48 protein-coding genes and 1 pseudogene (2 of these 49 cut by a window edge) are annotated in these 57215 nt (G+C 72.2%); 21 read left to right on the top strand and 28 right to left on the bottom strand.

The window, feature by feature from the left end; translation table 11 throughout:
* Window positions 1-884, bottom strand: the 5' portion of a protein-coding gene (locus tag ACFVTC_RS03055) for a cytochrome P450 (RefSeq protein WP_390123303.1). The gene continues 370 nt to the left of window position 1, outside the view; 884 of the gene's 1254 nt are visible here — the first part of the coding sequence; the start codon lies at window positions 882-884; its stop codon lies off the left edge, out of view.
* Between the two features lie 256 nt (window positions 885-1140).
* Here ACFVTC_RS03055 and ACFVTC_RS03050 point away from each other — a divergent pair, with 256 nt between their 5' ends.
* The 3 genes and pseudogenes from ACFVTC_RS03050 to ACFVTC_RS03040 form a co-directional block, all read left to right on the top strand.
* Complete coding sequence (locus tag ACFVTC_RS03050; RefSeq protein WP_390123301.1) at window positions 1141-2010, top strand: class I SAM-dependent methyltransferase; 870 nt, start codon at window positions 1141-1143, stop codon at window positions 2008-2010.
* 289 nt (window positions 2011-2299) lie between these two features.
* A complete protein-coding gene (gene rho / locus ACFVTC_RS03045; protein WP_390123299.1) occupies window positions 2300-3442 on the top strand; it encodes a transcription termination factor Rho in 1143 nt (380 codons plus the stop codon).
* A gap of 100 nt (window positions 3443-3542) precedes the next feature.
* A pseudogene (locus tag ACFVTC_RS03040) lies at window positions 3543-4442 on the top strand (D-alanyl-D-alanine carboxypeptidase family protein); the annotation flags it as partial.
* An 11-nt stretch (window positions 4443-4453) separates the two neighbouring features.
* Here ACFVTC_RS03040 and ACFVTC_RS03035 read toward each other — a convergent pair.
* From ACFVTC_RS03035 to ACFVTC_RS03000, 8 genes are all read right to left on the bottom strand, one after another.
* Complete coding sequence (locus ACFVTC_RS03035) at window positions 4454-5842, bottom strand: glycosyltransferase 87 family protein (RefSeq protein ID WP_390123297.1); 1389 nt, start codon at window positions 5840-5842, stop codon at window positions 4454-4456.
* Complete coding sequence (mptB, locus tag ACFVTC_RS03030; RefSeq protein ID WP_390123295.1) at window positions 5839-7248, bottom strand: polyprenol phosphomannose-dependent alpha 1,6 mannosyltransferase MptB; 1410 nt, start codon at window positions 7246-7248, stop codon at window positions 5839-5841. The genes ACFVTC_RS03035 and mptB overlap by 4 nt, the downstream gene beginning before the upstream one ends.
* Before the next feature lie 172 nt (window positions 7249-7420).
* Window positions 7421-8362 carry a glutaminase gene (locus ACFVTC_RS03025; protein ID WP_390123758.1) on the bottom strand — a complete coding sequence of 314 codons (942 nt, stop codon included), beginning with the start codon at window positions 8360-8362 and terminating at the stop codon, window positions 7421-7423.
* 223 nt (window positions 8363-8585) lie between these two features.
* Complete coding sequence (locus ACFVTC_RS03020) at window positions 8586-9422, bottom strand: undecaprenyl-diphosphate phosphatase (protein WP_390123293.1); 837 nt, start codon at window positions 9420-9422, stop codon at window positions 8586-8588.
* Between the two features lie 71 nt (window positions 9423-9493).
* Entirely contained in the window at window positions 9494-9868 is a 375-nt protein-coding gene (gene crcB, locus ACFVTC_RS03015; protein ID WP_390123291.1) for a fluoride efflux transporter CrcB, read from the bottom strand.
* Window positions 9865-10245, bottom strand: a complete 381-nt coding sequence (locus ACFVTC_RS03010) for a DUF190 domain-containing protein (RefSeq protein ID WP_390123289.1) — start codon at window positions 10243-10245, stop codon at window positions 9865-9867. The genes crcB and ACFVTC_RS03010 overlap by 4 nt, the downstream gene beginning before the upstream one ends.
* Window positions 10242-10718 carry a fluoride efflux transporter FluC gene (locus tag ACFVTC_RS03005; protein ID WP_390123287.1) on the bottom strand — a complete coding sequence of 159 codons (477 nt, stop codon included), beginning with the start codon at window positions 10716-10718 and terminating at the stop codon, window positions 10242-10244. The genes ACFVTC_RS03010 and ACFVTC_RS03005 overlap by 4 nt, the downstream gene beginning before the upstream one ends.
* 178 nt (window positions 10719-10896) lie before the next feature.
* The gene (locus ACFVTC_RS03000; RefSeq protein ID WP_390123285.1) at window positions 10897-11883 is read right to left on the bottom strand and encodes an SMP-30/gluconolactonase/LRE family protein; all 987 of its coding nucleotides are present in this window, start codon (window positions 11881-11883) and stop codon (window positions 10897-10899) included.
* A 276-nt stretch (window positions 11884-12159) separates the two neighbouring features.
* On the opposite strand from ACFVTC_RS03000, the gene ACFVTC_RS02995 reads away from it, so the two are divergent.
* Both ACFVTC_RS02995 and ACFVTC_RS02990 read left to right on the top strand, forming a co-directional pair.
* Window positions 12160-12513: a VOC family protein gene (locus tag ACFVTC_RS02995; RefSeq protein ID WP_390123283.1), complete on the top strand. Its 354-nt coding sequence runs from the start codon at window positions 12160-12162 to the stop codon at window positions 12511-12513.
* A gap of 83 nt (window positions 12514-12596) precedes the next feature.
* Window positions 12597-12992: a MarR family winged helix-turn-helix transcriptional regulator gene (locus ACFVTC_RS02990; RefSeq protein WP_390123281.1), complete on the top strand. Its 396-nt coding sequence runs from the start codon at window positions 12597-12599 to the stop codon at window positions 12990-12992.
* Between the two features lie 38 nt (window positions 12993-13030).
* On the opposite strand, the gene ACFVTC_RS02985 is transcribed toward ACFVTC_RS02990, so the two are convergent.
* The 3 genes from ACFVTC_RS02985 to ACFVTC_RS02975 form a co-directional block, all read right to left on the bottom strand.
* Window positions 13031-14143: a hypothetical protein gene (locus tag ACFVTC_RS02985; protein ID WP_390123279.1), complete on the bottom strand. Its 1113-nt coding sequence runs from the start codon at window positions 14141-14143 to the stop codon at window positions 13031-13033.
* A 333-nt stretch (window positions 14144-14476) separates the two neighbouring features.
* Window positions 14477-14896: an SseB family protein gene (locus ACFVTC_RS02980; protein WP_390123278.1), complete on the bottom strand. Its 420-nt coding sequence runs from the start codon at window positions 14894-14896 to the stop codon at window positions 14477-14479.
* A 99-nt stretch (window positions 14897-14995) separates the two neighbouring features.
* Window positions 14996-15361, bottom strand: coding sequence for a GtrA family protein (locus ACFVTC_RS02975; RefSeq protein WP_390123276.1), 366 nt, complete (start codon window positions 15359-15361; stop codon window positions 14996-14998).
* A gap of 287 nt (window positions 15362-15648) precedes the next feature.
* On the opposite strand from ACFVTC_RS02975, the gene ACFVTC_RS02970 reads away from it, so the two are divergent.
* The 5 genes from ACFVTC_RS02970 to ACFVTC_RS02950 all read left to right on the top strand — a co-directional run bounded on the left by ACFVTC_RS02970 (window position 15649) and on the right by ACFVTC_RS02950 (window position 22064).
* Window positions 15649-17466, top strand: a complete 1818-nt coding sequence (locus ACFVTC_RS02970) for an RNA ligase family protein (protein ID WP_390123274.1) — start codon at window positions 15649-15651, stop codon at window positions 17464-17466.
* A complete protein-coding gene (locus ACFVTC_RS02965; RefSeq protein ID WP_390123272.1) occupies window positions 17466-20591 on the top strand; it encodes a poly(A) polymerase in 3126 nt (1041 codons plus the stop codon). The genes ACFVTC_RS02970 and ACFVTC_RS02965 overlap by 1 nt, the downstream gene beginning before the upstream one ends.
* A 115-nt stretch (window positions 20592-20706) precedes the next feature.
* Entirely contained in the window at window positions 20707-20880 is a 174-nt protein-coding gene (locus ACFVTC_RS02960) for a CsbD family protein (RefSeq protein WP_153292281.1), read from the top strand.
* 70 nt (window positions 20881-20950) lie between these two features.
* Complete coding sequence (locus ACFVTC_RS02955) at window positions 20951-21406, top strand: ATP-binding protein (RefSeq protein WP_390123270.1); 456 nt, start codon at window positions 20951-20953, stop codon at window positions 21404-21406.
* Window positions 21407-21491: 85 nt separating this feature from the next.
* Window positions 21492-22064: a DUF6328 family protein gene (locus ACFVTC_RS02950; protein ID WP_390123268.1), complete on the top strand. Its 573-nt coding sequence runs from the start codon at window positions 21492-21494 to the stop codon at window positions 22062-22064.
* Window positions 22065-22079: 15 nt separating this feature from the next.
* Here ACFVTC_RS02950 and ACFVTC_RS02945 read toward each other — a convergent pair whose 3' ends face one another.
* The 4 genes from ACFVTC_RS02945 to ACFVTC_RS02930 form a co-directional block, all read right to left on the bottom strand.
* Window positions 22080-22418, bottom strand: coding sequence for a hypothetical protein (locus tag ACFVTC_RS02945; RefSeq protein WP_390123266.1), 339 nt, complete (start codon window positions 22416-22418; stop codon window positions 22080-22082).
* A 184-nt stretch (window positions 22419-22602) separates the two neighbouring features.
* Entirely contained in the window at window positions 22603-22953 is a 351-nt protein-coding gene (locus ACFVTC_RS02940; protein ID WP_390123264.1) for a hypothetical protein, read from the bottom strand.
* Between the two features lie 165 nt (window positions 22954-23118).
* The gene (locus ACFVTC_RS02935; RefSeq protein ID WP_390123756.1) at window positions 23119-23553 is read right to left on the bottom strand and encodes an ATP-binding protein; all 435 of its coding nucleotides are present in this window, start codon (window positions 23551-23553) and stop codon (window positions 23119-23121) included.
* Between the two features lie 154 nt (window positions 23554-23707).
* Complete coding sequence (locus ACFVTC_RS02930; protein ID WP_390123262.1) at window positions 23708-23968, bottom strand: WhiB family transcriptional regulator; 261 nt, start codon at window positions 23966-23968, stop codon at window positions 23708-23710.
* 245 nt (window positions 23969-24213) lie between these two features.
* Between ACFVTC_RS02930 and ACFVTC_RS02925 the strand changes: the two genes are divergently transcribed.
* The gene (locus ACFVTC_RS02925) at window positions 24214-24918 is read left to right on the top strand and encodes a GAF and ANTAR domain-containing protein (RefSeq protein WP_390123259.1); all 705 of its coding nucleotides are present in this window, start codon (window positions 24214-24216) and stop codon (window positions 24916-24918) included.
* 92 nt (window positions 24919-25010) lie between these two features.
* Here the strand turns inward: ACFVTC_RS02925 and sbnA are convergent, their stop codons facing one another.
* The 5 genes from sbnA to ACFVTC_RS02900 form a co-directional block, all read right to left on the bottom strand.
* Window positions 25011-26054, bottom strand: coding sequence for a 2,3-diaminopropionate biosynthesis protein SbnA (gene sbnA / locus ACFVTC_RS02920; RefSeq protein ID WP_390123257.1), 1044 nt, complete (start codon window positions 26052-26054; stop codon window positions 25011-25013).
* 38 nt (window positions 26055-26092) lie between these two features.
* Window positions 26093-27172 (bottom strand): 2,3-diaminopropionate biosynthesis protein SbnB, encoded by a 1080-nt coding sequence (gene sbnB / locus ACFVTC_RS02915; RefSeq protein WP_390123255.1) that lies wholly within the window; start codon window positions 27170-27172, stop codon window positions 26093-26095.
* Window positions 27169-28173, bottom strand: coding sequence for a TauD/TfdA family dioxygenase (locus ACFVTC_RS02910; RefSeq protein ID WP_390123253.1), 1005 nt, complete (start codon window positions 28171-28173; stop codon window positions 27169-27171). The genes sbnB and ACFVTC_RS02910 overlap by 4 nt, the downstream gene beginning before the upstream one ends.
* Before the next feature lie 75 nt (window positions 28174-28248).
* Window positions 28249-31527 carry an amino acid adenylation domain-containing protein gene (locus tag ACFVTC_RS02905; RefSeq protein WP_390123251.1) on the bottom strand — a complete coding sequence of 1093 codons (3279 nt, stop codon included), beginning with the start codon at window positions 31525-31527 and terminating at the stop codon, window positions 28249-28251.
* Between the two features lie 13 nt (window positions 31528-31540).
* A complete protein-coding gene (locus ACFVTC_RS02900) occupies window positions 31541-34138 on the bottom strand; it encodes a Pls/PosA family non-ribosomal peptide synthetase (RefSeq protein ID WP_390123249.1) in 2598 nt (865 codons plus the stop codon).
* A gap of 494 nt (window positions 34139-34632) precedes the next feature.
* Between ACFVTC_RS02900 and ACFVTC_RS02895 the strand changes: the two genes are divergently transcribed.
* Window positions 34633-34986, top strand: coding sequence for a VOC family protein (locus tag ACFVTC_RS02895; RefSeq protein WP_390123247.1), 354 nt, complete (start codon window positions 34633-34635; stop codon window positions 34984-34986).
* Window positions 34987-35210: 224 nt separating this feature from the next.
* Window positions 35211-36317, top strand: a complete 1107-nt coding sequence (locus tag ACFVTC_RS02890; protein WP_390123245.1) for a DNA alkylation repair protein — start codon at window positions 35211-35213, stop codon at window positions 36315-36317.
* A 42-nt stretch (window positions 36318-36359) separates the two neighbouring features.
* Here ACFVTC_RS02890 and ACFVTC_RS02885 read toward each other — a convergent pair whose 3' ends face one another.
* Window positions 36360-36854 carry a winged helix-turn-helix transcriptional regulator gene (locus ACFVTC_RS02885; RefSeq protein WP_390123243.1) on the bottom strand — a complete coding sequence of 165 codons (495 nt, stop codon included), beginning with the start codon at window positions 36852-36854 and terminating at the stop codon, window positions 36360-36362.
* 158 nt (window positions 36855-37012) lie between these two features.
* On the opposite strand from ACFVTC_RS02885, the gene ACFVTC_RS02880 reads away from it, so the two are divergent.
* Entirely contained in the window at window positions 37013-37357 is a 345-nt protein-coding gene (locus tag ACFVTC_RS02880; RefSeq protein ID WP_390123241.1) for a nuclear transport factor 2 family protein, read from the top strand.
* A 176-nt stretch (window positions 37358-37533) separates the two neighbouring features.
* On the top strand, window positions 37534-38376 hold the full coding sequence (locus ACFVTC_RS02875; RefSeq protein ID WP_390123239.1) for an SDR family NAD(P)-dependent oxidoreductase: 843 nt from the start codon (window positions 37534-37536) through the stop codon (window positions 38374-38376).
* 95 nt (window positions 38377-38471) lie between these two features.
* Here ACFVTC_RS02875 and ACFVTC_RS02870 read toward each other — a convergent pair whose 3' ends face one another.
* Window positions 38472-38729, bottom strand: coding sequence for a hypothetical protein (locus tag ACFVTC_RS02870; RefSeq protein ID WP_168526471.1), 258 nt, complete (start codon window positions 38727-38729; stop codon window positions 38472-38474).
* Between the two features lie 285 nt (window positions 38730-39014).
* On the opposite strand from ACFVTC_RS02870, the gene ACFVTC_RS02865 reads away from it, so the two are divergent.
* Window positions 39015-41981 carry a SpoIIE family protein phosphatase gene (locus tag ACFVTC_RS02865; RefSeq protein ID WP_390123237.1) on the top strand — a complete coding sequence of 989 codons (2967 nt, stop codon included), beginning with the start codon at window positions 39015-39017 and terminating at the stop codon, window positions 41979-41981.
* A gap of 88 nt (window positions 41982-42069) precedes the next feature.
* Here the strand turns inward: ACFVTC_RS02865 and ACFVTC_RS02860 are convergent, their stop codons facing one another.
* Window positions 42070-43098, bottom strand: a complete 1029-nt coding sequence (locus tag ACFVTC_RS02860; protein WP_390123235.1) for a helix-turn-helix transcriptional regulator — start codon at window positions 43096-43098, stop codon at window positions 42070-42072.
* A gap of 101 nt (window positions 43099-43199) precedes the next feature.
* Between ACFVTC_RS02860 and ACFVTC_RS02855 the strand changes: the two genes are divergently transcribed.
* The 4 genes from ACFVTC_RS02855 (at window position 43200) to ACFVTC_RS02840 (ending at window position 47196) form a co-directional block, all read left to right on the top strand.
* Complete coding sequence (locus ACFVTC_RS02855; protein ID WP_390123754.1) at window positions 43200-43778, top strand: DinB family protein; 579 nt, start codon at window positions 43200-43202, stop codon at window positions 43776-43778.
* A gap of 246 nt (window positions 43779-44024) precedes the next feature.
* Entirely contained in the window at window positions 44025-45131 is a 1107-nt protein-coding gene (locus ACFVTC_RS02850; RefSeq protein WP_390123233.1) for a winged helix DNA-binding domain-containing protein, read from the top strand.
* Window positions 45132-45498: 367 nt separating this feature from the next.
* Window positions 45499-46380, top strand: coding sequence for a glyoxalase III HchA (gene hchA / locus ACFVTC_RS02845; protein WP_390123231.1), 882 nt, complete (start codon window positions 45499-45501; stop codon window positions 46378-46380).
* 129 nt (window positions 46381-46509) lie between these two features.
* Window positions 46510-47196 (top strand): SDR family oxidoreductase, encoded by a 687-nt coding sequence (locus tag ACFVTC_RS02840; RefSeq protein WP_390123229.1) that lies wholly within the window; start codon window positions 46510-46512, stop codon window positions 47194-47196.
* A gap of 178 nt (window positions 47197-47374) precedes the next feature.
* Here ACFVTC_RS02840 and ACFVTC_RS02835 read toward each other — a convergent pair whose 3' ends face one another.
* The 4 genes from ACFVTC_RS02835 to lanKC all read right to left on the bottom strand — a co-directional run bounded on the left by ACFVTC_RS02835 (window position 47375) and on the right by lanKC (window position 54269).
* Window positions 47375-49261: an ATP-binding cassette domain-containing protein gene (locus ACFVTC_RS02835; protein WP_390123227.1), complete on the bottom strand. Its 1887-nt coding sequence runs from the start codon at window positions 49259-49261 to the stop codon at window positions 47375-47377.
* 106 nt (window positions 49262-49367) lie between these two features.
* Window positions 49368-51212 carry an ABC transporter transmembrane domain-containing protein gene (locus ACFVTC_RS02830; RefSeq protein WP_390123225.1) on the bottom strand — a complete coding sequence of 615 codons (1845 nt, stop codon included), beginning with the start codon at window positions 51210-51212 and terminating at the stop codon, window positions 49368-49370.
* A gap of 104 nt (window positions 51213-51316) precedes the next feature.
* Entirely contained in the window at window positions 51317-51442 is a 126-nt protein-coding gene (locus ACFVTC_RS02825) for a SapB/AmfS family lanthipeptide (RefSeq protein WP_148014162.1), read from the bottom strand.
* A 211-nt stretch (window positions 51443-51653) separates the two neighbouring features.
* Window positions 51654-54269: a class III lanthionine synthetase LanKC gene (gene lanKC / locus ACFVTC_RS02820; protein ID WP_390123223.1), complete on the bottom strand. Its 2616-nt coding sequence runs from the start codon at window positions 54267-54269 to the stop codon at window positions 51654-51656.
* A gap of 1166 nt (window positions 54270-55435) precedes the next feature.
* On the opposite strand from lanKC, the gene ACFVTC_RS02815 reads away from it, so the two are divergent.
* Window positions 55436-57215 carry the 5' portion of a lamin tail domain-containing protein gene (locus ACFVTC_RS02815; RefSeq protein WP_390123752.1) on the top strand. It continues 689 nt past the right edge of the window, so 1780 of the gene's 2469 nt are visible here — the first part of the coding sequence; its start codon is at window positions 55436-55438; its stop codon lies beyond the right edge, outside the window.

Raw genomic sequence — 57215 nt, 5'->3', positions numbered from 1 at the left:
AAATAGCTGACGGGCGCGTCCCAGCGCAGTGTCTCCTCGACCACGTCCGCCCAGCTCACCTCGCCCTCGACGACCATCCGCAGCTGATCCCGGTGGCCGCACAGCGCCCGTACGGCGTTGGTGAGGAGGTTGAGCGTGGTCTCGTGCCCGGCGATGATCATCAGCACCAGGGTGCCGATGAGTTCCTCCTGGCTGAGCCGGTCGCCGTCCTCGTCGCGGGCCGCGATCAGCGCGCTGGTGAGGTCGTCGCCCGGCCGTTCGCCCCGGGCGGCGGCCACGGCCGTCAGCACGGCCACCAGTTCGCGGTTGGCCGCGAGCGCCTTCTCGGGACCGATGTCCGTGGCGACCACCTGGTTCGACAGCCGGTGCAGCCGTTCGCGGTGCTCGGCGTCGACCCCGAGCAGTTCACCGATGACCCCCATCGGCAGCGGCATCGCGAAGTGCCGCCGCAGATCGGCCACACCGCCGTCCCGACCGGCAGCGCGGGCCAGGTCGTCCAGCAGTTCGGCCGTCAACTCCTCGATCCGGGGCCGCAGTTCCTCCACCCGGCGTGCGGTGAACGCCTTGCTCACCAGTGACCGCAGCCGCCGGTGGTCGTCGCCGTCCGCGGTCGTCATCCCCCGCACGGTGGCGAAGGTCGCGAGCGGCCAGCCCGGCGCGATCCGGCCCTCCCGCAGCGCGGTGAAGTGCGCGGCTCCCTTGGCGACTTCGGGGTGCGCGAGGAAGTCCCTCAAGGCCGCGTGGCCGAGCACCGCCATGCCGTCCACCTCGCCGGGCAGCACGACCGCCGCGACGGCGCCGCGCTCCAGGAGCCGCGCGTTGTCGGCGTGCGGGCAGCCGCCGGCCGGGTCCATGCGGTGCGGCGTGCGGGGCGAGGTGTCCACCGGTTCTCCTGACCACGACGGGCGGGACGGATGTCGTACGACGTGCGGTTCCGCGCAGATCGTACGGTCAACGAGGGGCGTCTGAGGGCCGGTTGGGTTACTTCTTCCGGCCGTCGAGCCGAGCTCGCCCGGGGTCCGGGCGGCTCCCGCCGGGCGGAGGGTATCCGGCGCGGGACTCGCCCTTCGCGCACGGCCGGTTCCGGCGACGCGGGCGTTCCTCCCACCGTCCGCCCTGCGCACACGGTTGGATGGAGTCATGACCGACGAGCCCATGGCCGACGAGCACACGCGGATGATGCGGGCCAACCAGGCCAACTGGGACGCGCGGACCCCCGTTCACCTCGCCAGCCGCTTCTACGGGCTGCACGAGAAGCTCGACCCGGCCCGCTGGTTCGCGGCCTTCGAGTGGGAGGACCTCGGCGAGCTGTCCGGCCGCGATGTGCTCCATCTCCAGTGCCACCTGGGCACCGAGACGATCGCCCTGGCCGAGCGGGGCGCACGCGCCGTGGGGCTCGACATCTCCGAGGCCTCCGTGACGGCCGCGGCCGGCATCGCCGCACGGGCGGGCGCGGACGTCACCTACGTACGGGCCAACGTGTACGACGCCGTCGAGGCCCTGGAGGGGCGACGGTTCGACGTGATCTACACCGGCAAGGGCGCCCTGTGCTACCTGCCCGACCTGGACCGCTGGGCGGCGGTGATCTCCCACCTGCTGCGCCCGGAGGGGCGGTTGTACATCGCCGAGTTTCACCCCCTGCTCAACTCGCTCGGTCCCAAACCTGCGCCGGGCGACGACGGCCGACTGCTGCTGCGCCACGACTACCTGGGCGGCCGCGAGGCCGTGCACCGGGACGCCACCTACACGTACACGGACGGACCCGCCGTGCGGGGTTCGACCGACAGCTACGAGTGGACGCACGGGCTGGGCGACGTCGTCAACGCGCTGATCGGAGCGGGGTTCGGCATCCGGCGCCTGCGGGAGAGCGACGAGTTGCCCTGGCCGCGCTGGCCGCAGATGACCCGTACACCGTCCGGCTGGTGGCGGCTGCCGGAGAGCGAGCCACGCGTCCCGCTGCTCTACGGCCTGCTCGCCGGACACCGCGCCGCGGACCGATGTACGCCCTAGCGCACTGAGGCACACCTCACAGTGACACCTGGCCGTCAGGTGGTACAGTGCGTACAGCACTTGTGTACGCCCCGTCCCGGGCGCCGGTGCCGATCCTCCTTCTTCTCGCTGACCCGCCCGTCGTGTCCGACCGGCCGTCAGCTTCCTCGTACCACCTTCCGAGCACGCCCAGGCGTGGCTCCTCAGGTGGTCCCCCGCCGTACGGAGGCGTGAGCACACCGCCTCCCCCCGGCACCTCCCCTCCGTTCCTCATGACCTCGTGAACCCGTCCTCGAAAGGACCCCCTCTCATGACCACCACACTCGAACACCCTCCCGTCCGGCAGCATCTCCCCGCCCGCGCCGCCGGTGTCCTCGACATCGCCCCCAACGGCCAGGGACACTTGCGCGGCACCGGCACCTGCCTGCCCGCGTCGGCCGACGTCCAGGTGCCCGCCGCGCTGATCCGCCGTCACGCCCTGCGCACCGGGGACACCGTCGAAGGCGTACGCGGCGGCCCCCGTGCCCTCACCGAGGTCGAACGGGTCAACGGCCGGGCACCACAGGAACTGCGGCGCCGCCCGCACTTCCGCGACCTCACCCCGCTGCACCCCCGCGAACGCCTCCGCCTGGAACACCCGGCGAGCGGTATGGCCGGGCGCGTCATGGACCTCGTCTCGCCCGTCGGGAAGGGCCAGCGCGGACTGATCGTCGCCCCGCCCAAGACCGGCAAGACGGTACTGCTCCAGCAGATCGCCGCCGCCGTCGCGGGCAACCACCCCGAATGCCGTCTGATGGTGGTCCTGCTCGACGAGCGGCCCGAAGAGGTGACCGACATGCGGCGCTCCGTCCGGGGCGAGGTCTACGCCTCGACCTTCGACCAAGCGCCGAAGCAGCACATCGCGCTCGCGGAACTCGTCGTCGAACGTGCCAAGCGGCTCGTCGAACAGGGCGAGGACGTCGTCATCCTGATGGACTCCCTCACCCGGCTGTGCCGGGCCCACAACAACGCGGCCGCCGCCGGTGGCCGCACCCTCAGCGGCGGCGTCGACGCGGCCGCGCTGCACGGCCCCAAGAAGCTCTTCGGCGCCGCGCGCCTCGCCGAGGAGGGCGGCTCGCTCACCATCCTGGCCACCGCCCTGGTCGAGACCGGCTCCCGCGCCGACGACTTCTTCTTCGAGGAGCTCAAGGGCACCGGCAACATGGAGCTGCGCCTCGACCGCCTGACCGCCTCCCGGCGGATCTTCCCGGCCGTCGACATCACCCCGTCCGGCACCCGCCGCGAGGAACTCCTGCTGGCCCCGAACGAGTTGTCGGCCGCGCGCGGGCTGCGACGCGCCCTGCAGACCCGGGACAGCCAGGCCGCCCTGGAGACCCTCCTGGAGCGGATGCGCGCCACCCCGGACAACGCGGCCTTCCTGCGCCAGGTCCAGCCCACCCTTCCCACGGCCTGACCCCCTCCCGGACGCGTCCGCGTGCGGCATCCGGGTGCTCGATCCGCTCGCTCGGGCCCGGCATCCCCGCGCAGAGCGACTCCGTTCCTACGTTTTCGGTATGACTATCGGATTCGCACCCTGGGCTGCTGTCTCTCGCGCCGCCGTCACCTGCTCCGTCGTCTGCGTGGTCGGCGCACTGGCCCTCGCCCCGCGCCCGGCCCTGGCCCACTCGGGCTCCGGCAAGAGTCCCGCCCCGGGTCTGTCGAGCCCCAAACCCTCCGGACCGCCGTCACTCCAGGAACCCGGAACCCGGGTACTGCCACGGGCGGGGGCGCCCACGGTCCCCGACGTCTCCGCGCTCTCGTGGCTGGTGGCCGACGCCCGGACCGGTGACGTGCTCGCGGCGCACAACGCGCACCGCCGACTCGCGCCCGCCAGCACCCTCAAGACCCTGTTCGCGCTGACCGTGCTCCCGGCGCTGCCCGGCACGGTCCGGCACACCGTCAAGGGGGCCGAGCTGCAGGGCATCGGGGAAGGCAGCAGCCTGGTGGGCGTCGCCGCGGGGCGCACCTACCGGGTCGCCGACCTGTGGCGCGGTGTCTTCCTCAACTCCGGCAGCGACGCCGTGCACGTGCTGGCCGCGATGAACGGCGGCTGGCAGAAGACCGCCGACCAGATGCAGGCCAAGGCCCGCGAGCTGGGCGCCCGCGACACCGACGTCGTCTCGCCCGACGGCTACGACACCCCCGGTCAGGTCTCGTCGGCGTACGACCTCGCCGTCTTCGGGCGGGCCGGACTGCTCAACCCGGAGTTCGCGCGGTACTGCTCCACCGCCCAGGCCACCTTCCCGGGCGCCGACTTCCCGTACCGGATCGAGAACACCAACCGGCTGCTGACCGGAGCCGACGGGGTGGAGCCGTACCCGGGCCTGCTCGGGGTCAAGAACGGCTACACCACCAAGGCGGGCAACACGCTCGTCGCGGCCGCGCGACAGGGCGGCCGCACCCTCGTGGTCACGGTGATGAACCCTCAGGCGGGCGGCGGGCTGACGGTGTACGAAGAGGCGCGGGCGCTGCTCGACTGGGGCTTCGCGTCCGCCGGGCACGTCGATCCCGTCGGGTCGATCCTCGAGGCTCGGACCCCCGCGCTGTCGAGGCCGGCCGTGCCCGCGCCTCCCACGCTCCCGGAGAACGACGGCGCCGACGTCGGCTGGCCGGAGACGGCCGGGATCATGGGCGCGGCCGGGCTCGGCGCGGGCGGAGTGGCCTTCGCCCTGCGCCTCAAGAACGGGCGGGCCGGCCGCGGCTGACCCACCGGCAGCCACAGCAGCAGGCCCAGCGTGATCCACGTGTAGGCGTTGCTGCCCAGGAATCCGTCGAGGCCGGAGGCGTCGTCGAACCACAGCCACACCACGCTGCTGCACAGGACCGCGTACAGCACGGCCGCGACCCGCGTACGGTGCCGGTGCAGCAGCACGGCGAAGGACGGCAGCAGCCAGACCAGGTGGTGCACCCAGGTGATCGGACTGACCAGGCAGGCGGCGAGCCCGGTGAGGGCGAACGCGCCCGTCCAGTCCTCGTCCGAGACAGCCCGCGAGGTCCGCCACGCCCAGACGCTCAGGGCCAGCAGGACCGCCGTCGCCCAGGCCGCCCGGCTCGGTTCGCCCGGTGCCGCGAGCCGGGCCAGGATGCCCTGGAGCGACTGGTTGGAGACGTAGTCGAGACGTCCGATGCGGCCGGTGTCCCACAGCGCCTCGGTCCAGTACACACGCGACGGGCCCGGCGCCACCCACGCCGCCAGGGCGGTGGCGCCCGCGGTGACGGCCGTCGCGACCCCGGCCGCCCGCCAGCGCCGCGCGAGCAGCAGCAGACCGATGAAGATCGCGGGGGTGAGCTTGACGGCCGCGGCCAGTCCGATGCCGACGCCCGCCCGGCGGCCCCGGCCGGTGGACAGCAGCCACGCGTCGCTGAGCACGAGGGCCAGCAGCAGCAGGTTCACCTGTCCGAAGCTGAAGGTGTCGCGGACGGGCTCGAACAGGGCGAGCGCACAGCCGGCGAGGGCGAAGCCGAACCAGCCGTGGCGGCGCAGCGCCGGCCCGACGAGGATCCACACCACGGCGGCCAGCGCCACGAGGTTGAGGAGCAGCGCGAGCGCGATCGCCGTGCGCTCTCCCACCAGTGCCATCGGCAGCATGGTGAGGGCCGCGAACGGCGGATAGGTGAAACCGTACGTCGTCCCCGGCAGCAGGTAGTCGTAGATGCCGCCGTCCCGATGGGTCCAGGCGTCGACGGTGCCGTAGTACACGCGCAGGTCGAACCAGTCGCGCAGCAGCGGCACGGTGGCGGTGAACACGGCCACGGCGGTGGCGAGTACGCAGACGACGAGCAGTCGCCGGCCGCCGGTCTCCGGCGCCCTCACGCGGTCCCTCCCAGCATCGGGGGCCGCGGGCCGGTCACAGCCGCCTGACGGGCCTGCCAGAGGACGACGAGGGCGAGCGCTCCGCCGGAGACGGCCAGGACCACCTGGCTGACGTCGGCGGGCGCTCCGCTCGGCAGCACGGCGAGCGCGAGCACTCCGCTGGCGGCCGCGACACGGTGGCGCACCGTACCGCTCGGTGCCGCCGCGGCGATGAGGAACAGGCCCCACAGGGCGTACCAGGGGCGGATCGCGGGGCCGAACACGGCGACCGCGCCCAGGCTGAGCCCCAGCGCGTAGATGGGGCCCGGCCGCAGGCGCAGCCAGATGAACAGAACAACGAGCACGGTCACGGCCAGACCGGTCGCGTGCCAGGCGGGCATGGCGAGTGGTGCGAGGCCGCTGCCGAGGTCCCCCAGCACGGCGGCGGTGCCCCGGCCGAGCAGGCTGGTGAGCGACCAGTTGTGCGGGGAGACCGGGGTCTTCAGGGCGGCTATCCAGCCGTATCCGGTCCCGGCGGCCGCGGTGGCCGCGACGGTGGTGGCGAGGGCGACGCCCGCGGTGATCAGGACGGTCCGCACCGCGCCGCGCCGCCCGCGCAGTGCCACGACCGCCAGCAGGCCGAGCACGGCGGGTGCCTTGACCAGGGCGGCGAGGGTGATGAGGACGACGCCCACGACGTGCCACCGGCCGCGTGCGGCGACCAGGCCGACCCCGAGCAGCCCGAGCATGATGGCGTCGTTGTGCGCGCCGGCCACCAGGTGCAGCAGGACGAGCGGGTTGAGCGCGCCGAGCCACAGCGCCGCGGCCGGATCGGCACCGCTGTGCCGGGCCAGCCGGGGCAGCGCCGCCGCCATCAGAGCGACACCGAGCAGGGCGACCAGGCGCATGCCGAGCAGTCCGGCCGGTATCTCGCCGCGGGTCAGGCCGGACAGCGCGGAGGCGACGGCGAGGAACACCGGACCGTACGGCGTGGTGGTCTGCTGCCACACCGGTGCCACCTCGTCGGCGAGCGGGCCGCCGAGTTGTGCGGGCCCGTGCGCGTAGACGTCGATGTGCGCGTCGACCATGGCGCCCTGGGCGAGATAGCTGTAGACGTCCCTGCTGAACAGCGGCGGGGCGAGCAGCAGCGGGGCCGCCCACGCGGCGAGCACCAGCAGCAGGGCGCGCGGGGTGGGCGGTTCGGGGCCGCGTACGACCGTGCCGAGCAGTGCCCACGCGGCGATCAGCAGGACGACGCCGAAATACACCCCGACCAGCCCGAGTACCGCACGGCTGGATCCGGGGGCGAGGAGGTCGCGCGCGGGCAGGGCGCCGGCCGTCTCACCGCCCAGGGCGAGGAAGGCGGTGCCGACCAGGCCCAGAGCCTGGCAGCGGCGGAGATCGACGGGGTAAGCCTTGGCCAACACTTGGAAAGCGTGTCAAGGGTGGGTGGCCGGAAAGCGACGTGATGCCCTCCGGGCGGGGGCGGTCGAGTTACCTCCGCGTGGCGTGCGGGTGGGTGCCGGCTTGTCGCGGGATTCCCCGTCGCTTCGCGGAGCGGGCGGGGGTGCCGTTCCTCGCGGGCCGCGCCGCCGGAACTCAGAACACCGACAGTCCGGTCAGTGTGGTGAAGCGGTCCAGGGCCGCCACTCCGGCGACCGAGTTCCCCCGCTCGTCCAGGCCCGGTCCCCACACGCACAGGGTGCAGCGGCCCGGGACCACCGCGATGATGCCGCCGCCGACGCCGCTCTTGCCGGGCAGCCCGACCCGGTAGGCGAACTCGCCGGCCGCGTCGTAGGTGCCGCAGGTGAGCATCACCGCGTTGACCTGTTTGGCCTGGCTGCGGGTGAGCAGCCGGGAGCCGTCCGCCCGGATGCCGTGCCGGGCCAGGAAGCCGGTGGCGAGCGCGAGGTCGGCGCAGGACGCCTCGATCGAGCACTGCCGGAAGTACTGGTCGAGAAGGACGGGCACCGGGTTGTCGATGTTGCCGTACGACGCCATGAAGTGGCCGAGGGCCGCGTTGCGGTCGCCGTGCCGGGCCTCCGAGGCGGCCACGTCCTTGTCGAAGGTGAGGGCGGCGTTGCCGCTCTCGGCGCGCAGGAACCCGAGCAGGGCGCCCGCCGCGTCACCGGTCCGGGTCTGCAGCCGGTCGGTGACGACGAGGGCACCGGCGTTGATGAAGGGGTTGCGCGGGATGCCGTTCTCGTATTCCAGCTGCACCAGCGAGTTGAAGGGGTTGCCCGAGGGTTCGCGGCCCACGTGCTCCCACAGTTCGTCGCCCTCGCGGGCCAGGTCGAGGGCGAGGGTGAAGACCTTGGTGACGGACTGGGTGGAGAAGGGCTGCCGCCAGTCCCCGACCCCGTACACCGTGCCGTCGAGCTCCGCCACGGCCATGCCGAAGCGCCGGGGGTCGCAGGCGGCCAGCGCCGGGATGTAGTCGGCGGGCCGACCGCGGCCGGGTGTCTGTTCGATCTCGGTGGCGATGCGTTCCAGGACCGGCAGGAACGTCGGGGACGACAGCGACGCGGACATGATCACCATTGTGCCGCCCGGCCGGTCCGGATGCTCCTTCGGACGGGCCGCCCAGGGGGCCGCGGCCAGCGACCGGCTCCGGCCCGGCGTGGCCGCCGACAGAGCGGCGGGCAACGGGCTTTCCCCGGGCCGGGTTCGGTGGCGCCCTGTCAAGTGGCGGCGCCTTCCGGGGCGGCGCCTTCCGGGGCGTGAGGTCACGGAGATGACGGCGCGACCTCACGCCCCGCGGTGGTCAGCTGTTGAGGGTGCCCGTCGCGAGCAGTCCGAGCAGCGCCACCCCGATCACGACGCGGTAGATCACGAAGGCGTTGAAGGAGTGCTTGGCGACGAACTTCAGCAGCCAGGCGATCGAGCCGTAGGCGACCACGAACGACACGATCGTGCCGACGGCCAGCGGCGCGGCACCGACCCCGGTGCCCAGGGCGTCCTTCAGCTCGTAGATCCCGGCGCCGGTCAGCGCCGGGATGCCGAGGAAGAAGGAGAGCCGGGTCGCGGCCACCCGGTCCAGGTCGAGGATGAGCGCGGTCGACATCGTGGCGCCGGAGCGCGAGAAGCCCGGGAAGAGCAGCGCCAGGATCTGCGAACTGCCCACCAGCATCGCGTCCTTGAACGAGGTGTCGTCCTCGCCGCGCTTGTGCCGGCCCATCTGGTCGGCCGCCCACATCACACCACTGCCGACGATCAGCGAGGCCGCGACCACCCACAGCGAGGCGAGCGGCCCCTCGATGAGCGGCTTCGCGGCCAGGCCGACGATCACGATCGGGATGGTCGCGTAGATCACCCACCAGGCGAACTTGTAGTCGTGGTTGTGGCGCTCCTCCTTGTCGCGCAGTCCGCGCCCCCAGGCGGAGACGATCCGCACGATGTCCTTGAAGAAGTACACGAGCACGGCGGCGATGGCGCCGACCTGGATGACCGCGGAGAACCCGACGACGGCGTTGTCGTCGACGGGGATGTTCATCAGCCCCTCGGTGATCTTGAGATGGCCGGTGGAGGAGACGGGGAGGAATTCGGTCACTCCCTCGACGACTCCGAGGACGACGGCCTGACCGACGTTGATGACGCTCATGGAATCCAGTTCTGAGGAGTTGGTCGACAGTGCTGTAGACAGTCTTACTATGCCCGGGTCACACGCAAGGTCTAGGCCCACACGGCTTGCGCGAACGAAACCCCCGCGAATGCCGCGCCGAGTCCGGCCGCCACGCTCACGATCACGTTCGCCGCCGCGTAGAACCCCGCTCCGGTCTCGGTCAGCCGTAGTGTCTCGTACGAGAATGTGGAGTACGTCGTCAGTGCCCCGCACAGGCCCGTACCGACGAACAGCTGGAGGTGCGGGCTCGCGGCGCCCGCGGCCGCCGCACCGGTCAGCAGCCCGAGGATCAGACAGCCGACGACGTTGACCGCGAAGGTTCCCCAGGGGAAGACGGTGTCGTGCCGGGTCTGCACCGCGCGGTCGGTCAGATAGCGCAGGGGCGCGCCGAGCATCCCGCCCACGATCACCAGCAGCCAGTTCACAACTTTTTCTTACCTTCCCTGCCCGTTTTGTCGGAATCGGCGTCGCGGCCCGCGTACCGGACGACCTCGCAGTCGTCGAGGATCACCAGCCCCTCGCCGACGAGTTCGTCGAGCTGGGGCAGGAAGGCGCGGACGCGTTCCTCGGTGTCCACGAGGACGATCGCCACCGGCAGGTCCTCGCTCAGTGACAGCAGCCGTGAGGTGTGGATCAGCGAGGAGGCGCCGAACCCCTCGATCCCGCGGAAGACGCTGGCGCCGGCCAGGCCCGCCGCGCGGGCGCGGTGCACGATCTCCGTGTAGAGCGGCCTGTGGTGCCAGACGTCGTTCTCGCCGATGAAGATCGTCACGCGTAGGGCGCTGCCGGTCAGCCGGGTCATCGTCGCCTCCATGCCAGCGCGCGGCGGGTCACCGTGACCGCGAGCCATACCGCCGTGAGGGCCGCGAACAAGGTCGCCGCGAGGTAGGCGAACCCGGTCGCGGGGTGTCCCCCGTCGAGAAGTCTCTGGATGTCGACGGCGTAGGTCGAGAACGTGGTGAACCCGCCGAGCACCCCGGTGCCGAAGAAGGGCCGTACCAGGCGGTGGGCCGCCCACACGTCGGTGATGACGACCATGAAGACGCCGATCACGGCGCAGCCGACGACGTTCACCCAGAACGTGGTCCAGGGGAAGCCGCCGGTCTCCACCGGCCACAGCAGGGCCGCCCCGTACCGGGCGGTGGCGCCGAGGGCTCCGCCGAGCGCCACCATGGCCACCACCGACCCCTGGCCGTCCCAGGAGGACGCGCGGCGGGCGGGCGGGCCTACGGGAGCGTCGGGGGTGCCGATCCGCTCGGGGTGCGGGACTGCCATGGGCGCGCTTCTCCTACTCGCCGGGCCCCGGGGGGCACACGTCATCGCAAGTAGGGACCGTTGGCGGCCGCCGAGCCGCGGTTCGGGTACGGCGGGCCCCACCGCCGCGCCGCGACGCAAGATCGCGGCCGGTGAACAGCGTACCGCCGGTGACGGTGGCCCCGCACACCCGGACCGGTCACGGGCGGCCGGCTTCCGGCGGCAGGTCGCAGACCGCGATCCCCCGCTCCCAGATGCTTCCCAGGACCAGGCGGCCGTCCGCGACGCACACGCTGGTGACCATGCGGAACCGTGCGTGGCGGCGCTCCAGACGGTGGACGACGCGGCCGTCGTCGTCCACCGCGAGGACCCCGGAGGTGCCCGGCGGCCGGAACGGCGCGCGCACCGCGACACGGGCCGCCGCGTGTCGCAGGGCGGGACCGCGGCGGTGCAGGAGTTCCAGGGCGGGTACGCGGGGACCGGCCAGGGCCACCCAGATCGGGCCGCCGGGCTCGCGCCAGAGGTTGTCCGGCTGTCCCGGCAGATCCTCGGCGAGGGTGTCGGCACGGCCCGCGGCCGGTCCCGTGAGCCGGACCCGGGTCAGACGCCGGGCCCCGGTCTCCGCGACGACGAGAAAGGACTCGTCGGCGGCCGGCGCGAGACCGTTGGCGAACTGCAGGCCCTCCAGGACCACCTCGGGTTCCGTGGCGCCTGGCGCCAGACGCAGCAGCATGCCCGTGGCCGTGTGTTCGGCAAGATCCCCGATCCACCGGTCGAGCGGGTACCGGCAGCTGGAGACGGTGAAGTAGACGGTGCCGTCCGAGAGCGCGATCACGTTGCTGCAGAAGCGCAGGGGCGTGCCGGCCACGGTGTCCGCGAGGACGCGCACGGCGCCGTCGCGGACACGGACGCCGAGCAGCCCCCGGCGGGCGTCGCAGACCAGCAGGTCACCGTCCGGGAGGAGTTCGAGCCCGAGGGGCCGGCCTCCGGTCCGCGCGATCACCTGCACCCGGGTGCGCGCGGGGTCGGCGAGTCCCTCGACCCGCAGGACGCGGCCGTCCTCGACGGCGGTGAGGATCCCGCCGTGCGGGTCGGCCACCACGTCCTCGGGGCCGCGGCCGCCGAGGGACACGCAGTGGCGCGGTACGAGGGCCATGGGGCGGGCGGACTTCGCAGAGTGCGTCATGTCCGCCTCCGTACCCCCACCGGCCCTTCTCCAACAGAGCCGGACCTAGGCGGCGCGGTCACTCGGCGCGTCACCGCACCGAGACGGTCCGCGCGGTGCGGCCCGGAGCGCCGGAGCGGACGCCGCGGACGGAGCACCAGAGCGGACCGATCGCCGCGAGGAGGACCGAGGTGGTCAGGATTCGAGAAGCCGTCGGGCGGTCCCCCGTCCTAGCGTTGAGGGGCCGGCGCGGTCCGTCGGCGGAACCGCAACGAGACGCATCATGAGGGAGTCGCCATGACCGCCGGCCTGAAGACCATCGTCTACCCCGTCAAGGACCTCGCACGGGCGAAGGCCCTGTTCAGCGGACTGCTCGGGACGGAACCGTACGCGGACACCGCGTACTACGTCGGGTTCAAGGACGCCGGCCAGGACGTGGGGCTCGACCCCAACGGTCACGCCAAGGGAATGACCGGACCGGTTCCGTTCTGGCACGTCGACGACATCCGGGCCACCCTCGCCGGGCTTCTGGAGGCCGGGGCCGAGACGCTGCAGGACGTCCAGGACGTGGGCGGCGGCAGGCTGATCGCCTCGGTCAAGGACCCGGACGGCAACCTCGTCGGGCTCCTCCAGGACGCCCCCGGCGCATAGCCCCGGGCCGGCCCCGCGCATAAAGATGCAACCGCACTGGTTGCACACTCAACGAACAGTGGCGGTTCTGTTACCGTGCAGACATGGCAGCGAACACGGCGGATGAGCTCCGGCTCGAGGACCGGTGGCGGGACATCCTGTCGGTGCACGCGCGCACCATGTGCGAGATCGACCGCGCGCTGCACCCGCACGGGCTGGGCGCCAGCGACTTCGAGGTGCTGGACATCCTCGCCTCCGGCGAGCTCGCGCACGCGGGCGAACACTGCCGGGTGCAGAACATCGCCGACCGTGTCCATCTGAGCCAGAGCGCCCTCTCCCGGCTGATCGGGCGGCTGGAGAAGGACGGACTGGTCCAGCGCACGGTGTGTGCGGAGGACCGGCGCGGAGTGTGGGTCGCGCTCACCCGCAAGGGTCGTGACCTGCACGCCGAGGTGCGCCCACTGCAGCGCGCCGCCCTCGCCCGCGTACTGGCGGGCTGAGGGCCGCCCTTCGCGGACTCCCCCGTGCACGGCCCGGACTACGGGGTGGCCCGGGGCGGCGCCGCGTCGTCGGCGCCGGGGCGGCGGTCCATCGGCCGGGCCGGCGGGATGGGCGTGGCGGCGAAGTCCCGCGGGCCGGTCCACAGCGCGGGAACCGCGTCGCCGCGGCGGCACAACTCGTAGGCGATCGCCTCGTAGTTGACCCGCCAGCCGTTGAAATGGGGCCATGCCTCCCGCGCAGTCCGCCCGGCGGGGAAGCCCGCCGCCCGCACCATGGACACCGCCGCGTCGAACTCCGCGAAGGACAGCTGGATCGGGGTGTCCGGGGCGGGGTCGGCGTCGTACGCGAAGCGCAGGGAGCGCGCGATGTCGCGCAGTGCGGTGAAGCCCGCGCGCAGGACCAGCCGGGCTTCGGGCGGGGCGCTGCCCGGGGTGAGGGCCAGGTGCAGGGCCGCCGCGTCCATCACGGAGACCAGACCGACGATCCAGCTGCGGTACGGCCGCGGGGAACGGAACGCCAGCAGGACCGGATACGTGGAGTGGCTCTCGCCGATGTCCGAGGCGAGCCGTTCCCAGGAGCGGTACAGCTCGGGGAGCGCGATCTCGGTGTCTACCAGCCACTGCCGGGCCAGGATCTCCGGCCCCCAGGCGGGTTCGCCGGCGCGCGACTGGAGCAGGGTCACCTCCAGTTCGCGGCGGTTGTAGGCCGCGTACAGGGTGGGCAGGTACGCGATCTGGAGGGCGATCACGACCGGTCCCGTGGCCGCCGCGAGGAAGTCGACGGCGGACAGGTGCAGACGGTCACCGCTGGCGAAACCGAGCGTGAACAGGCTCGATCCGGCCTCTCGCACGGACTGGCTCCAGGTGAGCGCGGAGAGGGCGTGCAGCAGCAGTCCGAAGCCGAGCAGGGCGCCGCCGAGCCAGCTCGCGAGCATGCCGACCAGCATGAGCGGGGCCAGCCAGGTCTGCGCGCGGTCGATGGCGGCGTAGCCGCCGCCGGGGGACGCCAGGCGCAGGAGCAGACGCAGCCCGCGCCACCAGCGGATCACCAGCGAGGAGTAGAGCCCCCGCGGCACCACGAGAGTGCGCAGGATGCTGGCGAGCACCAGGACGAGAAGCAGCCCGCCGGCGACGCCCGAGATCCAGTTCATGCGGCCATTGTCACGCCCCGCACGAGCCGGACGGCGCGGCGGATCCGGTGCCTGTGGGTGCCGGTGCCTGCGGGTGCCGGTGCCTGTGGGTGCCGGTGCCCACGAATGGCGTCGCCTGCGGGTGCCCGTGCCTACGGATGCACGGATGCCGGGTGCGTCCGCGCGTGAGCCGGCGGTGGTCACGGCGACGGCAACGGGCCGGCGGTGGTCACGGCGACGGCAACGGGCCGGCTGCGGTCACGGCGACGGCAACGGGCCGGCGGTGGTCATGGTGACGGCGCGCGGCCCCTCGACCGGTAGCTCGTCGAGGGCCCGTCGCCGCGTCGCCCCGGCTCAGACTCCCGGGCGGGCCAGGAGGGTGCGGACGCCCTCGGAGGTCAGCGTCAGACCGTGCGGCGAACTCGCGTCGATGGTGAGCGCCAGATCGCCGGACGGCCACTGCGAGGCCAGGGCGCCCAGGGGAACCATCCGGTAGCGGGAGACGAAGGGCAGCAGCCCGGCCATCTCCAGCTCCGAGGTGAACACCGGCACCACCTGCTCACCGCCCGGCTGGTCGAGGACAGGCAGCGCCACGGCGGCGGGATCGGTGGCGTCCTGTTCGCTCACGTCGTCCGGCACGGGAACCAGCACCTCGCTGCCGGCCAGCGTGTCCAGTGCCACCACGTCGCGGGTGTTCTCCGCGAGGGTGTCCAGGGCCCGCTGGGCCGGGGTCGCGGGCGTGGGCCGGTGGTGGTCGTTCGTGGGTGTGTCCATGGCAGATCCCCATGAGTAGCGGACGGACCGCCCGGCACGTGATCCGTCCCGGGCGCGGTTCCCGTCGCGCGTACCCGTCCACGGCCGGGACATTCCGCGTCAGGACGACGGAATCATGATCGCCCGGCTGGCGAGGAACGTGAACGGCACGGCCGCCGCCGAGGCGAGCAGCGCCGCGGTCCGGGACCCACAGTGGCCCACCTCGACCAGGAAGTGCAGGGCGAGCGTGGAGACGACCAGGTTCGTGGCGGTGGCGAGCGGGAAGCGCACGAACTTCCGCAGGGTGGGACGCGTCCGGTAGGTGAAACGCGCGTTGAGGAAGAACGAGACGACCGTGGCCCCGGCGAACGCCACGAGATGGGCGACCAGGTAGGGAAGGACCGTCAGCAGCGTGAGGTAGAAGGCGTAGTACACCGCGGTGTTGGCCACGCCGACCACGGCGAACCTGAGGAACTGGCCGCCCATCAGCCGCTGCCGGAGCAGCGCCGGGGCCGCGCGTACGGTGGCCGCCCGTCGAGACGTCGAGAAAAAAGTCCGATCATGTCCTCATCATTGAAGCAGAGCCGGAAGGGCTCCCGGCCCACTCCCCTTCCTCGCGCTGCCCCGCCGGGACGGCACGGCCCGGAAAACCAGGCGCCGTCGCAGGCCCCGGCGATTACAGTCGGCGCTCTCATTTCCGGACCCGTGCCGTGACCGGGGCCGCGCCGCTTTTCACTGGGGGACAGAGCACCATGGGGTCCGACCGTTCAGGCATGCCCGGCGGGGGTGTCCGTGTGCACTATCCGCGCACCCCGCACCTGCCCTGGTCACCGGGGGCGACCTCGGACGACGTACGGGTGGCGGACCTGGCGGGCCTGCGGGACCTGGAGGTGGTGGTCACCGAGAAGCTCGACGGGGAGAACACCACCCTGTACGCCGACGGTCTGCACGCCCGGTCGCTCGACTCGGCGCACCATCCGTCCCGGGCGTGGGTGAAGGCTCTGCAGGGGCGGATCGGCGCGGCCCTTCCGCCGGGGTGGCGGGTGTGCGGTGAGAACCTGTACGCGCGGCACTCGATCGCGTACACCGGACTCGACAGCTGGTTCTACGGGTTCTCCGTCTGGGACGGCGAGCGGTGCCTGGGCTGGGACGGGACGGTGCGGTTCCTTCGGCGGCTGGGCGTTCCGGTGCCGAGGGTGCTGTGGCGGGGCGTCCTCGACGAGCGGGCCGTACGGGCCCTGCGCGTCCTGCGGCTGGATCCCGCCCGGCAGGAGGGGTACGTCGTACGCACCGTCGAGGGCTTCGGGCACGAGGAGTTCGGCCGCCGGGTGGCCAAGTGGGTGCGGCATGGGCATGTACGGACCGACACGCACTGGATGCACGCCGAAGTGGTGGCCAACGGGCGGGGCGCGGCCGCCGCGCTGTGGGACGTACGGTCGGGCGCGGCCCCCGACTCCCGGGCGCTCGCGGCGGCGACCGGAATGAGGTCGGAGACGGAGCGGGCGACGGAGTCGCAGGCGAGGCCGGCAACCGATTCGATGACGGCCGAGGAGGCATCCGCCGGCGATGCCGTCGTCGCGGAGGTGTCCGCCAGGCTCGATGTGCTGGGGCGGACCGGGGACGCCCGGCTGACGGGCGTCCTCGCCGCCCTGCTGCACGGCCGGCGCCGTGCAGGGCTGGCTCCCCGGCTGGCCGGACCGCTGGGCATGCCGTCGGCACGGCGGGTCGCCGACCTGGTCGGGCTGCAGCCCTTGCTGCGCCGCCCCTACCCCGACGCGGAACGGCGTACCGGACTCGGGCGCCTGGCCGTCGCGGTCGACCTGGGCGTGCTGCACGCGGTCGCCGCGGCCGTCGCCGTCACCGAGGGCGCCGCGGCGCGCGAACAGGTCGACTGGTCGGCGCTGCACGCGGAGGAGGCGGGGCTCCTCGGGGAGGAACCCTTCGAGCGGCTGCGCGCGAGCCTGCACCGTGCCCTCACCGGCCTCGGTGACGCCGACGCGGCCGACCGCTGCTGGGCACAGGCACGGGCGTCGTACGCCGCGGGCCGGCTGGCCGACGCGCAGGCGGCCGTGGCGGCGACCTGGCGGCTGCGGAACGGCGCCTTCCCCCGGCTGATCCACTTGGTGGGCCCGTCGGGCAGCGGCAAGAGCACGTTCGCCGCCGGACTGCCCGGGATCGACGCCCGGATCTGCCTGGACGACCTGCGCTCGGCGCGCGGCTCACGCTCCGACCAGCGGGCCAACACGGACGTCCTCCGTGAGGGCCTGCGACGACTGGACTCCGCGCTCGCGGCCGGTCCCGCGACCGTGGTTTGGGACGCCACGTCGCTCGGCCGGCACCAGCGCTCCCTGGTGGACGCCGTGGCGCACCGCCGTGACGCGCTGATCACCCAGGTGGTCGTGCTGGCCACGGACGACGAGCTGACCGGGCGCAACGCCGAGCGGACGCACCCGGTGCCGCCCGAGGTGCTCGCGACGCAACTGCGCCGGTTCGACCCGCCCTACCCGGGCCAGGCCCACCGAACGTGGTACGTCGGCGCGGGCGGAACCGTGGACGACGTCGACGGCACACTGGGCGGGGGCGAGTGGTGATGCGTACCAGCGACGAGATCTACCACCGGGTCCGCTGGGACCCGCGTTTCGACCCGGCCCGGTTCGTGCTGGGTGTCCACCAGCGCGGGGCGGCCCCCAAGCGCGTCCCGCTGCCCGTCTTCGTGCCCGGGGGTGACATCCCCTGGCACCGGGTGCTGTTCGTCGAGGCGGACGGCGAGGTGGTGTGGGACCGGGCGACCGGGGTCGACCGGATCGACAGGTCGACCGCCGGTCGGGTGCGGGCCCCGCGCCTTCTGCGGGCCCCGTTCTTCACGGCCGACACGCCGCACGTGTGGGACGACGCGGCGGCGCGGTGGCGTGCCCCCGGCCGCACGGCGACGGCGGACGCGACCCGCCTGCGGGTGCTGACCTGGAACACACTGTGGGACCGCTACGACAGCGACCGCATCGACACCGGCCGCCGCCGACCCCTGCTGCTCGCGGCCCTGGAGGACGCCGACGCCGACGTCGTCGCGCTCCAGGAGGTGGAGGCCGGTCTGCTCGGCCTGCTGCTGCGGGCCCCCTGGATCCGCGCCGCCTACACGGTGGGCAGCGACCCTCGGGGGAAACGGGTCGACGACACCGGACTGCTGCTGCTCAGCCGGTTGCCCGTGCGGGAGGCCGGCCATCATGCGCTCGGGCCGCACAAGGGCGTCACCGCCCTCACTCTGGAGACGGCGTCCGGCCCGCTCGTGGTCGCCGCCACGCACCTCAGCAGCGACCACTCCGACAACGGCCCGGCCCGCCGTGAGGCCGAACTCGCGCGCATCGCCGAGGGACTTGCCGACGTGGCCGGTCCGCTGATGCTGCTCGGCGACTTCAACGACGGCGACGACGGCCCGGCCGGACCCGCCGCCGCCCTCCAACTGCGGGACGCCTGGACCGAGGTGCGCGGGCCCGCCGACCGGAGCCCCACCTTCGAGCCCGCCGTCAATCCGCTGGCCGCGGTCTCCTCACTCTCGGGCCGTTCCTCCCGGCTCGACCGGATCCTGCTGCGGGGCCGCGCGCTCCGACCGACGGACGCGGCCCTGCGGGGCGACTCCCCCGGTCCCGGCGGGCTGTACATCTCCGACCACTTCGGCGTGGAGGCGGTGGTGAACCTGGACGGGCCCGAGGTCGCCACGGCCCGCGACGGCTCCGGATCCGCGCCGGGCACCGTCTCCGCCTCCGGTCTCGGCTCCGCTTCGGGCCTCGGCTCCGTCGGCGCCGAACACGAGGTCGACGCCTTCGCCGCCCTCGACCTCGCTCCGACCGCCCGGACGGCGGTGGCGTGGCTGCCTTCCGAGGATCTGTGGCCGGTGATCCAGGAACTCCGGCGGGCGTACGACCCGCAGGCCCGTCGCTGGCCGCCGCACGTCAACCTGCTCTTCGGCTTCGTCCCGGAGTCCGCGTTCGAGCGGGCCGCCCCGCTGCTGTCCCGGGCGGCGACGACGTCACCGCCGTTCGACATCCGGCTCGAAGGTGTGCACACCTTCGGACACCGGGACGACACCACGGTGTGGCTCGACCCGGCGGGGGCCGCCCCCGAGCCCTGGGCGCGGTTGCGTGCCGCGCTGGAACAGCGGTTCCCGCGGTGCCGGGGCCGTGCCGAGGTCTTCACCCCGCATCTGACCCTGGGCCGTGTACGGGATCCGCGGCCCGTCACCGCCGACTGCGCCGCGCGGCTCGGCTCCGCCGTCCCGGCCCGGGTCGGGCACCTCGTCCTGCTCTCCCGACGGGGCGACGAACCGATGCGTCCGCGGGCGACCGTCGCACTGGGCACCGGCGAGGTGAGATGGCTGCCCGACCCCGCCACCACCACTGCCGGCACGGCTGTGACGGCGACCGCGGTCGCCACGGCCGGCACGGCTGCCGCCGCCGTGCCACCGGAAGACCATGGTGGCGAGCACACCGCGCGGTGCCTCTCCGACGCTCTCGGCGAAGGAATCGTGCACGTCGTGGGGTCCCGGCGCATGGGCGGCGCGCTGCCCGGCGCCGATCTGGACCTGGTCGCGGCCCTGCCGGGCGTCGTCGACATGGCGGACGTCCGGGCCCGGGTGACCAGGGCCCTTCCGCACGCCACCCGGGTACGGCAGGTGACCGGCGCCCGGGTGCCGGGGCTGCGGCTGAGCGTCGGCGGACTCGGTGTCGATCTGAGCGTGGTCGCCACCGGCGCTCTGACTCCCGCCGAGGCGGTGGACCACCGCGCCGAGCTGGGCGCGCCCGCCGCGAGCGCCCTCAGCGCGGTCAGCGACGCGGCCGCCGTACGGAGCGCGGTCGGCGGCCGGCACGCCGCGTTCGCCGGGCTGGCCGCGGAGGTCAAGGCCTGGGCGAAGGCGCGCGGTCTCGACTCGGCACCGTTCGGCGGGCTGCCGGGCCTCGCCTGGTCCGTCCTCGCCGCCCGCACGACCCGCGAGGCGGACGTCCTGTCCCCGGCCGGACTGCTGCGGGACTTCTTCGGGACCTGGGCCGCATGGGACTGGCGCGAACCGGTCGGGCTCGACCCGGCCGGGCGTGGTTCGGTGCGCCCCGGTCCCGACGGCCCCGGTCCCGGCGGCCTCGCGCGGCCCCGCCTCGAACCCGGCGGCCGCGTGGGCGAATCCCTCGCACAGCCGTCTTCCGCGGTGTCGGTCATGACCCCGACCGCCCCGGTCCGCCACTGCACGGCCCAGGTCGGTCCCGGCTTCCGCGACCTCCTGGCGGACGAGCTGTACCGCGCCTGGGACATCCTGGAGACGGCCGCGCGGACCGGCGCCGATCCCCTGCCCGAGCTGCTGTCGCCCCCACCGCTGCACCGCCGGCACGCCGCGTGGCTGGTGGTGCGCCTGCGTGCGGCGGGGGCGGACGAGTTCGAGGAGACCCGGGGACGCGTGCGGGGGCGCGTACGGGCCCTGCTCACCGCTCTGGAGGACGCCGGGACGCACGACGCGCACGCGTGGCCCCACCCGTTCGAGGAGGGCCCTGCGTCGGCTGCGTACGCCATCGGGCTCGGCCGCGACCCCCTGGGCACGGCCGGGCTCACCGGGATCACCCGGAGATGGGGCAAGGGGCTGCCCGGCGTCGTCGCGGAGAGGGCGGAGTGCGGTGACGTGCCCACCCTCCGCTCCCCCGGCCACGTTCTTCCCGCACACGCAGACCGGGAATGAGTCGGCTCCTCCGGGGAAACACCTCTCATTTCTCATCGGGCGGGTTTGGGACGGCCCGCTCAGGTCAGCCGTAATAGTGGATCGCACAGTCAATGCGGTAAGGACGTGATCTGCGGTGACCAAGAACCAGAAGGCACAGGCGAAGACGGAACAGGCCAAGGGCAAGGCCAAGGAAACCGTCGGCCGCACCGTCGGCAACGAGCGTATGACCGCCGAAGGCAGGGCGGAGAAGGCCAAGGGTGACACCCGGCAGGCCAAGGAGAAGATGAAGGACATTTTCCGGCACTGAGGGTCACGCGCTGCCGGGCCCGCCGCACGCTCACGCGGCGGGCCCGCTTCTTTCAGCAAGGAGTGAGGAAATGTGCGGAGAATACCGGGCGCACCCCAGCGACTCGATGCCCGATACGCCCGAGTCGCACCCCCCCGGACCGCGCAGCCCGGCCGAGGTGCGCGATGCCGTACGGCAGGCGCTCGAGAGCGCGCGACGATCCCGCGGACCCGGGGCGACGGCCGATGCGACGGCCGTCGGTGACGTGCTGCTCGTCGCCTCCGAACTCACCACCAACGCGATACTGCACGGCGGCGGGGTCACGGCGTTCGAGGTGATACCGGGCGAGCGCGAGGTGCGCCTGTCGGTGAGCGACCGCTGCGACGACATGCCGACACCCGTGCGACGCGCCGACGGTCCGGGCACCTCGCGGATCGGCGGCCACGGCTGGCCGATCATCTGCCTGCTGGCCCGCGACATCATGATCTCGTATCTCCGTGCGGGAGGAAAGCGCATCACGGCTGTCGTACCGCTTTCTCGCGGGTAAAGAACTTTTCGGGGTCCGGATGAGCCGGATGCCGAGGCGAACACCTTTCTTTCGGGTATTCGAGGACATGGGATCCATCGAAATCATGGGATCCATCGAAATCATCGCCCGGTCCACCCGGGGTCAGCCGGGAGGAAAATTGTCGGAGTCGGCGCATGGCGAGGCCCGCCGCGGCGCGAAGCGCGCACAGGGCGGCACGGGGCGTACGGAGACCGAGGAGGAGAGGGCCGACCGTAAATGGGGTGACCTCCTCCAGGAGATCCGGGTCGCCCAGACCGGAGTGCAGATCCTGTTCGGATTTCTGCTCACGGTCGTCTTCACACCCCGGTACACGCAATTGGAACAGATGGACAGAACGATCTACATCGTCACGGTCGTTCTCGGAGCCTCCGCCACCGGGGCGCTGATCGGCCCGGTGTCCCTGCACCGGATCGTCGCCGGCAGACGGGTGAAGGAGCGGGCGGTCGTGTGGGCGTCACGGCTGACGCTCGCGGGGCTCGTGCTTCTGCTCGCGACGATGACGGCGTCGCTCCTGCTGATCCTGCGGGTCGCCACTCACGACGCCTATGTGCCCTGGCTCGTCACCGGGATCGTCGCCTGGTACCTGTTCTGCTGGTTCGCCGTACCGATGTGGGTCCGCAGCCGCCACACGTCGTGACCCTCCCGCGCGCCTTCACGCGGAGAGGGCCCGCCGGGGCACACCGGGCGAAGAGGAGGACGCGCCCCGCACGGCGGGGCGCACCGGATAGGTGGTCTTGCCCGGGTCCACCACCGGGTCCCCCAGCACGATCCGGCCCGCCGCGTGCAGCGCGTCGCACTCGTCGGTGGGCAGGGCGACATAACACCCTCCCCGCCCGGCGCCCGCATCCATGGGCTGCCAGTAGCCGTACCGGCGTCGACCGCTGGCCTGCACGGTGAGGCAGACGGGAGCACGCTGCACGGTGATGAGACGCAGCACCTCGGCACCGTCGGGGCCGAGCGGAGCGGATGGGCGCGGGAGTGCTCGGAGCATCGTCAGCGGTCTCCGTTCAGGGCTCGCGGCACGGCGCGGCGGTGGGGGGCGGGCGTCATGTGCGGGCGGCCTCTCGACGGACGGGTGCGATCGCGTATCGCGGGGAGCGGAAACGATCTTCGTTGCTGCCCGGCATTGTTGCGGACGACACTGACAACGCGAAGGCGGCGCTCGCGGAGGCGGTTCACCGACGCCGGGCCGCCGTCTCCGTCCGGTGGGCGCGAGCGGTCAGCTCGCCCTGGACGAAGGGGTCGTGATCGGGGTCGTACGCCCCCGCATGGTCGGCGAGCGCCTCGGTGATCCGCTCCCACTCCTCGACCTCCGCTCCCGCGATCAGCGCCTCCTGGTCGGTGAGCGTGTCGCTCCGTACCGTCTCCCGGGCGGCCTCCAGCGCGGCCTTCGCCTCGTGGTGCCGCATTCCGGTGGCCGTACGGCACACGCGTGCCCAGGCGGCACGTTCCTCCTCGGAGGGCTCACGCACCTCGTCGTCCGTCACGTCGCCGCGTACTGACGTTCGGTCCTGCTCCAGGCTCACTGCTCCACCTCGTCCAGGTGTACGGAACTGATGTGTCCTACAGCAGTCCCGTGTGCCCCCGCCTGGGGAACCGACACCTGCCGGGACCGACCTGACGGTCCGGGGAGCGGCCCGCGGTACGCTCGGAGTGGCCGCTCGCCCCTTCACCGCCCTGGGACCAGGTGGTCACCAGGGCAGAAGGGCGTGCACGTCCTTCCCGTCGGGGCGCACCACGACGCTCACCCGATGACAGAGCGCGTGGACGAGGTGCCAGCCGATGCCGCCCGCGCCCCGGGACGGGTTCATACGGCGGGGCCTGGGCGGCGTGGTGCTGCTGTCGCGCAGGGTCACCTGCACGCCGTCGCCGGTGGGGCGTACCCGCAGTTCGAAGGGGCCGGGAGCGTACTGGATCGTGTTGGCGGCCAGCTCCGTCACCACCAGCAGGACGTCGTCCCAGTACTCGGGCGACGCGGGCGGTGACGCACGCGCGAGGATGCGCAGATAGCCCTCCGCCGAGAGGCGGGCGTCGGTCACGTCGCGCAACTGACCGGGAAAGACCACGGCGAGGCTCTCCAACTCCTCGTCCGACGGCCGCTCGTCCCCGCTCGGATCACTTTCCATCACGTCTGCCCCGGGCTCGTCGGCGGGATCTCTCCTCATGCTCCACCTCATCGTTCAGTACGGCGGCACCAGGGCGTGTCGCGGAAGTCCCGTCGTCCGCCCGGAGAGCGGGCCCCGCGGCGTCGCGAGGCAGGCGGGACTTCCGCAACACGCCCTAGGTTCCGGCATCCCTGGCGGCACGGCCGACCGTGCGCCGCCTCAGCGCGCGCCGTTCGTTCTCGCTCGTCCCGCCCCAGACGCCGATGGTCTGGCCCGTGTCGAGCGCCCAGCGCAGGCATTCGTCGCGGACGGGGCACCGCCGGCAGACGGCCTTCGCCTCCTCGACCTGCGGGAGCGCGGGGCCCGTGCTGCCGATGGGGAAGAAGAGGTCGGGGTCGGCGGTGCGGCATGCCGCCGATTCGCGCCAGTTGTCCATGGGAACCTCCTGCGATCACGGTGGTGTCGTTCGTCGGACTTCGGTCCCTCTTCGGGTCACCGTTGATCCACGGGTGAAACACGGGGTCTTGCCGGGACAGCACTGTTTGAACGCGAAATGACACCGGCGGCCGTGCGCGGGCACGCGCTCCGGGGGCACCCGTGGGGCGCGACGAGGAAGCGCGGGTGGCAAAATGGGATCCCTGGTGGGCGACGACGCGGCTTCAACAGCAGAGCAGGTGGCACATGTCACATGAGCCCGGCGAGGTCTGGGAACAGTTCGCCGTCGCCCTGGCGGAAATGGCGCGCGACCTGCTGGCCCAGGACTCGGTCCAGGACACCCTGGACCGCATCGTGGACCACGCGACGGTACTGATCAACGGCTGCGACGACGCCGGCATCCTCACTGTGCGACGGGGCGAGGTGCACGCTCTGGCGGCGACGAGCGACGTGGTGCGCCGCGCGGACCGGGTCCAGCAGGACCTGCGGGAAGGCCCCTGCTTCGATGCCGTGACCGACCGTCAGCAGATCTATGTCATCGATGATCTGAGCCGGCCGCACGAACGCTGGTCCCGCTTCGCCCCCGAGCTGCGGAAACTGGGCATGGGCAGTGTGATGGGCTTCCTCCTCTTCACCGAGGACGACGAACTGGGCGCCCTCAACCTGTACTCCCACCGGCCGCGCGCCTTCGACGAGGCCGCCCGGCGGGCCGGCTGGATCCTCGCCTCGCACGCGGCCGTGGCCTTCTCGGCGGCCCGCACGCACCAGCAGCTCGGCGACGCCCTGGAGACCCGTCACGAGATCGGCGAGGCGATGGGCATCCTCATGGAGCGCTACGGTCTGCCCGAGAACGCGGCCTTCAAGGTGCTCAAGAAGGCGTCACAGGACCGCAACGTCAAACTGCGCGAGATCGCCCGCCAGGTCTGCGAGACCGGCGAGAAGCCGGGCTGACCGCCGCGGAAGCGGTACGGGCGCCCGGGTTTCGCTCCCCGGCCCGGCACCCGACGGTTCACGCGGGCGGGGACAGGGGAAGGACCTGGCGTTCAGTGGCTCCGGTGCCGGGGCGGCGCGTCCGGCGTGTCGGGTGGGTCCGGCGTGAGCCGTTCCCTGCGACGGCCGACGGCCACCTGTTCGGGGTCGAGAACGTTCTCGCCGTAGAGGTCCTGCAGCCAGTTGGTCTGGTAGATGGTGTCGAGGTAGCGCTCGCCGAGGTCGGGGGCGATGGCCACGGCGGTGACACCGGATGCGTCCTGCCGGTTCAGCCAGTCCATGGCGCCGCTGACCACCGTCCCGGTGGAGCCGCCGAACAGGAAGCCGCGCCGGGCCAGCCGGTGGCACGTGCGGATGGTGTCCGCCTCCTCGACCCGGATCACCTCGTCCACGAAGGACTCGTCGAGCAGCGGTGGCCGCATGCTCATGCCCAGGCCCGGGATCATCCGGCGGCCCGGTTCGCCGCCGAAGGCCACCGAGCCGACACTGTCGACGGCGACGATCCGCACCGCCCGGTGCCACTTCCGGAAGTAGCGCGCGCAGCCCATCAGGGTTCCGGTGGTGCCCGCCCCGACGAACAGGACGTCCAGGCCCGGGAAGTGGCTGGCGATCTCGGGCGCCGTCGTGCGGTAGTGCGCCTGCCAGTTGCCCGGGTTGGTGTACTGGCTGAGCCACACGTAACGGTCGTCGGACGCGCACAGCGCGCGGACGTAGTCGATCCGCGCGCCGAGGAAGCCCGCGTTGGCGTCCAGTTCGGAGATGACGTGCACCTCGCTGCCGAGCGCCTCCATCAGCAGCCGGGTCGAGAGGTTGCACCGGGCGTCCGTGACGCACAGGAACTGGTAGCCCTTGCTCGCGGCGATCATGCTCAGCGCCACGCCCAGGTTCCCGGACGACGACTCCACCAGGATCGAGTCCGGCTTCAGGACCCCCTCGCGCTCGGCGCTCTCCACCATCTCGTTCGCGGCCTTCAACTTGATGGAGCCGGCGAAGTTGAAGCCTTCGCACTTCAGATACAGCGAGCGCCCGAAGATCGACTGGAGGTCGACGTAGAGCTGGCTTTCGTTGAAGGCGTGGGGAGCGGAGATGACGGGCACGGTGGGCCTCCTGATGCCAGAGCTGAGGTGGTTCCGCTTCAGCCGTACCGACGCAGGTCGTGGAAGAAGTCGTCGACGAGCCGGAGGTCCCCCTTGCGGGCCACTTCGTCGTAGACGTACTTGCCGACGGCGAGGTCGAGGACACCGAGCCCGAAGGGCGAGAAGATCACGGTCCGGTCGGCCGGCGGGGTCACCCGTCCGGTCAGGACGTCGTCGAGGGTGCCGTCCAGGAAGTCCCTGCCGCCGGTGAGCTGTTCGGCCAGGTGGGGTGAGGTGTCGGCCTTCAGGCAGTGCTCGACGTCGTCGACGATGTTGGCGGCGGCGAGCAGGATCTCGGGGGCGAGGTCGCGCAGCGACACGTTCAGCACCAGGGGGTGGTGGGAGAACCAGTCCGGGTCCGAGACATGGGGTTCGGCGGCGACGGTCGCGAAGACCACCAGATCGCTGGCGCGGATCAGCTCCTCGGCGCTGTCGTGGACGGTGATCCGAGGGGCGTGTGGGGTGGTTCCGGCCTCCCGCAGGTATCCGGAGAAACCCGCGGCGCTGTCGGCCGACAGGTCATGCACACCCACGGCGTCGAAGTCCCAGCCGGTGGCGGCCAGGAACGTGTGGATGTAGCGGGCGATGAGGCCGGTGCCGACGAATCCGACCCGGGTGGGGCGGGGGCGGCCGCGGCTGAGCCGGTCGGCCGCCAGCGCGGCCGACGCCGCTGTCCTGGTGGCGCTGATGACGGAGCTCTCCAGGCAGGCGAAGGGATAGCCGGTGTCGTGGTCGTTGAGGACGAGGACCGCGGAGGCCCGGGGGACGCCCGCCTGGACGTTGCCCGGGAAGCTGGAGATCCACTTCATGCCGTCCACCCGGATCGGGCCGCCGATGGACGCGGGCAGCGCGATGATCCGGTCCGCCGGGCGGTCGGGGAAGCGCAGGAAGTACGAGGGCGGGTTGACCGAGTCCCCCGCGCCGTGCAGCCGGTAGGCGGCCTCGACGAGTTCCACGATCTGTCGCTCGCGTCCACCGAGTGCTTCCTGCACCTGCGCGCCGGAGATCACCGCGAAAGTGGGCGCCGGGGTGGAACGGGGAGTGGCGGCCTCGGTGAGGGGAGAGGGCAGGACGGTCATCGCCGGCCCCCTTCGGTGGTGGGGCGGCGGTCGGCGGCCCGCTGGGGCTCGGCCATGGCGACAAGCACCTCGCGGTCCCCGGTGAATGCCTCCCGGCTGTGCGCGGTCCGTACGTTGTCGACCAGCAGCATGTCGCCGGCCTGCCAGGGCTCACGTCGGGTGTGGTCCTCGTAGGTGGCGTTGACGAGCTGGACGACGTCCTCACCGATCGGGGATCCGTCCCCGAAGCGGGTGTTGAACGGCAGCCCGTCCTCGCCGTAGACGTCCACCAGGTACTCGCGCACCTCGGGGGCCAGCGTCCACTCGTTGAGGAAGGCGATCTGGTTGAACCAGCAGCGCCTGCCGGTGAGCGGGTGCCGCACGACGGCGTCGCGGCGCTGCCGCGTGCGCAGGGACCCGTCGGACTCCCAGGTGAAGTCGATGGCGTGGTCGCGGCAGTAGCGCTCGATGGCGGCGTGGTCCTCGGTACCGAACGACTCGGTCAGGGACGCGCCGATCTCGTCGTTGTAACTGCGCGTGAGCAGCCAGCCCTCGCGCTCGAACCGCTCGGTCAGCGCAGCGGGCAGCGCCTCGAGCACCCGCTCGGCGTCGGCCACCCCGGTCGCTCCGCCCTGGACGGGCGCGCTCAGGCAGGCGAACAGCATCAGGCCGGGGAACTCCAGCCGGTAGCTCAGCTCGTGGTGCATGCACATCGGCTGGTTGGCGGGCCAGGTGGAGGAGGAGTACAGCCCGGGTCCGCGGACCTGCCGGGGGGCGAACGCCTCCCTGTCCTCCATCGGGTCGCCGCCCAGTCCCCTGAAGACGGCACCGACCTGCTCCGCCGCCCGTAGTCCCAGGCCCCGCACGAGCAAGGCGCCGTGCTCCGCGACCTGGCCGCGCAGCGCCTCGCGGTTCTCGGCCGCCCAGGCGGGCGCGTCACCGGGGGCGTCGACGTGCAGGACCGGGGGCTTGCCGGGGTGGACTTCCACCTCGGGCAGGGCTGCCAGGAACGAGGACGACATCGGGATTCCTTTCGGTTGCCACACACGAGGGTGAGGCCGCTCAGAGGGTGAGGCCGCTCATGGGGTGAGGTCCTCTCACGTGGGTGAGGGGGAGGCGAGCAGTTCGGCGGCGTCCAGGACCACCTGTGCGGCCGCGTCCGGCCGGGTGCGCGGGAAGTAGTGGCCGCCGTCGGCGAGTTCGCGCAGTTCCACCCGTGCGGCCAGGAGCTGCCAGTCGCGGTACCGGTCGGCGAACCCCGCCGTGTGGTCGTCGTCGGCGGCGACGACCACGGTGACCGGCACGGAGAGCCTGACCGCCGGAGGGCTCTCCAGGGCGTCGGTGAGATAGCGGTGGGCGGCCACGCAGTCGTTCCGGTAGGCGGCACCGATGTGTTCGGCGTGGAGCGCGTTCAGCTCACCGAGCTCGGTGTACCCGCGGTCCGAACTCAGCCCCGCGGCGATCTCGGCGTTGCTGCGGCCCGCCAGTTCGATGAGGGCCGCACGCCGGTCGCCGGCGGTGCCCAGGAGCTGGGCGCCCAGGAACACCCGGGGCACGTCCACTCCCCGCTCCCGCAGCAGCCTCGCCGTCTCCAGCGCCGGGGCGGCGCCCGAGGAATGCCCCCAGAGGACGACCCGGGTCAGGCCGCGCCCGACGATCTCGCCGACGACCTGCCGCGCCATCTGTGCCAGCGGGGCGAACGGCTCCTCGTGGGCGGCCAGGTCGTGACCGGGCGGCTCGACGGCGTAGACCGAGGGCCCGTGGCCGGTGGCCGCGAGGGCGTCGGCCATCGGCCGGAAGTTGACCGCGTTCCCGCCCGCGTGCGGGAAGCACACCAGGGCGCACTCCGAGGGGCCGTCCGATTCCGCGAGCGGTTGCAGCAGTTCGTGGCGCCGGCCTACGGCGCCGTCGAGGAGCGCGGCGAGGTCGGCGAGCACGGGGTGCGCGGTGATGTCCTTGAGGGACACCGCACGGTCCAGGGCGACGGTGAGTTTCACGGCCGTCAGCGAGGTGCCGCCGGAGTCGAAGAAGTGGTCCTGCCGGCCGACGCTGTGCTCGGGTACGCCCAGCAACTCGGCCCACACGCCCGCCAGTTTCCGCTCGGCAGGGGTGTGCGGAGCGCTCCCGCTCCCTTCGTCCCGGTCGTCGGCGGCACCCGTCGTGGTCTGTTCGGCCAGCGCGGTCAGGGCCTTTGTGTCGATCTTCCCGTTGGCGGTCAGGGGCAGGCTCTCCCGCCGGTGGAAGGCGGAGGGGATCATGTAGGCGGGCAGCACCGCGCCCAGCGCCTCGCGCAGCGCGTCCGTGGGAAGGGACCGGCCGCAGTAGTAGGCGATCAGGTGCGTGCCGCCGGCCGGCTCGGCGACCACCACCGCGCCGTCCCGGACACCGGGCACCCGCAGCAGGGTGTTCTCGATCTCGCCGATCTCGATGCGGAAGCCCCGGATCTTGACCTGGTTGTCCCGGCGGCCGAGGAACTCCAGTGAGCCGCCCGGATGCCAGCGTCCCAGGTCGCCGCCGAGATAGAGCCGCTCCCCCGACCGGTAAGGATCCTTGCGGTACGCCTCGGCGGTCCGCTCGGGGTCGTTGACGTATCCCCGGCCCACGCAGACCCCGGAGAACGCGATCAGGCCCGGGGCGCCGAGCGGCACCAGTGCCAGGTGTTCGTCGACGACGTAGACGTGCACGTTGTTGACCGCGCGCCCGAGCAGCACACGGTCCGGGACACCGTCCATGATCTCGTGGTTGGTGTCGTCCGAGGTCTCGGTCAGCCCGTAGGCGTTGACGAGCCCGATCCCCGGCTGGATCGCGAACCAGCGCTGGACCAGCTCCCGCTTCAGTGCCTCTCCGGTCACCGACACCCGGGTCAGATCGGGCAGTTCACGGGGGTGCTGCTCCAGGTACGACACCACCACCTCCAGGTAGGAGGGCACGACCTGCGCCACCCCCACCCGGCCCTCGACCAGCGTGTCGACGAACCGCTCCACGTCGACGATCACCTGCTGTCCGACGAGCAGCGTCCGGCCGCCCACCAGCAGTGCGGCCAGCAGCTGCCACAGCGAGATGTCGAAGCACTGGGGCGCCGTCTGCGCCACCACACGGTCCTGGTCGATCCCGAGGTCGTCGATCTTGGCGTAGAGGTGGTTGAGCATGCCCGCGTGCTCGCACATCGCGCCCTTGGGCTCGCCGGTGGAGCCGGAGGTGAAGTAGATGTAGGCCAGTTGACCGGCCGTCACCTTCACCCCGAGGTCACTGTCGTCGTGCTGTTCCTCGTACGCCGTCGCGGCCAGCAGCCTCTCGACGCCCGGAAGCGCGCCCAGCGCCCGGTCGAGCGTGCCGGTGCTGCCGGACTCGGTCAGCACGAGCCGGCATCCGGCACGCGCGAGGGTCGCCTCGATGCGTCCCGCGGGGAAGTGCGGCTCGATCGGCAGATAGACGCCGCCGGCCTTGAACACCGCCAGCACGGCGGCCAGCCAGTCGAGGTTGCGTTCGGTGACGACGGCGACCGCTTCCTCGCGGGCCAGTCCGCGCGCCAGCAGGGCCCGCGCGAGCCGGTTCGCGCGCGCGTTGAGCTCCCCGTAAGTCCACGCCCGCTCGCCGTCGACCGCCGCCACCGTCTCCGGGTGTCTGCGCGCCCGCTGCTCGAACAGCTCGTGCACCCTTCCTTCGGGCAGGGGTCGGCGCGGTCCGGCCAGTGCCTGGAGCTGGTACCGCACCTCCTCGGGCGACAGCAGACTCTGCCGTGCGTGATCGGCGTCCGCGTCGGTCGCCATCAGCGTGAGCGCGGCGAGGTGGTGGCCGGCGATCCGGGCCGCGCACTCGGCGTCCAGCACCTCGGTGCGGTACCGCAGCCGCAGCACCGGGTCCGCGCCGCGATCGCACCAGCCGACATCCAGCACCACGTCCTCGGGCAGGACGCCCGCGGTCCCGGCGGGGTCGAACGTGATCTCGTACGACGGCCCGGTCGTCCCCGACTCCCGGCGCAGCGCGTCCACGGCGAAGTCCCGGTGTGCCAGCAGGTCGGACTCGGCCCCACGGACGCTCACCAGGAGCCGGCGCCACGACTGCGGGGCGACGGCCAGCCGGCAGGGCAGCGGACCGGCGTCCGTCCCCGCGGCGGTGTATCCCGTCACGACGTCCCGTTCGCCGGACAGTACGGCCAGTACCTTCGCGTGCGCGGCCAGCAGCACCGAACTCACCGGCGCGCCCACATCGCGCGCCAGGGCGCGCAACGCCTCCATCACGTCGACCGGCACCACCGCCTCGTACTCGCCCACACCGGCGACCGGGTCCCGCGACCACCGTGGGGCCGGGGTGAACCCACCAGCGGCCAGTACACGGCTCCAGTACTCCCGGTCCGCCTCCACGTTCGCTCCCATCGAATGGCCTTCCTCAACTCGCCGTAGCCGCGTTGCTGCCGGCCGAGTACGTTCCCGCCGCCGCGCCGACGCCGTCGCGGTGCGCCGGTGCGGTCGTGGTCTCCACGGCGGGGTTTCCTCCCCAGTGCGCGGACGAGGGGACCTCCTCGCCCTTCATCAGGAATGAGTCGGGTGCCAGCACGGCGCCGTCACCCATCGTCACGCCGTAGTGCACATGGGAGCCGACCCCGAGGGTGCAGCCCGCACCGAGGGTGGTGCGGTCCGACTTGAACGTGCCGTCCTCCTGCGAGTGGCACTGGATCTTGCTTCCGGCGCTGAGCGTGCAGTCGTCCCCGATCGCGGCGAGGGTCCGCTCCGTCAGATAGCAGCCGTCGTCGAAGACCCTGCGTCCGATACGCACGCCCAGCAGCCGCCAGATCACGCTCTTGAAGGGGGTCCCGTTGAAGATGTTGAGGTAGTGGTCCGGCACCTTCCACAGACGCTCGTGCCACCAGAAGTACGGGTCGTAGATGGAGCACAGTCGCGGGCTCAGCCTGCCGAACCAGGCGACGCAGCGTTCCACCAGGACGAAGTACAGGGCGGTGAACGTCAGGGTGATCGCCACGTACGCGCCGATCACGATGTGCCCGAGGACTCCGTAGAGGCTGACGGAGGCGAGGGCGAACGCCGTGAGCGCCAGGGTGTGCAGCCAGCGCAGGAACAGGAAGAGCGCCATCGTGCGGAGGTTGTAGCGGTTCTTCGCGGCGAGGTTGCGGCGCAGTTCCCCCCCGGTCCTGAGGTGGTCGAACCGGGAGTCGCGCTCCACCGAGCGGGGGATCTCGAAGCACGGTGAGCCGAGCAGCCCGACACCCGTACGGACCTCGCCGTCCAGGGGAACCATCACCTTCGTCGCGAGCAGACAGTTCTCTCCCGTCCGGCCTCCGGCGGGATAGGCGATGTTGTTGCCGAGGAAGTTGCGCGGCCCGATCGTCGCCCGGGACACCCGGAAGGACGTGCTCGAGAAGTCCGCGTTGATGAGCGAGAGGCCGTCCGCGATCATCGTTCCGCTGCCGACGGTCGCCAGCAGCGGGGTCTCGTGCTGCATCTCCGACCCGAAGTTCGACCCGGTCTGCTCGACCTCCGACAGGTCGTACCCGAGGCCGCGGAGGTAGGGGACGATGTAGGAGCTGTCGCCGAAGAGCCAGGCGAAGAACCGGATGTTCGTCATGGTCGTCGTCGCCCGGTGCAGCGCGTAGTGGAAGCCGTACAGCGGATAGACCCTGTCGGGCTCGATGGCCAGACTCAGCAGGCGCGGCAGGGTGAACAGGGCGACGAGACCCAGGACCACGAAGCCGGAGAACAGCGCGAGGGACAGGATCAGGGCGTCGACGAGGAAGTCCGGCGACGTGATCGCGGGCGTCGCCGCGTCCAGCCGCTTGCCGAGCGCGGGGATCTGGGTGAACAGCATGTACATCCCGCCGACGGCCAGCGGGAGGTACAGGAAGAACAGCTGGAGCAGGCCGGCGATCGCGAACCAGGCCCGGCGGGGGGTGCCGCAGGCCGCCGGCGCGACCCGCATGTGGTCGATCCGGGTGGGTTCCGCCGGGGAGCCGTGCCGCCGCTCGCCGTCCGGGACGACCTGGCCGCGGTACAGCGCGGACGAGTGGCCGAGCTGGGCTCCGTCACCCATCGCCGTGTCGATGTCGAGGACGGTCTTCTCTCCGACGAACACATCCCGGCCGAGGGTGACCGGGCCGGTCTCGATCCGCCCCGAGTGCGCCCGGTAGCAGAGGAAGAACGAGTCCTTGCGGATCACCGTCCCGGAGCCGATCGTGAGCAGGTCGGTGCAGACGGGGACCGAGCGGGAGAGGATCGTTACTCCACTTCCGATGCGCGCGCCGAGCGCGCGCAGATACAGCACGTACAGCGGATTACCGACGAAGAAGATCATCGGATTGGCGTGGAGCAGTGCCTTGACGAGCCAGAAACGCAGATAGGTCAGACTCCAGACGGGGAATTCGCGCGGCTTCCAGCGCCCGATGAGAATCCATTTGGCGACGACCGGGAATCCGCACAGCGCGATGAATCCGAGGCCGCCGAACAGGACCGACCGCGCGTACACGCCGGCCAGGCCCGACCCGGCGGCGATCCATTCGTAGCCGCGCGCGGCCACCAGGCCGCTCAAGAAGGAGTACCCGAGGAAAATCAGCAATTGCGCGGTCCCGCACAGGACGTAGCGCGACGTGCTCGGCCGCGGCGCAGGGGTCGGCGACGGCTCCGGTACGGACGGCGCCGCGGGAAGCGACGCGTCGACCGGGGCGGGGGCGACCTCGGCGAGAGCCGTGGCCAGGCTCCGGATCGTGGGGTACCGGTAGATGTCCTTCATCGACGCGGACGGCAGATCCGCCCGCTTCCTGACCCGTGCGCAGAACTGGGCCATGACCAGCGAGTTGGCCCCGAGGTCGTCGAAGAAGTGGCTGTCGACCGGCACGTGTTCCGCGGAGACGACGCCCGCCAGCACTTCAGCGAGTTTCCTCTCGGTCTCGGCCGTCGTCGGGTCGGCACTGCTCGGCCGGGCGGCGGCTGCTTCGTCCGGTCCGACTATGAAGACCTCGGAGGACTGCTCCACCATTCGACCTCCTGAGAAGACATTTCGGCTCCCGATTGCCACGGGCGGCCGGTCCGGTGTCCTCACGCTCCGGCGAATGGCCCGACCGAGCCGTTTCCGAGCCACGAGACCGTACTCTCTTACGTGATCGCGAAACCGTGGACATCAGTCTCATTCGTCCACCGTCAGGCTGCCACTCCGAATCGACCGCTTGGATACCACGGCACCGTACGACAAGCCTCTGCCAGTTGGCCCGCCGCACCGTTGGAGTAACGCGCGCTTCACCCGAATGGCGGCCTATTGCGTCAAGCCCAGGGGAAACCCCGGCGCGACCCCGGGCGAAAAGGGGGCCGCCGGCAACCGGTTCCCGGCACCTTCGATCCCGCCTCCGGGGAGAGTCCTCTCGGCACGCCGTGACGACACCGCTGACGAGTTCCCCTCCGTCGGGAGTGGGGCGAAGGGGGACATGGGGGTGTGGTGGCCGGCCCGTCCGGTCGGCGCCCTGGCAAGATGGCGGCATGGAACGTGTGCTGGGAATCGGTGGGTACTTCATGAGGGCCGCGGACCCGGCGGCCCTGAGCGCCTGGTATCGCGACTGCCTGGGCCTCGACACCGACGAGCACGGTCTGTGGCGTCAGGGAGACGGGCCGACGGTGTTCGCGACGTTCGAGTCCGGGACCGACTACTTCGGGTCCCGCGCCCAGCAGGCCATGCTCAACTTCCGCGTCCGCGACCTGGACGCGATGCTCGCGCAGTTGCGGGCCGAGGGAGCGGACGTGGCCGACGAGACGCAGGACATGGAAGGGGTCGGCCGATTCGGCTGGGTCACCGACCCCGAGGGCAATCGGGTCGAGCTGTGGCAGCCTGCCTGACCGGGTCCCGCCGCGGGCGGTGAGGTGCTGGTTCACTCAGGTGGTGAGGTGCCGGCGGCCGGCGGGCCGCCTCGGTGCGAGCCTCGGCCGGATCCCCGCGACCGGTTACTGCTAATCTAGAAGTAACGGGCTCGGGGGCGCGCTCCACTGCGGTCCGCACTCCCCATCAGTCCCGCCGAACCGTCCCAACGGGTTCCGCGTGCGCGGAGACAAGGAGCGTCACCGTGCCGCTGGCCGAGGAACTGCTGGGATCGGCGGCGGTCGCCGGTCTCGCCGACTGCCTCGACAGGGCCGGTCGCCCGCGCGACGGGCAGGCCGTACGCGAGTGCGGGGAGAAGCTCGACGGACTGGCCCTGCGTGAACGCAGCGATCTGCTGCGGGATGTCCTGACCGCACACCTCCCCGAGGGTTACGCCGCGACCCGGACCGTCGTGCGCACGGCGCTCGCGGATCCCGCGTTCACCGGGTGGATGATCTGGCCGGTGACGGAGGCGGTCGTCACGCGCGCCCTCGAGGACGACGATCCCGACGCCTTCGAGGGGGCACTGCACCTGCTGGCGGACCTGACACCCCGGCTGACCGCGGAGTTCGCGATCCGGCGGATGCTCAGAGCCGATCTCGAGCGGAGTCTGCGCGTCGTCCGGCGGTGGACCGACCATCCGGACGAGCACGTGCGGCGCCTGGCCAGCGAGGGAACACGGCCCCGGCTGCCGTGGGCGGTCCGCGTACCCGCACTCCTGGACAGCCCCGAGGTCACCCGCCCGCTCCTGGACGCGCTCTACCGCGATCCGTCCGAGTACGTGCGGCGCTCCGTGGCCAACCACGTGAACGACATCAGTCACGCCGTCCCCGACCTGGCCGTCGAGGTCGCGGCCGGATGGAGCGCGGCGCCGGACGAACACACGCCCCGAGTCGTACGGCACGCGCTGCGCACGGCAGTGAAGAAGGGGCACCCCGGGGCGCTGGCCCTGATGGGCTTCGAGCCCCCGACGGACGTCGCCGTCTTCGGCCCGCGACTGGGCGGGGACCGGGTGACCGTGGGCGACGAGATCACTTTCGCGTTCGACGTCGCCAACGAGGGGGCGGCACCCGCCAAGCTGGTGATCGACTACGTGATCCACTACCAGAAGGCGAACGGCAGCACCGCGCCCAAGGTCTTCAAGCTCACCACCAGGACCCTGGAGGCGGGCGAACGCGTCTCCATCAGCCGTCGGCACTCGTTCAGGAGGATCACCACCCGGGTCTTCCATCCGGGTGCGCACGCCCTGGAGCTCCAGGTCAACGGTGAAGTCCGTGGCCGCGCGGCGTTCACCCTGCTCGCACCGTCCTGAGCAGGGCTTCACCGGAGAGGTGAAGGTGACCGGCGGGGACGGTCAGACGCCGTTCGGCGTGTCCGCGTACCGGGTCCGCATGGCCTCGCTCGCGGCCGGGCCGGCCGTGAAGACGAACTCGTCCGTGTCGACACGCCGACCCGTCGTCCGGTCGACGACCACGGGATCCGCCTCCGCGCCCGTCCGCGCGTCGACCAGGATCATGGCCCGCTCGTCCTCGTCCAGCCGGGAGTTGCCCCAGGCGGCGAGGGCGACGATGACCGAGCGTAGGGAACGGCCGTACTCCGTGAGGACGTACTCGTAGCGGTTCGGGTGGGTCTGGTACAGCCGACGCTCGAAGAGCCCTTCGGCCACCAGGGATTTGAGCCTGCTCGTCAGCATGCTGGACGAGATACCGAGGTTCTCCTGGAACTGATCGAACCTGGTGAAGCCGTCGAACGCGTCGTGCAGGATCAGCAGCGTCCACCACTCGCCCACGTGCTGGACGGTCCGGGACAGCGGGCACTCGCGGTCTTCCAGGCGAATTCGGGCCGGCATGCGCGCCCCCTTCCGTTCCGTGGCCTACAAGGTTCTACCTTAGCAGTAGTAACTGCTACAGTCGAAGTCAGTCACTTCTGAATTAGCAGTGACTCGTCGCGCGCGATGCGCCCTGCCCACACGGCAGCCACCCCCACCCGAGCCCCGAGGAACACCCCATGCCACCCGTCACCCTCGACACACTCCCCCAGGCCGTCACCCGCTACCTGGCCGCCCATCGTCTGCACGACACCGCGGCGGAGCTCGCGAACTTCACCCAGGACGCCACGGTGACCGACGACGGGACGACCCACAGCGGCATCGACGCCATCGAGCTGTGGATGAACCGCACCGCCGGCGAGTACAGCTACACGATCGAACCCATCGCGGTCCACGAGACCCCCGACCGGGAGTACACGGTCACCCAGCGGCTCGAGGGCGACTTCCCCGGCGGGGTCGTCGACCTGCACTTCCGGTTCACCCTGCGCGACGGACTCATCGAGCGGCTCGTCATCGAGGGCTGAGTCCCCACGCCCACCGCCGACTCGCTCGCGAGGGCGTGCTCAGCGCGCGGAACGCACCAGGACGAACGAGCCGGCTCGAAACGGAACAAAGCTTGATAAGGCTGAACGAAGCCGAACGAAGCACAAAGAATCAGAAGAATAAGAAGGAACGAGAAGGAAGCCGAGGGAAGCAGGCCATGAAGACGTGGTTCATCACCGGGGGAACCCCTGGCGGTTTCGGTGCTGCCTACGCGGACGCGGCCCTGGAACGCGGCGACAACGTCGTCCTGACGGCACGCAGGCCGGAACTGCTCAGGGAGTGGGCCGCACCCCACGGCGGCAGGGTGCTGGTCCTGCCGCTTGACGTCACCGACACCCAGCAGATCGAGGAGGCCGTCACGGCGGCGCAGGCACGCTTCGGCGGCATCGACGTCCTGGTCAACAACGCCGGACGGGGCTGGTACGGGTCCGTCGAGGGCATGACCGACGACGCCGTCCGGCGCACCTTCGAACTGAACTTCTTCGCCGTCGTGGCCGTCCTGCGCGCCGTTCTGCCCGGCATGCGCGCCCGGCGGAGCGGATGGATCGTCAACATGTCCTCCGTGGCGGGCCTGAGGGGAGTCACCGGCTTCGGCCACTACACCGCCACCAAGTTCGCCCTCGAGGGCCTCACCGAGGTACTGCGCGAGGAAGTGGCGCCACTGGGCATCCGGGTCCTCGCCGTGGAACCCGGCGCCTTCCGCACCCGGGCCTACGCCGGTTTCGCGGACGAACCGGTGGCCGAGACCGTGGACGCCTACCGGCCGATGGTGGAGTCCGTACGGGACTTCATGATCACGCAGGACGGCGATCAGCCGGGCGATCCCGTCCGCGCCGTCCGCGCCGTGATCGAGGCCCTCGACGAGGACGAGCCCCCGCACCGGCTCGTCCTGGGCGGCGCCGGATACGACGCCGTGGTCGAACGGCTGGACGCGACTCTCGCCGGCATCCGCGCACGCGAGGCCGTCTCCCGCGGCGTGGACTTCCCGGCCTCCGGATGACCTGAGGACCGTCCCGGACGGACGGGCGCCCAGCGCTCAGGGGGCTGCCGCCGGACCATGTCCGGCGGCAGCCCCCTGGGCGGGCCGGCGGGTGGCTACTGCTCGCGCTGCTCGGTGCGATTGAGGCCCCGGGCGATCTCCTGGAGGATCTCCAGTTCCTGTTTCCCCGTCATCTCCGCGAGTTGGCGCAGCAGCAGAGCGCACAGCCCCGTCACACCGTCCGCGACCTGGTCGAGGTTCCCGTCCGACTCCGCGCGCTCCATCATGTACTTCGTCATGAGGTTGTCGCCGGAGACATAGGCGGTCATGGCCTCGATACCGAGGCGTACGCGGTCGTAGTCGTTCGTCGTCATCGCGCCACCGTCGCATGCCGCGCGCGATCATGCCACTGTCCGCCGGGAAGGGGCGCTCCCGGCCACCCCGTCCCTCCGACGTGCCGCGCCCTGCCCCAGGGGGAACCGGGCGGGTACGCGGGTCCGGTACGCCACCCGCTTACAGCGTTGCGGGGCTGTCGGCAACCGGAACGAACTGGTTCCGGTTGCGGCGCCGTTGAGGCTCGGGTGGCGCGTGCGGCGGCACGGCGTGAGAATCCTGCGAGGCACGGTTTCGGGCGAAACGTGGACGATAGGGTTTCCACCATGAACGCACGGCTGGCTCTGCTGCGTACAGTGGCCCCCGGAGTCACGGAGAGTGACGTCTTCCGGTTGGCGCTGCAGCACGCGCTGGGGGAGCTGGGCGCCCTGGGCGGAACCATCCATCTCCGTGGCCCCATGTCCATGCTGCGCATGGTGTCGTCGGCCGGTCTCCCACCCGCCCTCACCCAGGCCTGGGAGATCGTCGACCAGGAGGGTCCGCTCGCTCCGGCCCGTGCCCTGCAGCGGGGCAGCGGCGTGTGGGTGCCTCTGCCCACCACCGTGCCGCCCGCCGGTCCTGCCGGGCCCGGCAGCCCCCCGGCGGAGCCCGCCGAGGCCGTCTGGCCCGGCACCGGCCTGGCCGCCGTGCCGCTGTTCGGCAGGGACCGCGGCATCGGAGCGCTGACCGTGCTGATGGGCGACGCCGGGGAGCCCACCCCCGAGCAGTGGGACTTCCTCCGGGCCGTCGTCACCTGGGCCGAGGAGCGCATGGTCGAGGCTCCGCCGCCGTCCGGGCCCTCGCACGCGGAGCTGAACAGGGAGCGTCTGCGGGAGGCGCTGAAAGAGGTCAGCGTCGGATCGTGGGACTGGGACATCCGGACCGGCGAGCTGATCTGGGACGCGGCGGCCCTGGAGCTCTACGGCACCCTGCCCGCGGACTTCACCGGCAGGATCGAGAACTGGATGCGGATCGTCCACCCCGACGACCTGGCACCGACCCTCGCGGCGGCGGAGCGGGCCATCCGGGACCACGGCGTGTTCGAGGCCGAGTACCGGGTGCGCAAACGGGACGGCACCTGGGGCTGGACCCAGACCCGCGCCGGCGCCACGTACGACGAGAACGGTGAACCGCTCCGGATGGGCGGCCTGGGATGGACCAGCGACGAGTCCCGCTCCGCCCGTGACGCGCTCAGCCGGGCGCTGCGCCACATGAGCGACGGCTTCCTCGCTGTGGACGACGAATGGCGGATCACCTTCGCCAACCTGGAAGCCGAACGCACGCTGGGTTTCTCCGAGGAGGAGCTGTTCGGGCGCGTCCTGTGGGACCTGCCCGCCGCCCGGCAGGTTCCCGGACTGGAGAGCCAGTGCCGCACGGCCGCCGCGAAGGAGAAACCGGCCAGCTTCGACGTGCACATGCGGGACAGCGGGCGCCGCTACCAGGTGCGCCTCGTCCCGGGGCCCGACGGCCGCACCCTCTACTTCGCCGATGTCACCGAGAGACGGCGGATGGAGGAGGAACGCCTGGCCGCCGAGCTCGCCGCGTCCGCGCGATCGGCCCGGATCAGCGAGCTGACCGCCGCACTCGCCAAGGCGACGACCTCACGCGATGTGGTGGACGCCGTCGCCCGGCGGGTGCTGCCCCCCTTCGCGGCCTCCGGCCTGCTGGTCCAGGCCGTCGAGAACGACCTGCTCCGCAACGTCGGAGCCGTCGGGTACCCGGCCGACTTCCTCGACCTCCTCGACAACCGCCCCCGGACGCCCGGCGACCCGTCCTGGGACGCGATCGCGTCCGGCCGGCCCCTGTTCCTGGCCTCGGTGCAGGAGATGACCGCGTACGCGCCCTCGCTGGCCCACCGGGCCGACCGCACCGACAAGCAGGCGTGGGCGTTCCTGCCGCTGACGGCGTCGGGCCACACCTTCGGGGTGTGCGTCCTGTCCTTCGACCGTCCACGGCGCCTCACCGACGAGGAACGCACCCTCCTGGCGACCATCAGCGCGCTCGTCGCGCAGGCCCTGGAGCGCGCCAGGCTCTACGACGCCGAACACACCCGCTCCCGCGAACTCCAGCGCAGCCTCCTCCCCCAGGTCCTCCCCCGCCTCCCCGCGTGCACGGCCGCCGCCCGCTACCTCCCCGCCGGACAGGGCATGGACGTGGGCGGCGACTGGTACGACGTCATCCCGCTCTCCGGCGGCCAGGTCGCCCTCGTCGTCGGCGACGTCATGGGGCACGGCCTTCCCGAGGCGGCCACCATGGGACGGCTGCGCACCGCCGTGCACACCCTGGCAGACCTCGAACTGCCCCCCGACGAGATCATGAGCCGCCTCAACGACATCGTCGGCGGCATGGGCGAGGGCTCGTACGTCACCTGCCTGTACGCGCTCTACGACTCCACCACCCAGATCTGCTCCATCGCCCGCGCCGGGCACCCACCGCCCGCGCTGGTCCACCCCGACGGCACCGTGCACTTCCCGGAGCTCTCCACCGACCCGCCACTGGGCGCGGCGGAGCCGCCCTTCGAGACGGTCGAGGTGCCGGTGCCCGAGGGCAGCCTGCTCGTGCTCTACACCGACGGTCTGGTCGAGTCGGCGAAGCGGGACATCGACGAGGGCATGGCGGAGCTCGCCGAACTGCTGCGCACGGTCCGCAAGAACGGCACCGACACGGACCTCGACCATCTCTGCGACATCCTGACGGCCGGCCTGCTGCCCGCCGAGCACCAGGCGGCCGACGACGCGGCGGTGCTCGTGGCCCGCCTGCACGCCCTGACCGGCGACCGGATGGCATCCTGGCCCCTCCCCGAGGACCCGCGGGCGGCCGGCCAGGCCCGCCGGCACGTCCGGGAGCAGCTCACCCGCTGGGGGCTGGACAGCCTCACACCCACCACGGAGCTCCTCGCCAGCGAGCTGGTGGGCAACGTCGTACGCCACGCCAAGGGCCCGCTCCGTCTGCGTCTGCTCCGCAGCGCCGGGCTGATCTGCGAGGTCTTCGACGGCAGTCTGACGATGCCCCGCATCCGTCGCGCGACCGACACCGACGAAGGAGGGCGCGGCCTGCAACTGATCACCGCGCTCTCCCAGCGCTGGGGCACGCGCTACACGCCGACGGGCAAGTGCATCTGGACCGAACAGCCGCTGCTCGGCACCGACGGTCACAAGGACGTGCCGCCCGAGACCCTGGACCGGATGTTCCCGGGCGCCGAGGGATTCGACGTGGACCTGGACAGCCTCCTGCGCGAGGAGCCCGACGGATAGGGCAGCGGGCCGGGGCCGTACGCTCCGCCGGGCCCGTCGTGCCGTACACCCGCGTCGTCTTGTTCCCGTCGGTCGCCGTGCGTGACGGTCACCGCTTCGTCGGCCGTGTGGCGGGCCCTGCGGATCCGTTCGTCGCGGCGGTGGCGCAGCGGCGCGCCAGGAGCGCGAAGGCGTCCCTGAGCTCGGTGGGCCCCACGACCTGGATGTCGGTGTCGAACCCGCAGAGCGTGGCGGCAAGTCCGGGCCATGACCACGCGCCCAGGACGAGTCGGCAGCGGTCCGGGCCGAGTTCCTCGACGACTCCGTCGCGGGTGTACGTGGACACTACGGACGCGGGCAGGTCGAGGATCACCTCCCCGGTGCAGGGCCGGCCACCGGAGCCGTCGGAGCCCTGGAACCTCCCCGCGACGAAGGCCGCCACCTCCCCTCCGGGCAGTTCACGCGGGGTGAACCGGGGTCCGGTCGGGGTGCGCGGGGTGATCCGGTCGACGCGGAAGGTACGCCAGTCGTCCCGGTCCAGGTCCCAGGCGACGAGGTACCAGCGTCCGCCCCAGGTGACGAGGTGGTGGGGTTCCGCCCGGCGGGGGCGGGCCGCGTCGGGGTCGGCACCGGCTGTTCCCGGCGCGGTGGCGAGGGGGTAGTCGAAGCGCAGCACCTCGCGGGTCTGGACGGCCGCGCCGAGCGTCGCGAGCACCCGGGCGTCGGCCGTCGTGTCCGGACCGGTCCCCGCGCGCTCGACGGCGGTGACCCGGAGGGCGTCGACGCGGTGGCGCAGCCGTGCCGGCATGACCTGCCGGACGGTATTCAGCGCGCGCACCGCGGCCTCCTCGACGCCGGCACCGGTCGTGCCGACGGTCTGGAGCGCGACGGCGAGGGCGACGGCCTGGTCGTCGTCGAACAGCAGCGGCGGCAGCTCCGTACCGGCGTCGAGGCGGTAGCCCCCGTCAGGACCTTTCGTGGCCGCCACGGGGTAGCCGAGACCGCGCAGCCGGTCGACGTCGCGGCGCACCGTGCGCGGGCTGACCTCGAGCCGTTCGGCCAGCGACTGCCCCGGCCAGTCGCGGCGCGCCTGGAGCAGGGACAGCAGGGTCAGCAGTCGCGCTGAGGTCTTCGGCATGACGCCCATGTTGCCCCGAGTAGCGGACACTGCCTGACCGCTACTCCTGGGACTGTGGTCCTGTGCCGGACAACGAGAACGACCAGAAGGACCCGATCACTGTGAGCGTCACGAACACCCCCTCCACGGCCCTCGACGGCGAGCGGGCCGACCTGCTCGCCGAACTCGCGACCGTGCGCGCCGCCTTGACGAACACGACGCGCGGTCTCGACGACGGACAGGCCGGCGAACGGCCGACGGTCAGCGCGCTGTGCCTGGGCGGCCTGATCAAGCACGTCGCGTCCATCGAGGAGGCGTGGATGCGGTTCGCGGTCGAGGGCCCCTCGGCGATGCGTTTCGACCTGCCCGAGGGTGTCACCTGGGCCGACTTCGCGGCCGGAACCGCCCGTGAGTTCCCGCGGTGGGCGATCGACCACCAGAACAACTTCCTGATGCTGCCCGGCGAGACGCTGGCCGGGATCGTCCAGGGCTACGAGCGGGTCGCCGCCGGGACCGAGAGGACCATCGCCTCCGTACCCGACCTGTCGGTGACACATCCGCTGCCGGAGGCGCCCTGGAACGAGCCGGGAGCGGTGTGGAGTGTGCGGCGGGTGCTGATGCACGTCATCGCCGAGACCGCCCAGCACGCCGGGCACGCGGACATCCTGCGCGAGACGCTCGACGGACAGAAGTCGACCTGACCGGCGCGGGATCCCCGCCGGACGGGACCGTCGGCCTCACCGGACGCCGAGGGTCGGACGACCCGGTAGGAGCCGCGCCCGCGCCGGTGGCCGTCGTCACCGGCGCGGTTGCGGGGCTACCGGACCGACCGGCAGTGCCTGGGGCTGGGGCTGGGGCTGGGGCTTACGGGCAGTACCCGCACAGACCGGTGGTGGCCGGAGGACCCGCCGACGCACGGAACACACACGGAAACGAAAGGAGTGGCGATGACCGTGTTGGACCGCCGGACGCTCAACCGGGCCACGCTCGCCCGGCAGTTGCTGCTCGATCGCGCCGGCGTGCCGGTCCTCGACGCCGTCGCGCATCTCTGCGGTCTTCAGGCGCAGGAGCCGCAGGAACCCTTCGTCGGGCTCTGGTCGCGGCTGCGGGCGTTCGACCCGGCGGTGCTGTCGGATCTGCTGGTGCGGCGGAGCGTGGTGCGGACCCACCTCATGCGCCGCACCGTCCATCTCGTCACCGCCGACGACGCCCTGGCATGGCGGGGCCGCCACGACGCCATGCTGCGGCAGCGGGTGCTCGGGAACTACCGTCGCGAGCTCGGCGGCACGGACCTCGACGAACTCGCCGCGGCGGGGCGGTCGGTGATGGCCGACGGCGAGCCCCGGTCGATGGCCGAACTCGCGCGGGCGCTCGCCGGACGCTGGCCGGAACCGGGACCGCGGGCGCTGGGCGAGATGCTGGTCGCCGCGCTGGTCCCGATGGCGCAGTTGCCGCCCCGCGGGCTGTGGCGGACCAGGGCGGGGGTGCGCAACCTCCCGCTCTCGTCCTGGCTGGGACGGGAGATCGACCCGCCGACCGGTGACGGCGCCGATCCGGTCGGCCAGGCCCTGGTAAGCCGCTACCTGGCCGCCTTCGGTCCCGCGGCCTCGGCCGATCTGCGCGCCTGGTGCGGTCTGGCCGGGCTGCCGGCCGCGGTGACCGCGGTCCGCGAGGAACTGGTCGCCTTCCGCGACGAGCGCGGCCGGGAACTGCTGGACCTCCCGGGCGCGCCCCGCCCCGACCCCGACACACCCGCCCCGGTGCGGTTCCTGCCGGCGTTCGACAACGCGATCCTCGGCTACCAGGACCGCGGCCGGATCATCGACGACGCCCACCGCGGTCTGTCGGTCGCCGGTGAACGTGTCGTGCTGGTCGACGGGCGGGTCGCCGCGACCTGGAACGTCGGCGCCGACGTCGGCGCCGTGGTCGTCACCCCACTGCGCCGTCTCTCCCGCGCCGAGCTCGCCGACGTCTCCGAGGAGGGAAGGGAACTGGCCCTGTTCCTCTCCGAGAACGAAAGCGATCGCGTACGGGTCGCCGCGTCGCCGGACTGAGCGGCCGAGCGGCGGGTCGGCCGGTCGGCGGGCAGGCGGGAGGGCGGGCGGTCGGGCGGTCGGGCGGTCGGGCGGTCGGGCGAAAAGGCAACCGAAATCCTGCTTTCGGCAACCACCTTGGCCAGTCACCCCGGCATTCACCTTGGCCATTCACCTTGGCCATTCGCCTTCGACATTCGCCTTCGACATTCGCCTTCGACATTCGCCTTCGACAGCATGCGCCTTCGACTTCGGCCACAACCTGCCGGGACGGTCCGGTCGCAGTAACATGGGGTGAATCACCTCGACGTCGCAACCACGTCAATTTCTCCGGTCGCCCGTCCAATTCATAGCAACCGACGAGCCGGGCAGGAAAGAAGGTGTTCGCATGTCTCACGCCGCAGGCGTTCTGAGCAAGGACCCTACGCCGGATCCGGCGGAGGAGAACGCGTTCTTCCCTTCACCTTATTCACTGAGCAAGTACACATCACCGAAGACGAATTTCGACGGAGTGCAGCACAAGGGCGCCTACACCGGGGGAAAGTGGAAGGTGCTCATGATCGCGGCCGGGGAACGCTACGTACTGGTCGAGAACGGGAAGATGTTCTCCACCGGAAACCACCCGGTCGAGATGCTGCTCCCGCTTCACCACATGATGGAAGCGGGATTCGACGTCGATGTCGCCACCCTGGAGGGCTACCCCGCCAAACTCGAACTGTGGGCCATGCCGCGCGAGGACGAAGCGGTGATGTCCACGTACGAGGCACTGAAACCGCAGCTCAAGCAGCCGAGGAGGCTCTCCGAGGTCATCGCCCACGGACTCGGGGACGACTCGGACTACCTCGCGGTGTTCATCCCGGGCGGGCACGGAGCGGTGGTCGGCCTGCCGACGAGCGAGACGGTGGGGCGAACGCTCGACTGGGCCCTGGCGAACGACAGGTTCGTCATCACCTTGTGCCACGGCCCGGCCGCCCTTCTCGCCGCCACACTGGGCAAGGACGAGTCGCCGTTCAAGGGGTACTCGGCGTGCGTCTTCCCCGACGCACTCGACGAGGGGCCGAACCTCGAGATCGGCTATCTCCCTGGCCGCCTGCCCTGGCTCGTCGCCGATCTCCTGGGCGATCAGGGTCTGAAGATCGTCAATGACGACATGACCGGCCGGACCCACCGGGACCGGAAGCTCCTCACGGGCGACAGCCCTCTCGCCTCCCACAGCCTCGGCCTTCTCGCGGCCGACGCTCTCGTCGAAGCGGCCCGGTCCGCCGGCTGACCCTGGGTTCGCGGCACGTCGGGCGCGTAGTCACCGCGGTGCGTCCAGGTATCGGACCACGGCCGGAACGGCTCTCAGCATGGCATGAAATCGCTCCTTAAATAGGAGACTCGGGGGAAACATCACTTTATGAGCGTTCATTTCATTACCGGCGCGAATTCGGGCATCGGGGCGGCGGTGGCGCGACTGCTGGCGGCGCGCGGGGAGGAACTGTGGCTGCTGGCCAGGGACACGGGGCGGGCGAAGTCCCTGCGTGCCGCCTTCCCCGGCAGCCGCACCCTGGTGGCCGATCTCGCGGTGCCCGGGGAACTGGCGGCCGCACTCGAACTCCAGGGGCTGCCTGAGCAGTTGGACTCGCTGCTGCACGTGGCCGGTGTCCTGGAGCCCGGTGCGGTGGCACAGTCGGGAGCCGGACCATGGCAGGAGATCTGCGCGGTGAACCTGCTGGCACCCGCCGAACTGACCCGGCTTCTGCTCCCGGCGCTGCGCACCCGGCGGGGGCACGTCGTGTTCCTCAACTCCGGTGCGGGCCTGCACGCCCCGCCGGGACTGGCCGCGTACGCGGCGTCGAAGTTCGCCCTCAGGGCACTCGCCGAATCGCTCCGCGCGGAGGAGTACCAGCACGGTGTCCGAGTGACGTCCGTCTACCCCGGAGAGGTCGACACACCGATGCAGGCCGAGCTGCACGCCCGGCTCGGCATCGCCTACGACCCCGCCACCTGTCTCACCGTGGATTCCGTCGCCCGGGTGGTGGCGGGCGCGTTGGACCTGTCGCGGGACGGGACGGTGAGCGACCTGATGCTCCGCCCCGGCTGAGCGGACGGAAGCGGGCGGGCCGGATTCCGGTCCGCCCGCCGCACACTCCGCACCCGCCACGCCGCTCGCGTCGGCCGCACCCCCCGCGTCTGCCATGTCTGCCATGTCTACCGCGTCTGCCGCGTCTGCCGCGTCTGCCGCGTCTGCCGCGTCTGCCGGGCGGTCGTCGGCGGTGGGGTCAGTCCGTGTAGTCGAGGTCCCCTCCGTGGCCGCCGACCAGCGCCCGGTATCCGGGCGCGGTGGCCAGCAGTTCGCTGTGGGTCCCCACCAGGGCACGGTCTCCGTCGAGGAACAGGACTCGGTCGGCCCGACGTGCGGGACCGGGCCGGTGAGTGATGGTGACGACCGTGCCGGGCCGGGTGCGAAAGGCTTCTTCCACGTGCAACTCCGCCTGCGCGTCCAGGTGGCGGGTGGCCTCGTCGAGGATGACCAGCCGAGCCGGCGAGAGATGGGCCCGGACCAGGGCGACGATCTGGCGCTCGCCCGCGGACAGCGCGGCCGGATCGACCGTGGCCTCCAGTCCACCGAGGCGTTCCACCAAAGGTGCCGCGCCGAGTGCGTGCACGGCGGACATGACCTCCCGCTCCGGCGCGCGGGGACACAGCCATCGCAGGTTCTCCTGAAGCTCGCCCGCGAACACATAGGCGTCCTGCGGCAACAGGACGCGGACGCGCGCCAGTTCCCGGGGGGTGAGCCGGGCCGCCGCAGCGCCGCCGAGCAGGACGTTCCCCCGATCCGGCGGGACGTCGCCCGCCAGCACGTCCGCGAGGGTGGACTTGCCGACCCCCGAGGGGCCGACCACGGCAAGGTGCTCCCCGTCGCGCAGGGTGAGGTCCAGGGCGTCGAAGACGGGATCCGCGGCGGCTCCGTAGGAGTAGGAGATGCCGCGGAGGCAGACGGACCCGTCGACGGGGCCGTGACCACGGTCACCGTCGATGCCCTGCTCCCCGTCCTCGCCGTCCTCGCCGTCCTGCCAGTCCTCCCCGCCCACGCCACTCTCCCCGTCCTCGCCGTCCACGCCGGTCCGTGGACCGTCCGCGTCGACGGAGGCGGGCGGCGGCTCGGAGGCGGCGGCGAGGCGCTCGGCGGCGACGGCGAGGCGCAGCCAGGAGGAGCCCACGCCCTGGACGAGCAGCCGCAGGGCCGGTTCCAGGGTCCCGGTGAGGTAGGCCAGTACGCCCATGACCTCGCCGGGGGTCAGCCCACGGCGGACCAGGGCCGGGGCCGCCAGGACGACGAGGAGGAGCGGCAGGTGTGCCCCCACCGCGACGAGGAGCCGTCGGACGGCTGCCGTGACCGCCAGCGCGCGGTTCGCGCGGACGCCGGCGGCGACGGCGTCGAGCAGATCCTCTTCCGTGGGCCGGCGGGCGCCGCAGGTGACGATGTCACGCAGTGCGGTCAGGGTGTCGGCGCACAGGCGCGCCAGGTTCTCGTCGGCGGCGAACGCCTGTCGCTGGCGCCGCATCGTGACCGGAGTGGTCGCCGCGAACCCCGTCAGCGCGAGCAGCAGCGGTACGGCGATCAGCGGGGTGGCCGCCGGGGCGAGCATCGCGGTGCCGCCCAGCACGGCCACCGCCGTGAGGGCGAAGTGGGAGACGATGAGCAGCTGTCCGGCGGTGGCGTCGCGAACGGCCTCCACCTGGCGGGTCAGTTGGGCCACGGCCGTGGCGGCTGACGCGTCCGGACGGCCGCGGGCCGCGACCCCCCGGTGCAGCAGGCCCGACACCAGTCGGCGTACCAGCCGGTCGCGCATCGGCTCGACGACGTGCGCGAGTTGGGGGTAGGTCTGCCGGGTCGCCCACGCGCCGATCAGCGCGGCCGTCGCGAACACGGCGAGCCAGCACGCGGCCTGGCCCGGCCGGTGCTCGAGGAACCCGCGGTCGACCGCCAGGGCCATCGCCTTGCCGGACACCAAGGCCGGCAGGGCCGACAACAGGGTCCATCCGAGCAGCCGCAGAACCGCCGGCCGGCTCTCGGTGAAGGCCGAGCGCAGCACCTCGGCGGCGGCACGGGCGGGCCGCCGCGGGACGGGGGCGGCGGTCGCGACAGCGTCTTCGTGTGCCACAGGGGCGGTGTGGGTGACGGGGGTCACGGGGGCGTGTGCGGGTGTGGTCCCCGGTGACGGGCGGCGGACGGAAGGGGCCTCGGCACGGACCGCCGGTGTCGTGTCGTCAGTCACCGGCGGAGGCCTTCACAGGAGCCGGCCGGGGGCCGGGCGATCCGCCGTCGAGCACGTCACGGTACGCGGCGAGGCGCCAGAGTCGGTCGTGGGCGGCGACGGTGCGGACGCGGCCCTCGTGGAGCCAGGCGACCCGGTCGGCCGCGGCGGCCACGGTGGCACGCCGGGTGATGTGCAGGACGGTCCGCCCGGCCGCCTCCTCCCGCAGGGCGCGCAGCGCCGCGGCTTCGGTGGCACCGTCCAGGCCGCAGGTCGCGTCGTCCAGCACGATCAGGCGGCTGTCGCGGGCGAACGCTCTGGCCAGGCCGAGGCGCTGGCGTTCTCCGCCGGACAGGACGAGGGAGGACATCGGTGTGCGGTAGCCGTCCGGCAGCCGGCGGATGAAGGTGTCGGCCTGCGCGGCCCGTGCGGCCCCGCGAAGCCGCCACGGCGGCGGGGGCGCCGGGCCGAGGCCGAGCGCGTCCTGGACCGTGGCGCCGGTCAGCACCGGGTCGGCGAAGGCGCAGGAGATCGCGGTGGGCAGTTCGTCGGGGTGGATCGCCGTCAGCGGGACGCCGTCGAGCGTGACGGTGCCCTCGTCAGGTTCTGTCAGGCCCACGGCGAGCGCGGCCACCAGGGAGGTCACCGAGTCGGGGGCGCCCACGAGGGCCGTCCAGGAGCCGTCCGGCACCGTCAGGTCCAGGCCGTCCAGGGCGACGTCTCCCTGACGGCGTACGACCACCCCCCGCAGTTCCAGACGGCCCGGACCGGCGGGCAGCGGACGGGAGGTGCCACCGCGGACCGGCAGGGTGAGTACGTCGGTGAGCCGGGCGGCGCCCGCCCGTGCCTGGGCGACGTCGAGGAGGCTCTGTGCGGTGCCGAGGCCGCTGAGGCCGATCCCGGTGTAGGCGAGGGCGGCCAGCAGATCACCGACGCCGAGCCGGCCCGCGGCGACCTGGGTCCCCGCCACGGCGAGGACCGCGAGCTGGGTGGCCGGGGCGAGCAGGCCGGTGCACCACGCGGTGCGGCGCTGGGTGTCCCACAGTTCGTGTCCCAGTCTCGACAGGTGCGGCAGCGGGCGCAGGACGCGTTCGATCTCCCTGGTCAGGGTGGCCGAGGCGGCGATGCTGCGGCTGCCGCTCAGCGCGTCGAGCAGTCCGGAGGCCAGCTGTGCCTGGGCCCGCTGGTATCCGTCACCCGCGTGGGTCGTGCGGCGCAGTTGGCGGCGGATGACCGCGTAGCCGGTGGGCGCGGTGGCCAGGAACGCCAGGGACAGCAGGGGGGAGAGCAGGGTCAGGGCGACGACGGCGACGGCGGCCATGAGCAGTTGCGCGGCCGAATAGACCAGGGCGGGCGCGGCCAGTGCGGCCTGCGGGGCGCTGGCGGTCAGACGGGCGACGAGGTCACCGACCGGCATGCGGGCGACGGCGGCGGGACCGGCGGCCAGTGTGCGGCGGATCGCCATGGTGCGGATTCGGGCCGCCGCGTCGGCGCCGGAGCGCGGGGCGGCGTACTGGGCGGCGGCTTCGGCGACGGTCAACAGGGCGAGCAGTGCGATGAGTTGGCGGCCGATGGCGGTTCCGGTTCCGGCCAGGGCCTGGTTGACGGCGCGGGCCAGCAGGGCGGGCAGCAGCAGGGTCGCGGTGGTGCTCGCGGCCACGGCCAGGGCCAGGACCAGCGCCCAGCGTCCGCCCGCGGCCGGCAGCAACAGGCTTGGTGGTCGGGTCACTTCGGGCCGGTCGCCGTGGTCCGGCCGGGTGTCGTCGGCGGTGGGGGGAACCGGTCGTGTGGGGGGCCGGTCCGGCGAGCCGGTCGGGGCGGGCTGTGGCGGAGCGGCGTCGGTTCGGTCGCTGTGCATGAAGCCCTCCGGGGGAAAGTGGCCGGTCCGGGCGGCCGAAGCCGCCCGGACCGGTTCGTCGGGGGGGTGCCGGCCGCGCCGAGGTGGCGCGGCCGGCGGGTGGATCAGAGGCAGAGCAGCGTGCTCACGGTGCTGTTGGTGCAGTTGACGGCGCTCAGGGAGCTGAGAACGGAGCGGTACTCGAGGATTTCCTCGGGGGTCTCCAGGGCCTGCAGGCTGAGGATGGACATGATGGTCCCCTTCCGGGTGGTGGTGGGTGCTTCCGGCGGTCTGCCGGAACTCTGTGGGCGGCCTGTTTCCCGGGCCGCGGGCGGGGTGCGCCGGCGCGCTGACGGACGGTCGGTGCCGTGTCGGCGTCCGGTGCCGGTCGGTCGGTCGGTCGAAGTCAGTCGGCCGGTGCCAGTCGGCAGGAGTCGGCCGGTCGGTACCAGCCGGCCGATGTCAGCCGGTCGGTGTCGGGAGTGCGCCGGAGGGTGGGCGCCGCCGGGTGGCGTCGGCCTTGGGAGCGACGGGTTCGGCCGGCTCGGTGGGAACGGTCAGGAAGGGCAGCGTCGGGGTGCCCGCGTACACCGAGCCGAGGGCGGTCATGACACCCGCGTTCCCCGTGGCGAGGTCCATGGACAGACGCAGCAACTGCTCGCCGGGAAAGGCCGGATGGCCCTCGTACGGAACGACGTGCCACAGCAGTCGGCGTACGTGCCGCCGGATCACGTCGGCGCGCTCCGTCCCCTGGGGATCCAGCAGCGCCTGCAGCCCGATCAGTCCGGCGCGGCCGTTGAACAGCCCTGGCTGGACGATGAACTCCGGTACGGCGGCGCGGCCGATACGCTCCAGCTGTTCCGCGAGCCCGGCGTCGGGCCGGTGCTTCAGGTGGGCCTGCAGCACCGCGGCGATGCCCGCGCTGCCGGACTCCAGATAGGGCAGGACGCGGATGCCGTCGTCGACCTGGAGGGTGCCGTCCTCGGCCACCACGCACCGCGCGAGGTCGTGCTCCAGGGCGCGGCCCGCGAGATCGAGCAGGTTGCCGTCGGCCGAGACCTGGTGCAGGTGCAGCAACAGCAGCGCGGTTCCGCTGGCGCCGTGCACGAGGCCGGCCCTCGATCCGTCCGGGGGCGCTGCCCGGTCGAGGCGCAGTCCGGCGACGGCCCGCTCGGCGGCCTCGACCGCGGCGTCGTAGAACGTCCGGTCCCCGGTCGTCCGGGCGAAGTCGAGCAGGCACAGCCCGATGCCGGCCAGACCGCTCAGCAGATCCGGGGCGTATCCCTCGGAATCGTCCTTCATCAGACGGTCCAGCAGGTCCATGGCCTGTTGTCGGTGTCCGAGCAGGTCGAGGACGTAGGCCACGCCGTGCCCGCCGACCAGCAGACCGGGCCGCAACGGCTGGCGGTCGACCGCCTTGAGCAGCCAGCCCACATGGGCGGGATCCACCCGGGCACCGGTCGCGTGGCAGGCCCACAGCACACCCGCCGCGCCGTACGCCAGTCCGAGGCCGTCGTGGGTGAACTGGCTCGGGTCGCCGGGGAACAGTCTGTCGGTACGGTGCGGGGTGGCACTGGCCGCTGTCGCCGCGGCCAGTTCGTCGCGCAGCCGGGGCCACGCGGCCGGCTCACCGCTGAACAGCTCGTCGAACTGCTCCGCCGCGACCTCGTGCGGGCGGGTCGCGGTCCGCCGGCCGTGCCCGGGGGGTTCCGCGGAGGGCAGCGCGAACCTCTCCCGCGCGGCGGCCCGGAGCGTTTCCGCCTTGTGCGGGCTCAGTACCGTCAGGGGCAGCAGCGGCATGAAGATCCACAGTCGCAGGGCGGCCAGCGCGTGGTCGTCGACGGCGAACCCGGTCAGCTCCGGCGGCGCGGCGAAACCCGCCGCACCCAGTGCGGGGCGGACGAACGCGTCGGCGGGCGAGGAGAGTTCGAAGTCCACGAACACCACCCGGCCGTCCGGCCGCACGATCAGGTTCCGGGGGTGCAGATCGCCGAAGACGATGCCTCTGGCGTGGATCGAGCGCAGGCCCTCTTCGATGCTGTCGAGGATGCGGAGCGCCTTCACGCGGTACTCGGCCGTGTCCTCGTCGGTCACCTCGGGGTGGACCAAGGGGTAGTTACGGCCGAACCAGCGGTGCAACGGCTCGCCCTCGATGTACTCCTGCACCAGGAAGTGGTGTTCCCAGGCGGTGAGCCGGCCCAGCACCGCCGGCACGGCTTCCAGTCCGGCCAGCCGACCGAGCGTCTCGTGCTCGAGTTCCAGTCGGGTGACCGCGTCGTCCCCCCGCTGGTCGAGGCCGGCATGCGGTCTGGCCTCCTTCAGCACCACCTGCCGACCGTCCGCCGTCCGGCGGGCCAGGTAGATTCCGCCGCCGTTGGAGAAGTGCAGGGCGCTTTGGACCGTGTAGGGGAAGTCGTCGACGCTTGTCCGGGACGCGGCGGCGAGCGTGTCGGCGAGTATCGCCGGAACCGGGGCCCAGGGCGGGACCTCGAAGACAGCGGCGCGGACGTCCGGGCGCAGCTTCCCCGACGGCTCACGGAAGGCGAGAACGAGCTCACCGGTCTCGGAGCGGCAGAACTGCTCGACGAAACCGCCGTAGCGTAAGTACAGAGGTCCCTCGCGCCAGCGCAGGTCGCTCAGGATGTACGGTCCGGGCGCGCCGTCGAGCGCGGCGTCCAGGTGGCGCAGGCAGTGTTCCAGCGCCGCGTCGTCGCGAGGGTAGAGCGTGAGGAACTTCCCGCTGGAGGCGCGGGCCGCGTACTTGGCGTTCTGTGTCTGCACGAGCCCGGGGCTGCGCAGGAACTTGTAGGCCACGCCGTTGTCGAAACAGTACCGCCGGACCACTTCAAGGACGTGCGGGGCGTTGTCGAGGCGGGCCGCGACGTGAATCTTCCAGCCCTGTTCGGGCAGTTCGGGAGTCACGGGCTGGAAGCCCACCCACACCTCCCGGGTGCTGCGCACCCAACCGGGGGGCGCGGCCTCGGTGGCGGCCGGGAATTCCTCCCGCACGGCCCACTGCACGGGTGAGTCATAGAACAGCCGGTCGGCGTAGGAATACGCCTCGTAGCGCATGTCCATTCGAACCCTCCCATAGTCACGGCGGAATACAGCGGCAACACGTGTCCCGGCGAAACCGGTACGCGACGACGGACGACCGCGTGGAAGGCCGATCCCCCGACGGGCCGCATTCCCCCCAACAACCCTTGGGGAATTAGGCCCTTGCGTTTGTCGGGGATGTCATGACCCCGACGCCATCAAGGTAGGGTCCGGCCGCCACCTCGCATCAGAGCGCGTTCACGGCGCATCCACGTACAGAACGCCGCCGGCTGCCGAACAGCGCACGCCCGGCCGGCCGGCACGCGCCCTTCACCCATGCGGCAAAAAGAAACACACCCGCACGTCATACTCACGCTCTTCACAGCACGCCCATGGCAGCTCATAATTCCAGCCGACTTTCCGATTCTTCGGTGCGCGTGCCGCGAAGTGTTCGACGCCGGCTGACACGAATGGAGTAACCGCTCGGCGGGTGACTCCGTCGGAATCGGATGTCGGCAAGCACGCGGCCATTGACGTTCCCGCGGCACCCGGGCGGCTCTGACCTCCTTTTTCAGCGACTCTCCAAGTCGCACGGGAATCCGACGGCCGCCGGATTCCACCCGTCGGACGTCACGCCGTTCACCGCGCCGCACCCGTCCCGGTTCGAACGCCGCCACTCACTCGCGCGCTTCACATGCGCGGTCGGGCTTTTCCCGGACCGGCTCGCGCCCGCCCGCCGCGACGGCTCGGCCCTGACGGCTGTGACGGCCCTGACGGAAAAGGAACGGCCCCCTCTCCAGGACAGCGGCGCCATCCCGCGCACAACTGCGCCCCCCACGCAGGACCGTTCAGGGGTGCCACACAGCGCCCGCTTCGCGACGCCGGGCCAGAGGCGGGGCCAGCCCCGCCGAGGCGGGTGCCGACCAACACCGCAGTGCGCGAGCGGCACTTGGGCTCGTACCCGCCGCCATCACGCTTGGCCGTGCGTCCGTGGGCGCGCGTCCCCGGGGCCGGCGGCCCGCCGGATCGGCCACCGGGGTGCGGCACGAGACGGAAAGTCAGCCACTCGACCCACAGATTTAACGACACACCCCTTGATACGCGCATTTCTACGCGCGTAACCTCAGCCGATCGCAGGGTTCCAGCCTGTCTGACCGCACCTCATGCGCCGTTCGTCCAGCGGACGTTGAAGGAGTCACCCCGTGCCGATGCACAGACCCAGCGCAGTGCGCGTAGCCGGCGCCGCGTTCGTGGCCGCGACCGCCACCGCGGCCGTCGTCATGGCGCCGCTGCCCGCCGCCTTTGCCACGCCGTCGACGAACGTCGTGATCTCGGAGGCGTACGGCGGCGGAGGCAACTCCGGCGCCACGCTCACGAACGACTTCGTCGAGCTGGCCAACCGCTCGACGGCCGCGTACCCGCTCGAGGGGTACAGCGTCCAGTACCTCCCGGCCTCGCCGTCCGCCGGCTCCCTCTGGCAGGTCACTCCCCTCACCGGCTCGCTCGCCCCCGGCGGCGGCTACCTGGTCGCCGAAGGCGCGGGCAGCGGCGGCAGCACCGCGCTGCCGACCGCCGACGCCACCGGCAACATCGCGATGGCCGCCGCCAGCGGCACGGTCGCCCTGGTCAAGTCGACCACGGCGCTGACCTGCAAGACGGCCGCGGACTGTGCCGGCGACCCCGACATCGTGGACCTCCTCGGCTACGGCACCGCCGTCGTCCGCGAGGGCACCGCCGCCCCGGTCGCGAGCAACACCACCTCCGTCTCCCGCACGGCCTCGCTCGCCGACACCGACGACAACTCCGCCGACTTCACCGCCGGTACACCCACCGCCACCAACAGCGCCGGGGAGACCGCGAACGGCGGCGGTACCGGTGGCGGCCCCGGCGGACCCACCGCCCCGGGCGCGTTCCGCATCCACGACATCCAGGGCACCACCCGCCTCTCGCCGCTCAAGGGCCAGAGCGTGGTGGGCGTCCCCGGCATCGTCACCGCCGTCCGCACCACGGGCAGCAAGGGCTACTGGATCCAGGACCCCGCCCCGGACACCGACCCCGCCACCAGCGAGGGGCTGTTCGTCTACACCGGCTCCGCCGCGCCCACCGTCTCCGTGGGCGACTCGGTCCTGGTCAGCGGCAAGGTCACGGAGTACTACCCGGGCACCGGCACCCAGTCGGTCACCGAGCTGGGCAGCCCGGTCTCCACCACCGTCTCCACCGGCAACGCCCTCCCGGGCGCGGTCGTCCTGAACGACTCGACCGTCCCGGCCGCGTACACCCCCACCGCGAACGGCGGCAGCATCGAGGGCCTCCCCCTCCAACCCAGCGTCTACTCCCAGGACTTCTACGAGTCCATCGAGGGCATGCGCGCCTCGGTCCACGACGCCCGGGTGACCGGCGCGACCAACTCCTTCGGCGAGATGTTCGTGACCGCCAAGCCCCACGAGCGGCCCACCAGGCGCGGCGGCACCCTCTACGGCGCCTACGACCAGCAGAACACCGGCCGCATCGAGATCGTCGCCGCCGACGGCTCCACCCCGACCCTCAACGTCGGCGACGAGCTGTCCGGCACCACCACCGGCCCGGTCGACTACGCCTCGTTCGGCGGCTATCTGCTCGCCCCCTCCGCCGGCACCATCGGCACGGCCGTCGACAACGGGCTCAAGCAGGAGGTGACGCGCAAGCAGAAGGGCAAGGAACTCGCCCTCGCCACCTACAACGTGGAGAACCTCGACCCGACGGACGGCGCCGACAAGTTCGCCCGCCTCGCCAAGGGCGTCGTCACCAACCTCTCCTCCCCCGACATCGTCACTCTGGAGGAGATCCAGGACGACAACGGCGCCACGGACGACGGCACCGTCTCCGCCGAGGCGACGCTGACCAGGTTCACCGCCGCGATCACCGCGGCGGGTGGCCCGAAGTACTCCTGGCGCTACGTCAACCCGGTCGACGACCAGGACGGCGGCGAGCCCGGCGGCAACATCCGCC

The sequence above is a fragment of the Streptomyces sp. NPDC057950 genome (assembly GCF_042887295.1).
GTDB lineage: Bacteria > Actinomycetota > Actinomycetes > Streptomycetales > Streptomycetaceae > Streptomyces > Streptomyces kaempferi.
The sequence above is the reverse complement of the archived record's forward strand: the minus strand, read 5'-3'. Positions and strand labels throughout refer to the sequence as shown.

Coding starts and splice junctions, on each gene's coding strand:
- ACFVTC_RS02840 (WP_390123229.1), top strand. CDS start 46,510: ATGAGCGTTCATTTCATTACCGGCGCGAATTCGGGCATCGGGGCGGCG.
- ACFVTC_RS02930 (WP_390123262.1), bottom strand. CDS start 23,968: ATGGACAACTGGCGCGAATCGGCGGCATGCCGCACCGCCGACCCCGAC.
- ACFVTC_RS03000 (WP_390123285.1), bottom strand. CDS start 11,883: ATGACGCACTCTGCGAAGTCCGCCCGCCCCATGGCCCTCGTACCGCGC.
- ACFVTC_RS03005 (WP_390123287.1), bottom strand. CDS start 10,718: ATGGCAGTCCCGCACCCCGAGCGGATCGGCACCCCCGACGCTCCCGTA.
- lanKC (WP_390123223.1), bottom strand. CDS start 54,269: ATGGACATGCGCTACGAGGCGTATTCCTACGCCGACCGGCTGTTCTAT.
- ACFVTC_RS02860 (WP_390123235.1), bottom strand. CDS start 43,098: ATGCCGAAGACCTCAGCGCGACTGCTGACCCTGCTGTCCCTGCTCCAG.
- ACFVTC_RS03050 (WP_390123301.1), top strand. CDS start 1,141: ATGACCGACGAGCCCATGGCCGACGAGCACACGCGGATGATGCGGGCC.
- rho (WP_390123299.1), top strand. CDS start 2,300: ATGACCACCACACTCGAACACCCTCCCGTCCGGCAGCATCTCCCCGCC.
- sbnB (WP_390123255.1), bottom strand. CDS start 27,172: ATGACCGTCCTGCCCTCTCCCCTCACCGAGGCCGCCACTCCCCGTTCC.
- ACFVTC_RS02950 (WP_390123268.1), top strand. CDS start 21,492: ATGGGATCCATCGAAATCATCGCCCGGTCCACCCGGGGTCAGCCGGGA.
- ACFVTC_RS02830 (WP_390123225.1), bottom strand. CDS start 51,212: ATGCACAGCGACCGAACCGACGCCGCTCCGCCACAGCCCGCCCCGACC.
- ACFVTC_RS02945 (WP_390123266.1), bottom strand. CDS start 22,418: ATGCTCCGAGCACTCCCGCGCCCATCCGCTCCGCTCGGCCCCGACGGT.
- ACFVTC_RS02985 (WP_390123279.1), bottom strand. CDS start 14,143: ATGAACTGGATCTCGGGCGTCGCCGGCGGGCTGCTTCTCGTCCTGGTG.
- ACFVTC_RS03010 (WP_390123289.1), bottom strand. CDS start 10,245: ATGACCCGGCTGACCGGCAGCGCCCTACGCGTGACGATCTTCATCGGC.
- ACFVTC_RS03020 (WP_390123293.1), bottom strand. CDS start 9,422: ATGAGCGTCATCAACGTCGGTCAGGCCGTCGTCCTCGGAGTCGTCGAG.
- ACFVTC_RS02905 (WP_390123251.1), bottom strand. CDS start 31,527: ATGGGAGCGAACGTGGAGGCGGACCGGGAGTACTGGAGCCGTGTACTG.
- ACFVTC_RS02955 (WP_390123270.1), top strand. CDS start 20,951: ATGTGCGGAGAATACCGGGCGCACCCCAGCGACTCGATGCCCGATACG.
- ACFVTC_RS02980 (WP_390123278.1), bottom strand. CDS start 14,896: ATGGACACACCCACGAACGACCACCACCGGCCCACGCCCGCGACCCCG.
- ACFVTC_RS02995 (WP_390123283.1), top strand. CDS start 12,160: ATGACCGCCGGCCTGAAGACCATCGTCTACCCCGTCAAGGACCTCGCA.
- ACFVTC_RS02875 (WP_390123239.1), top strand. CDS start 37,534: ATGAAGACGTGGTTCATCACCGGGGGAACCCCTGGCGGTTTCGGTGCT.
- ACFVTC_RS02935 (WP_390123756.1), bottom strand. CDS start 23,553: ATGGAAAGTGATCCGAGCGGGGACGAGCGGCCGTCGGACGAGGAGTTG.
- ACFVTC_RS02925 (WP_390123259.1), top strand. CDS start 24,214: ATGTCACATGAGCCCGGCGAGGTCTGGGAACAGTTCGCCGTCGCCCTG.
- ACFVTC_RS02900 (WP_390123249.1), bottom strand. CDS start 34,138: ATGGTGGAGCAGTCCTCCGAGGTCTTCATAGTCGGACCGGACGAAGCA.
- ACFVTC_RS02870 (WP_168526471.1), bottom strand. CDS start 38,729: ATGACGACGAACGACTACGACCGCGTACGCCTCGGTATCGAGGCCATG.
- ACFVTC_RS02885 (WP_390123243.1), bottom strand. CDS start 36,854: ATGCCGGCCCGAATTCGCCTGGAAGACCGCGAGTGCCCGCTGTCCCGG.
- ACFVTC_RS02865 (WP_390123237.1), top strand. CDS start 39,015: ATGAACGCACGGCTGGCTCTGCTGCGTACAGTGGCCCCCGGAGTCACG.
- ACFVTC_RS02910 (WP_390123253.1), bottom strand. CDS start 28,173: ATGTCGTCCTCGTTCCTGGCAGCCCTGCCCGAGGTGGAAGTCCACCCC.
- ACFVTC_RS02825 (WP_148014162.1), bottom strand. CDS start 51,442: ATGTCCATCCTCAGCCTGCAGGCCCTGGAGACCCCCGAGGAAATCCTC.
- ACFVTC_RS02990 (WP_390123281.1), top strand. CDS start 12,597: ATGGCAGCGAACACGGCGGATGAGCTCCGGCTCGAGGACCGGTGGCGG.
- ACFVTC_RS02965 (WP_390123272.1), top strand. CDS start 17,466: ATGCGTACCAGCGACGAGATCTACCACCGGGTCCGCTGGGACCCGCGT.
- ACFVTC_RS02970 (WP_390123274.1), top strand. CDS start 15,649: ATGCCCGGCGGGGGTGTCCGTGTGCACTATCCGCGCACCCCGCACCTG.
- ACFVTC_RS02975 (WP_390123276.1), bottom strand. CDS start 15,361: ATGGGCGGCCAGTTCCTCAGGTTCGCCGTGGTCGGCGTGGCCAACACC.
- ACFVTC_RS03025 (WP_390123758.1), bottom strand. CDS start 8,362: ATGGTGATCATGTCCGCGTCGCTGTCGTCCCCGACGTTCCTGCCGGTC.
- ACFVTC_RS02895 (WP_390123247.1), top strand. CDS start 34,633: ATGGAACGTGTGCTGGGAATCGGTGGGTACTTCATGAGGGCCGCGGAC.
- ACFVTC_RS02850 (WP_390123233.1), top strand. CDS start 44,025: ATGACCGTGTTGGACCGCCGGACGCTCAACCGGGCCACGCTCGCCCGG.
- ACFVTC_RS02880 (WP_390123241.1), top strand. CDS start 37,013: ATGCCACCCGTCACCCTCGACACACTCCCCCAGGCCGTCACCCGCTAC.
- hchA (WP_390123231.1), top strand. CDS start 45,499: ATGTCTCACGCCGCAGGCGTTCTGAGCAAGGACCCTACGCCGGATCCG.